Consider the following 46,182-nt stretch of genomic DNA (forward strand, 5'->3'; position numbering starts at 1 on the left):
CCGCCGCTGTCCGGCATATTTGAGGTGCCGGACAGCGGCTCCCGTATCGCACGGGAACCGGGGGTATTCTTAAGACAACGTCTCCACATCATTCACGAGGGTGGCGGTACACATCCGGCCGACCACGCTGTCGCGGGCGGCCTGCCAGTCGAAGGTCGCCTGGACGCCCTGCGGCCCGGAAATCTCGATCCGCGGTCGCGGCAGATAGACGGCGTGCACGGTGAAGGTGAAGCTCTCGCCGGAGGGGAGGATGTAGGCGAATTCCATCTCGCAGGCCTCGCCGTTGATGGCCTGCGTCACCAGCGTCTGGTCGGCGAAGCGCACCTCGATCCGGCCGGTCAGCGCGGCGATGGACGGGTCCGCTCCGTCGATGCGCCCGTCCGAGCGGATCGTCTCGATCCGGTCGAGGTTGTTGGCATAGGTGATCTCGGCCGAGACCACGTTGCCGAGGGCGGTGCCATTGCGGGTGATCGCCCCGTTGAAGTGGCCGAAGCGCTTCAGCTCCAGCGCGGCCGGTGTTCCCGCGCTCGTCGTGGTCCCGACCGTCTCGCCCTGCGCGACCAGCCGCGCCGTCGCGGTCAGCAACCCCGAGCGCTGCATCTGCCAGGTGATCTGGTCGAGCACGCAGCCCGAGTACATCGCATAGCGGGGCACCTCGGGCATGCCGGTCTCGATCGACATGCTGGGCAGCGTCCAGGACCCCGACTGGAACTCGTGGGTGTACGGGGCCTCGACGCCCGTGGTCGTCGGCGCGCCGAAGGCCGCTTTCAGCCAGAAGCCGAAGGCCTCGGCGTCGAGCGGCACGACGACATCGCCGTCGGCTGTCACCGCGTCCTTGATCGGCGCCAGCGGATCGCGGCCGTACCCGAGAAGCTCCGAGTTCAGCAGCGGCTGCTCCGCGCCGAGCGAGGTGCTGGCGAAGGGCATGCGGGTGAAGCCGCTCGCGGGCGGCGTTCCATAGGTCGTTTCGAACGCAAGCGCCATCAGCGCCCGCGCCCCCTGGGCTCGTGCCATGGTGTTCTCCTCGGATTGTCGGGATCAGGCCAGCGGATCGGCCGTGGAATAGTGCAGCACCACCGGGATCACGGCGGCCTTCAGGCTGGCCGCGCCCTCGACCGGCAGATCGACCGGGCGCGGCGCTTCCGCCTCGACCCAGTCGCAGAGCCCGCCCAGCGTGCGGTCGGCGGCGAGTGCCGTGCCTACGCTGGCGGTCAGCGTGTCGAAGGCGGCGTCACGGTCGGCGCCCTGTACGACCGCCTCGATCTCGGCGCGGTGCTGGTAGTGGTAGCGCAGGGGCGACAGCGTCACCTCAGGTTCGCCCGGCTCGCCATCGCGCAGGATCAGCAGCCCCTCGCTCGGGATACGTTCGGGCAGCACCTCACCGCGCAGGGCCGTGGCGGGCAGCGCCGAGAGCCGCGCGTGCAGCGCGGTGAGGATGGTTTCGCGTGGGGTGGGCATGATTTCCTGCCAGGCCGCGAGTACAGAGACGGTTTCGACCAGTTCCGGCTTGCCGCATCGCCAAATGGATCATGTCCGAAACGGTGGCGACCGGTCAGACGACCGCCTGAACGATTGGTCTCTCAGGCCTCAGACGGCATCGAGAAGCGAACGCAAGGTCAACTCGACCCTTTGCCGGTTTGGTTCCTCCAGCGGGAGGACCGGACGCGGCGGAGTGAGACGCCCATAACCGAGAACCTCAGCGATGGCGAACATCACCCGGAAGCTCCCGAACTCACGGAAGAGCGCCCAAAGGGGGCCAAAGGCGCAGTCGATGCGATCGGCCTCGGCCGCATCTCCGGACTGCGCAGCGCGGGTGAGCGCCACGGCGGGCTCCGGCAGGAGACCGGCCACGACGCTGTACCAGCAGGCGCCACCGGCGAGCAGCGCGTCCTTTGCGCCCCAGTCGCCGCTGTAGCCGATGGCGAAACCCTCCGGAGTCCTCTCCTGCAAGCGACGCAGCTCGGTGGCATAGTCTCCGTCCGCCGGTAGCGGCATCTTCACGGCGGCCACGTTCGGGATCCTGGCGACGCGCGCGATAAGGTCCGGGCTGAAGGTGAATTTCGTGGTGCCCGGGTTGTTGTAGATGCACAGCGGCAGCTCGCCGGCCGCGGCGACGGCCTCGAAATGCCGGAAGACCTCGTCGTCGGTCAGCGGTTGGTAGGACATGGGCGCGAGAAGCAGGCCGTCTGCGCCGGCTTTTCGGGCGTCTCGCGCGAGGTCCTCGGCGACATCGGTCGTAAGGGCGCCGACACCGATGATGAGCGGCGTCCGGCCCGCCACGCACTCCACGGCGGCCCGCAGCGTGCGCTTGCGCGCCTCCGGCGTCAGGTAGGCGTATCCGCCGGTGCTGCCGAGGAGCCCGATGGAATCCGCACCTGCTGCCACGATGCGCTCGAGGAAGCGTTGCAGAAGCTTGGGCTCCAGCTGCCCTTCTTCGTCGGTGGGCGTGAGAGGAAAGGCTGAGAGGCCTGTAAACAAGTTCATCCGAGCATCTCCCTCAAACGCGTGAAGATAGCAGGCGCAGGCCGGCCAACCCGAAGAAGACGGCCAGGACGCCTTCGATTCCGCGCCGGGCGCGGCGGTAGAGGCTGATCATCGGCGCCGTCGAGAACACGATCGCGTAGCCGCCGAAGATCGTCACACTCAGGACCGCGCAGCCTGCCAGAATGGTGGCCACGTCATGCCAGGACGCCTCGGCGCCCAGGCCGAGCGTCACGAGGGCGATCCAGGCCAGCACGGCCTTCGGGTTGGCCAGATGCATGATCAATCCATGGCGATAGAGGGCGGCAGGGGACGGAGGAGTATTAGCTCGTGCGGGGCCGGTTGAGGGCGCGGTGTCGGGCGTCATCGCGTTTCGGGCGGCACGCACCGCGAGGTAGAGCAGATATATGCCGCCGAAGACCTTCAGGACGATCAGGGCCTCGGCATAGCGCGCGAGCAACGCGGAAACACCAGTGGCCGCAGACAGCCCCCAGAACAGCGATCCGGAGATGACGCCCGCGGCCAGCGCCAGCCCAGCCTGCCGACCATGGTTCATCGCCACACCCATGATCCGAAGGGTGCTCGGACCGGGGCTTCCGGCCGCAATCACGTAGGCGATGAAGACGACGAGCAGATGGTTGATGTTCTCCATCGAGGATACTCTCAGGTTCCGGCCAGCAACTTGAAGGCGATAAGCCACATCACCAGCGCGATGAGCGTTTCGAGAATGCGCCAGGCCGCCGGTCGCTCGAACACCGGGCGCAGTTTGATGGCACCGTAGCCGAGGGCGAAGAAGAAGACGAACGATCCGAGGATCGCGCCGATCGCGAAGGACCCTTGGCTGTCCGTGAACTGGGTGGAGATGGTGCCCAGCAGGATGACCGTGTCGAGATACACATGCGGGTTCAGCCAGGTGATGGCGAGGCAGGCGACCAGCGTGCGGAAAAGATCGGTCGTCGCCAGCGAGACATCAGCCGCCAGCGCCTCGTTAGAGCGCAGCGCCGAGCGAAGGCTCTTCAGGCCATACCAGACCAGGAAGGCGGCGCCGCCGTAGCGCATCACAGGCTCGAGCCAGGGCAACCACTCCGAGACGCTACGGAAGCTGGTCACGCCCACGGTGATGAGGATCGCGTCCGAGATCGCGCAGGCCAGACAGACGGGGAGGACATGTTCGCCGCGCAAACCTTGCCGCAGCACGAAGGCGTTCTGCGCTCCGATGGCCACGATGAGGCTGAGGCTCATCATCATTCCGGTGAAGAAAACGGCGAGGTCCATTGGCGGGCGTCCCATTCGAAGGGTTTCGCCTTGAGCTACGATGATATGACGGATTAGACAAATTAAGGCTGCTGAGCCTGATGAAGGAAAACTGAATCATGATCGACTACGCGGCCCTCCGCGCCGTTGCCGCGGTCGTCAGGACCGGGAGTTTCGAACGGGCTGCGGCATCACTCCATGTGACGCCGTCTGCCATCTCGCAGCGCGTCAAGCATCTCGAAGAGCGCCTCGGCGCGGTGCTCATCGAACGAGGCACGCCCTGCACGGCCACGGACAAGGGCCTCGCGCTTTGCCGGCACATGGACTGCGTTGGCATGCTCGAGAAGGACCTCATGGAGCAGTTGCCCGAGTTCTCCGGCTCCGAAGGAGCCGCTCAGTGGGTAACCGTTAACGTGGCCACGAACGCCGACAGTCTCGGGACCTGGTTTCTCGAGGCCATCGCCTCCTTCACGAAGACCACCGACTACCTCGTGAACGTCGCGATCGACGACGAGGACCATACAGCGGACTGGCTGCGACGCGGCCGGGTACTTGCCGCCGTTACCTCGCTGGAAAGACCCGTGCAGGGATGTCGGGTCACGTCCCTCGGATCGCTCAGCTACCTGGCTACGGCTAGTCCCGACTTCATGGCGCGATACTTCCCGCAAGGTCTCACGGAGGAGGCTTTCCAGCGTGCGCCTGCTCTCACCTTCAACCAGAAGGACCGGCTTCAGAATGTCTGGGCTCGAGAGGTCTTCGGGCACGATCTCGCCTTCCCCACCCACTGGCTCCCCTCGACGCAGAGCTTCCTTGAAGGAAGCCTCGCCGGCATGGGATGGGCGCTCAACCCGTTCCAGCTCGCGAGGCACCATCTGGACCGCGGTGAGCTTGTCGAGCTTGTGCCCGGCAAGGTCCTGGAGCGACGCCTGTTCTGGCAGATCAACCGATTGGCTGCCGACCAACTTCACGAGCTGTCCCGATCAATACTCGCCGTGGCGCGGCGCGATCTCGAGTCGCGCGAAAGAGACCCGCAAGGCGCTGCGGAATAGCCCGGACAGCAGACATCACAATCTATCCTCAATCCAATTTGCCACGATCAGCCCGGGCACACCGTCCACTGCGCGCTCCGCATCCCGCGCCAGGTCCAGCCGCTTCGGCAGCTTGACCTGCGGCACCAGCAGGAAGATCGGCGCGGTGACCTTGCCGCGCCCGGTCTTCGAGCGGGACACCACCGCTTGGCCCTTCGTGTTGAGCCGCCCCTCCGCCACCAGCAGGCTCGGGCCCGTGCGGCGATAGACGAAGCGCAGGCGCAGCCCGCGGCGCCGCTCCCATTCGTCGGGCGTAATCCGACCGCCGCGCAGGGACTTGCCTGCGGCGGGCAGCGGGATCGCCAGCCAGAAGCCGTTCTTCGACCGGATCAGCGGGCCGGTGTCATGCGCGCCCACGATGACCGGGGCCTTCGACCAGACCAGCGCCGCGGCGTCGAGGCTCTCGCCCGACCTGGGGAAGTTCTGGCTCCGGATCGAATTGGCGAGCCGTGTGCCGAGCCCTGCGCCGGTGATCTGCAATCGCCAAGCCGACTTCAACCCGGTCCCGGCCTCGCGCATTGCAGAGGTGACGGCGCGTTCGCCCGCCGCAACCTCCGCCTCCATCATCGCGACGATGTCGGGATCAATGTCGAGCTTCAGCCTCATGCGGGCCTCAGATCGACGGTCCAGACCAGCCGCTCGCGGTCACGGACCGGCTCGCCCTGAATGAGGAAGGCGTCCCCGTCGATTTCGATCCGGTCGCCGGGACGCGGGTTCGCCACCTCGGCCACGCGCAGATCGATCCGGGTGGTCTCGGACCAGAGCCGCGCATCGCCGAAGTCCGATATGGCATCCGCGCGCCGGGCGACGGCACGCACCAGAACGGGCGCGCCGCCGTCGGCGATGTAGACCGCGTCCCGGCCGACGTTCGGATCGGCGAAGAGTGCACTGAGCGCGGCGGCGAAGGCGCTCATCAGAACGTCGCGTTCAGCCGCACCCGGCCGATGGTGTCGCCCGCACCGCTCGCCACTGCCTCGACGGCCACGCCGACGAGAGTGTTGTCGGTCGCGACCGTGGTGCAGCGCTTGTTGGTGTCGTCCCAGTAGACCTTGGCGCCGACGGTCCAGGCTTGCGAGCCGACTTTGGTGATGTCGAAGACCCCGACGAGCGCGGTCTCGACGGTTTCGCCGAGGGCGGCCGCTCCGGCGGCGATGCCGAAGATCGAGCCGACGAGCAGGCCATCGCCGGAGGCGACAGCATAGGGCGCGGTCAGGGTGATTGTGTTGCCGGGCTGGACGAAGTTTTTCATGGGGTGATCCTCTTGGAATGACGAAGGGCGGCCCGATTGGACCGCCCGCATGTCAGGGTTCAGGATGGGGGCGTTACGCGCCCGGGTTCTTGTAGAGGCCACGCCAGTCGATGGCCTTGGCGCCGAAGTCGAGGCGGCACTTGATCTCGACCCCGTCGACGTCGAAGCCGTTGCGCGTCTCGATGTAGGCGCCCTGCTGACCCTCGAGATAGGCGTACTCGATGGTGTCGATCTGGTTCGGGCTGGCCGCCAGATACCAGGCGGTCTCGCTGTTCGCATCCAGCCGCGGCTCGCTGATCGGCGCGAGGGTGCGGATCGATTGCGGCACCACGCTGGCCGTCGCGGCGGGCACAAGGTTCTGGGCGACCAGCTGCTCGGCCTTCAGTTCCAGCGAGGCGGGCACGATCAGGAAAGCGGGCCGAACGTTCAGCACCGTCTTCTTGTCAAGGCCGGTCTGCTTGGCCATCGCCGCTCGGGCTGCGCCCACCGCATCCACCGCCAGCGCCGTGCCGGTGCCAGCCAGGTTCTTGTGCGTGGTGTGGAACAGCGCGTTGCCATCGGCCATCGCCGGGTTGGCGGTGATGATGCCCCAGACCACGTCGGACTCCAGCTGAGCGATGGAGTTGCCGTACATCGCCGGGATCCGGGTGAAGGCGTCGAGATCGTCGTTGATCAGCGTCTGGCGGGTGATCGCTACCACCCGGCCATAGGTCTTGACCTTGTAGCTCTCCTTGCTCTCGCCAAGCGTCCCGCGCTTGAACTCGCCGCTCTCGCCGACTTCCAGCAGCTGCGGCGCCTCCCCCAGCTGGACCCGGTGCATGGCCTTGAAGTCGGTCGCGAGCACCTGGCGGCAGAACAGCATGAAGGTGCGGGGATAGGCCTCGTAGGCCTGCCGCAGGGTCTTGTTGGTGACGGCCGACAGGATCTCGGGGAAGTCCGAGGTCGAGTGCAGCGCGCGCGTCGCCACCTCGTCGCGCGACAGGCCCCGCGTGTTCACGCCAGCATTGCCGAGGCTTTCGCGGGCCAGTTCCAGCAGCGTCATGCCGCGATACTGCCGGGCGGCGTCCTCGAGCTGGAACAGCGTCGGGCTGTAGCGGTGCAGCAGCGCATTCGCCACCGCGTCACGGCGGGTGATGCGCTCGTCCCTACCGCCGAGCGGGACGGAGACATGGGGGAAGGTCCGTGTCTCGTCCGACTTCGCCGCGACCTGATCGAGGATCAGGCGGCGGGACTCGTCCACGCTCACGCCGCGCTTGACCAGATCCTCGGCGAAGCCGCGCTCGAGGTTCAGCCGCCCGGCCAGATCGTAAATGGTGGAGACGCGGTCGCGCTCGGCCTCGCGGGCGCGGGTGGCGACCGCTTCCGTGTCGGGCGCGGAAGTTGCCTGCGTCGTCGGCTGGCTGCGGGTCTCGCTGGCCGCGACTATCGGGTCGGGCGCAGCCGATTTCGGCTCGGTCATGGTGGTGTCCTCGGTTTCGACCGGCTCGGTCGGCTGGGTGGTGGCGGGTGCGGCGTCGCTCGCCGGGGTCTGGGTCTTGTCCGTCATCGGGGATGCTCCTTGCTCTCTGGGGGCGTCCCGGCGGTGGAGGACGCAGTCGTGAAGGGGGTGCTGGGCGCGGAAGCCTGCGGCGGGGTCGGCGCCGACCGCGACGGCGGAGACCTCGAACGGCGTCCAGTCCACCGCGCGCCAGAGTTCGCGCGCGGCCTCTGGCTTGGAGACCTCGAAGCGGTGGACCTGGTAACCGATGGAGACCGCCCGGATGTGGCCCGCCTGGATGTCGCGCCAGATCGGCTCGACATCGGCACGCTCGCTGATCCGCACCAGCGCGATCCCGCGCCCGTTCTCGATCCGCGCCGATCCCGGCACGACCGAGCCGATCACCGCGTCGAGCGTGTCGAGCTCGTGCACCTTCAGAAACGGCGCGCCCGCGTTCAGCCGCTCGAGCCGGACATGGGCCGGATCGAGGCTCAGTTCCTCGTCATAGGGCTCGCCGAAGAAGGTCGCGCGACGAACGCGCGCCCCGGCCGACCAGACCACCTCGACGGTGCGGCTGTCGGCATCGGCCGTGTTCGGCGCAAGCTCCGCCGACCGGCGCATGGCCGGCAATTCGATCATCGTGTCCATGAGGTCAGTCCTGTTGGTCGGCCTGCGCCGGGTCGGTTTCATCCGCTTCGGCAGTCGGGTCGCCGGTGTCCGTTTCGTCGTCGGCCGGATCGGTCGCCGGATCGCTGGTCTGCGCGCTGCCGGTCTTGGTCACCCGCCGCGGGTCGCTGTCGAGCACCAGCCCCAGCGCGTCGAGCTTGGCGTTGGTCGCGGCGATCTCGGCCAGCACCGCGTCAGGGTTGCGGCCCTGCCGCGCAATCACCTCGGCGAGAGTCATTGTGCCCGAGCGGATCGACAGCAGGTTCGCCATCGCGTCCTTCTGCGGATCGACCGCTTCGAACTTCGGCGGCGACCATTCCACCGGCACAATCGGCGACGGGATCTGCCCCGCCGTCCATGCGGCCTCGGTGAACCAGCGCCAGACCGGCGCACAGAACATCGGAATGAACAGCTGCCACTGCACCGCGTCGATCTGGCGGCGAAACTCGACGAGGCCCGCCCGGATCGAGGAATAGTTCACTTGGGAGAGGTCCCCGGTCAGCAATTCATAGGGCACGCGGAACCCGGCCGAGATCGTGTGCAGGCTGGCCCGCTTGTATTCGCCGTAGCCGCCGGTGGCCGACGGCTGGTTGAAGCGGATGTCCTTGCCGCCACGGGCATAGGCGATCAGCCCCGGCTCGAACTGCTCGACCCGGTTGCCATCGGCGTCGACCACCGACGGCGCGATGCCCTGTTGCGCCTCGTCGTCGCCGAAGACGATGGCGGTGACGCAGGCCTCGGTCTTCTTGCGGACCAGCTCGGCCACCTCGTAATCGTCGAGATCGCGCAAGCTGCGGATCACCGGCGCGCCCCAGGGCACGCCGCGCGCCTGCGTGCGCTGCTTCTCGTAGACATGGGCGATCTCGGTCGCCGGGACGGGGCGGCTCTGCAACCCGTTCTGCAAGGCGCCATAGGCGTCGCCCGGATGCTCGGCATGGAGCCAGTAGGCCCGCCGCTTGCCGACCGGGTCGAACTCGATCCCTTGGACCAACCGCCCCGCGCCGAGGGCGCCGGATTTCGTGGCGTCGAGGAAGTCGGCCTCCAGCACCTGCAGCTGCAGCGGCACCGGCAGTCCGTCGCTCGCGCGCCGCAGCCGGCGACGCACCAGGACCTCGCCTGCCTCGACCATCTCGCGGCAGATCAGCGTCTGCAGCCCGTAGAAGTCGAGCTGGCCGTCGGCGTCGCACTCCGCCGTCCAGCGCTCGAAGAGCGCGTCGACCTTCCGGTCGAGCGTGTCGTCGCCGCTGGCAGCGCGCGGCATGATCCCCGCGCCGATGATGTTATTGACCAGCACCGCAACCGCCTTGGCCGCATGCGGGTTGTTGCGGACGAGATCGCGCATCCGGTCGCGCAACAGGGCTCCGGCCACGCCGATCTCGGTGTCGGCAGAGGATCCGGGAGCGCGCCACCCCTCGGTCCGCCGCCCGCGTTCGGCGCCATCATATCCGCGCGTCAGCGTCTCAAACGCCTGACGCGCCATCACGCGGCGCGCGGCCATGCGCGGCGCCACCGTGGCGATGGCGTGGTCGAACCAGGTCGCCGACATCAGCGATCCCCGCGCGAGAAGCCTGCCAGCCCGGCGACCGGCAGCGGCCGGGTCGTGCCCACGATGGCGCGCTCGATGGTCCGGATCCGGGCCAGCAGGTCCTCGGCCGAGCCGTAGTCGACGGACTTGCCATCGTAGCTGACCCGGGTCGTCCCGCTGGCATAGGCCCGGCGCAGCGCCGAGAGCTCGGTTTCCGTCCAGTCGGTCATGTTCAGAACCATCCTCCGCGCCTTCCGAGCCAGTCGGAGCGGCGCTTGCCCTGCGGGGCCTGTCCCGGCCTGTTGATCTGCCCGGCGGGATCGGTGTCGGTGGGGGCGGCCCCGAGCTGATCCTCGAGGTCGCGCCATTTCTCGTCCGGCCAGCGATCCGCGCCCGCGATCCAGGCGGCGGCGCGGGCGTAGACCCGGCAGTCCAGCGCCTCGTTGCGCTCGCGCAGCTTCTGCCATTCCAGCCGGGCAAAGCCGCGCTTGGTGCGCACCGTCACCAGCTGCTCGGCCACGAACTGCTTCAGCCATTCGTTTTCGACCCAGTGCGGCAGGTGCACCGAGCCGGGCGGGAATGCCGCCCCGTCGGCCATATCCTCCTCGGTCGGCCGCGCCAGCCGCAGGAAGCGGTAGGTCTCGGCCTTGAAGGTCGAGACCGCCACGGTCCAGAGCCGGGCCCCGCGCCGCAGGCGTTTGCCGCCCTCGGTCGCGTCGACGAAGGTCGGCCCCGAGACCGGGCTCGAGCGGTTGAACCCCTCGACGCCCTTCACGGGCGAGACCTGCCCAAACCCCTGCGCCCGCGACCAGGAATAGACCGCCGGGGCCTCGTAGCCGGTGTCGATAGCGAGCCGCGCGATGCGCAGATGCGCGCCGCGTTCATGCGGCCATGACCTGTCCAGCAGCGCGGTCAGTTCCGACCACGCGTCGTGCCGGTCCGGACCCCCTTCGATCACGACATGATCGACCAGCCAGCTTTCCAGCCCACGGCCCCAGGCCCAGACATCGACTTCGATCCGGTCCTTCTGCACATCCGCCCCGGCGGTCAGGAACAGCCCGCCCGCAGGCACCGTGCCGGATGTCCAGCGCTCGCGACGGTCGTAGAGCCTTTGCCAGTCCGGAGCCTCGCCGGTCTCGACCCATGTCTCGCCGAGGATCGTGTTGCGAAACGCCTTGATCGCCTCGTCCGACCCCTGCGCCGCGTCCCATGCCCGCACGATCCGCTCCCAGCTCAGCCAGCCGATCGGCGAATAGAGCGCCGAGAGGTGATACCCGACCGTGGTCGGATCGGCGGCCGTGGCGGTCGCCCGCCATTCGCCCCCCTCCAACATCGCTGTCTTGTGGTGCTCCGCGATTGCCGCGTCGCAGCCCTCGCAGTGATATTCCGCCGTCTCGGGACGGCCCTTCTGCCAGCGCAGCCGTTCGAACTTGAGCCATTGCGCATGGCCACAGTGCGGGCACGGCACGAAGAACCGGCGCTGGTCGGACGCCTCGAACTCCCGCTCGATCCGGCTCAGCCCCCGGATCGTCGGGGTCGAGACCAGGAACACCTTGCGCCGGTGGGCGAAGGTCAGCGACCGCGCTTCCGCTAGGGTGACCGGATCGCCTTCCTCGTCGGCCGAAGCCGGATAGGCATCGACCTCGTCGAGGAAGATGTAGCGCGCCGGGGTCGAGCGCAGCCCGACCGCCGAGTTCGCGCCGGTCATGATCAGGATGCCGCCCGCGAACTCCTTGGACAGCATCGTGTTGCCGGCGTCGCGGGAGCGCGCCGGTTTGATCCGCTCCCGCAGCTCCGGGCTTTCGTCGATCAGCGGGTCGATCCGCTGGCGCGAGTTCCGCTTGGCCAGTTCCACCGTCGGCTGGACCGCCAGCATCGGGCCCGGCGCCTGGTGGATGGCGAACCCGATCCAGTTGTTGCCCGCCTCGGTCGCACCGACCTGCGCGGCCTTCATGAACACGATCCGCTGCATGGGATCGCCGGGTGAGAGCCGGTCCATGATCTCGCGCATGTAGGGTGTGCGCACCGTGCGGTATCGCCCGGGCTCGGCCGAGGCGCGGCCCGACAGCATCCGGTGCCGGTCCGCCCATTCCGAAACGGTCAGGTCCGGGTCGGGCCGCAGCCCGTTGCCCCAGGCGCGCAGGATCTCGCCCGCGCCGTCGAAGTCCGTCAGGCCATCGCCGCTCTCACCGGAAGTCGGGCCGGACCTCGGCGAGTTCGTCGAGGTGAGCGCGTACATGTCTCTCCAGCACCTTCTGCATCGCGGCTGGCTCCACGGTGATCTGCTGGCCTGTCGCGTCGCTGCACGAGGCAGAAAGCTCGGCCGCCATCAGCGCCGCCGCGCGCGCGGGCCAGTTCACCCACGCGTCCCGTTCCTCCCGCGCCAGGCGGAACACCAGCGCCAGCGCGCGGGCCCGCTCGATCAACTCCCCCTTCAGCTTCTGGAGCCGGATGCGCCGCTCCTGCGCCTTCAGCACCTCGTTCGCCGTCTTGGCCTGCAGGAATGTCGTGCCGCCGCCGACGGCCGGAACAGCCAGACCCTGCTCGCGGAGCGTGTCGCCCACGGCCGCCACCGCCGCCTCGGGGACAGGCTTCAGCTTCGGCGCGGGCGGCTTCCTCGTCTTCGACGGGTCCGTCGTTTCCGCCCGCCGCGCGTCGCTGGCGGCCGCGTTGATGCTGCCGTCGGGATAGAGGACCAGCCGCTCGGCGGTCTTCGCCTTCTGGATCGCACCGCGCGACAGGCCGACATGCGCGGCGTACTGGCGCTCGCTCATGCCCTGCATCTACGGCTCCGACTATCATTACAGATCATGTGCTTATCGAGTTGATAAGCGTCGCGACCGGAGCGAACGTCACTCCAACGAAGCGATGCAACTCACCAAGGAGCCACCACGATGACCACCCGCCTGAACCCGATCACCACCCCGCGCCACGAACTCCGCGCCGAGAAGGCGCGCCGGAACAAGGAAGCCGCGCTCGCAGCCTTCATCGGCAAAAAAGCCGAAATCGACGAGATGCTCGCCCGCCTGCAGGCGCTCAGCGACGACCATTTCAACTGCGCCCCCGACGAGGCGGGCTGGGCCATGGTCGGCACCCTCGAACACTACGCCAGCCTCCTGAAGCGCATTACCGACAGCGCCTTCGGCGAGGGCGAGCACGCTCGCTGATCTCCGGCCCAGCCGGAACTCCCGCCGCGCGCCCTTCGCGGCTCGGGGTCGTAGAAGGCGCTGCATGACGCGGGCCCGAATACGGAGACGACCCCATGACCAAGCTTTCCGATACCCAAGCCATCATCCTCAGCGGCGCCGCACAGCGCGAGGACCGCATCGCCCTGCCGCTGCCCGAAAGCCTGCGCGGCGCCGCCGCCGCCAAGGTGGTCGGCGCGATGCTCGCAAAAGGGTTCCTGCAGGAGGTCGACGCGGACATGCGCAACGGCGAGCCCGTCTGGCGCGAGACCGGCGACGGCCACGGCGTCACGCTGGTCGCCACCGACGCAGGCCTCGCCGCCATCGGGATCGAGCCCGAAGACGCGAACCCCGCGCCTGCGGGCGCGACGGACGCGCTGACCGAGCAGCCCGCGCCGGACGCTCCCACCGGACCCGAAGCCGCGCCCAAGACGCGCACGCCGCGCGAGGGCACCAAGCAATCCACGCTGATCGCCATGCTGCGCGCGCCCGGGGGAGCCACCCTCGACGAGATCGTGGCCGCCACGGGATGGTTGTCACACACCGCGAGGGGCGCGATGTCCGGCGCGCTGAAAAAGAAGCTTGGCCTGACCATCACCTCCGAGAAGGTCGACGGAAGGGGGCGCGTCTACGCCATACGTGACTGACGCTTGGTACCGAAACGGACAGAAACCGCCGCCACCCGTTGGGCGGCGGTTTCTCATTCTGCGCTCCGCATCCGGATCGCCTCGAACAGCCTGCGCAGCAGATAGCCCCGCGCAAGCGACACGCCGACGAAGGCGAGGCCGATGGTCAGATGCTCCGCGAGACCCGTCTCGATCCCGAACCACGGGAACACGACGATCTGCGTGGCGATGGCCAAACCGTATCCGACGACAACGTTTGCCGCAGCCTCGACCATCGACATGGTCCGGCTCTGCTTCATCGCAGGCTCTCCAGAAACGCCGTCACGAATTCCGCCGCGAGCGGCGGCACGATCGCATTGCCGTAGCCCCGCAGCAGGCCCATGCGGCCGGGTATCCCATCAGCCAGCGGGAATGTTCCGGGCTCAACGGGCCGCCAGCGGCCATCGCGGCAGAGGAGCCAGTCAGGATCTCGCCAGACACCGTCCGTCGCATTGGCCCCGGCAGGGTCGGCGCCATCGACCAGTCCACTAGCTTCACCGTCCTGCGGCTCGCATCGGTGTTGCCTGCCGCGTTGTATCGCTTCGTGGCGGGCGAGCCCGCCATCGCCGTCGGCCAACCCGCCAGCCAGACCTGTCGGCCGAGCAGCGCATTGATCGGCACCGCCCGGCATTCCGATCCGTCCTTGTGATCCCTCGCCGAGGCCGTCGCCCAACCCGCCCGGCTCTGGCTCCAGGGCGACAGCGCCGAAGAAGAGCCGCTGGCGGATATGCGGGGCGCCGATGCCCGCAGCCGGCAGATCGGCCGCTGCGACGGCGTAAGATGCCGCTTCCAGGTCAGTCGCCAGAGCGTCGAACCACGCCCAGCCAGCCGCACCTTCAGTCGTTGTTCGAGCCGCGCCGCTAACCGGTCCGAGCACTGCCGCGCTCGCGACTTGCTCGCCGAAGACGAGCTCGGGGCGGCAGGCTGCGACGAGGCGCAGGAAGGCCGGGGCGAGGTGGCGGTCATCGTCCTGTCCCTTGCGCTGCCCGGCCTGGCTGAACGGCTGGCAGGGCGGCGAGCCGGTCCAGACGGACAGCTCCCCGGCCACGCCTGCGAGGCGCAGCGCGTAGGGCCAGCCGCCGATCCCGGCGAAGAAATGGCATTGCGCGAAGCCGCGCAGCTCGGCGGGTTCCACATCCAGGATGGACCGCTCGTCCACCTCGCCGGCAGGCAGAAGCCCGGCCACGATCAGTTCCCGCAGCCAGGCGCAGGCCGCCGGATCGGCATCGTTGTAGTAGACGGCCATCAGGCTGCGGCGTCGGCCTTGTCGCCCAGCCGCTCGGTTCTCACCTCGGCGAAGGTCCGTCCATCGCTATCGAGGATCGCGTCGCGACCGGTCTCGGCCTGCCAGCGTTCCACGGCGACATCGACATAGGCCGGGCTGATTTCCATCGCGAAGACGCGGCGGCCGTTGGCCTCGCCCGCCATGATCTGTGAACCGGAGCCGGAGAACGGCTCGTAGCAGAGCCCGCCGCGCGCCACATGCTGGCGCATCGGGATGCCGAAGGCGTCGAGCGGTTTCGGCGTAGGGTGGTCGGGCCGGTCGTCCTTGGCGAAGCTGGGCAGCGCCCATGTCGAGGGCAGCGTTTCCTCGGCCACCTTCGGCGGGCGGTTCGGGCGGCGCCAGCCCATGAAACAGGGCTCGTGCTTCCAGAGGTAGTGGGACCGGGTCAGCACGCCCCGGTCCTTCACCCAGATGATCTGTTGGTGGACGAAGGCGCCCGCCTTTTCCCAGCAAGCCTCCAGCATCGCCTGGCGGCGCGAGGCGTGCCAGCAGTACCAGGCGGCATCATCGGCGATGGCTTCCGCCACGGCGGCCGCGATGAACCCGTCGTAAAGCTCGGCCCCCTGCGAACTGTCGTCCCAGGTCGTGCCGTAGGACGCCGACCAGTCCTTGTTCCGGGTCGGGTGGTTCGAGCCGTCGTAGTCGACGAGATACGGCGGGTCCGTCGCAAACAGGATCGCCCGCTCGCCGTTCATCAGGCGGCGCACGTCGGCCGCGCTGGTGCTGTCGCCGCAGAGGAGGCGATGGTCGCCGAGGATCCACAGATCGCCGGTGCGCGACGCAGGATTGCGAGGGGGTTCGGGGATGGTTACCGGCGGGACGGAGCCCCCGGCGCCACCCTCGTCCCCGTTGTCTTCCGCGACGTAGGCCAGCAGCTTGTCGAGCTCGCCGTCGGAGAAGCCGACCAGCGACAGGTCGAAATCCTCGGCCAGCAGATCGTTCAGCTCCGCCGACAGCAGCGCCTCGTCCCAGGTGCCGAGTTCCGTCAGCTTGTTGTCCGCGATGCGGTAGGCCCGCCGCTGCGCCTCGGTCAGGTGCCCCAGCACGATCACCGGCGCTTCAGTCAGCCCGAGCTGCGTGGCGGCCAGCACGCGCCCGTGGCCCGCGATCAGCTCCCCGTCCTCGGCGACGAGGCACGGCACGGTCCAGCCGAACTCGGCCATGCTGGCGGCGATCTTCGCGACCTGGTCGGTGCCATGCGCCTTCGCGTTTTTCGCGTAGGGCTGCAGGCGCGACAGTTGCCACATCTCGATCCGCTCGGGGGCGAAGCTCAGCGTCATGGGCGTGCGGTTTCCGATGTTCAGGTGGATGCTGGCCGGACTCCGGACACTGGATGCCGCGCTGGACTCCAGAAGGAGTCCGGCGGCGTCCGGGGTATCCGGCCCGGGGGCCAGCGTTCATTGGGGTTGGTGCGGGATGCAGGTAGATCCGGATTCTGGGTGGCTTCCCAAAAATCCGGCCCTGACGCTGGCGAAGTCCCGCGCTTCGCCCGCCAGCATACGAATGTCGCGCAGAAGGAACCGCGAACTCGGTCGAGGGGTGCGCAGGCGTCTGACGGCGGCCTGCAAGGAAAGGATCAGCGCCTTTCCTTTTTTAACGGACCCCGTCAACGAAAGGATGGTTTCGTTCGGGACCGCGCCGCGCGCGCCTCTCCCGAGCATATGCAGTTTCTAGCCCGGGAGAGGCGTTTTTGTCTGCGCGAAAACCCTCTACACGAGACTTTCCTACACGCTGCGCGCCAGTTTGATGATCTCGAGGATCGGCAGTTTCCGGTTGAAGGGCTGCCTGTTGAGGTTCAGCGCGATCAGCGACAGCCCGTAGCGCCAGTGCTGATGCGCAGCGGCGTGGCAGAGACCGACGTGCCAGCAGATGTTCTTCCACCGCTCGTCATGGGCCTTCATCCAGACGATCTTGCCGTCGATGGGCTCGAGGCAGTTCGTCCAGGTCAGCGTCTCTTCCATCCGCGCGATGTCCCGCGGCGAAGGCGAGACGCGCATGGGCTTCGGCTCCTGGCCCACCTTGTCCGCGAACCCGTGGACGATCTCCGGCCATGTGCTGAAGTATCCGTTGCGCCGGGGCTCCGGCAGACGGCGCAGGATCATCCCGGCCTCGGAAAGCCGCGCCTCCACTTCGGCTGGTGTCCAATGGGTCATTTCCTCACCTCTCGTTCCATTGGGCGCGCGCCGTAAAGACGCTCGCCGAGTTGCCGCACCAGCTCCCGCTCAGGCCAAGTAAGTCTCTGGTCGTCAAGGGAAACTGCGAACACGCCTTGCTCCTTCTAGCCGTCGCGCTTGACCGTCTCGGGGTCGCGGCGCTCGCCGCCATAGCCGCGGGGAAACCGCCTCATTGCAGGCCCCCCTTGGTCTCGAGCGCCCAGAGCAGAATGGCGATGGCGTCGGCCTCGTTGTCGTCGGCAGGGCTGAACCCGCGGGCGCGGGCCGCGGCAATCATCGCCTCTTTCGGCGCGTTCCCCTTGCCGGTGGCATGGCGCTTGATCGTGCCGACCGGGACGCCCTCGTAGGGGATGCCGCGCAGTTCGGCCCATGCGGTCAGCGTGGCCATCAGCCCGCCGTAGATGTGGCTCGCATCGGTGCCAGCATGGCGGCGGACCTCCTCGAACCATATCGCGGCCAGAGGTCCGGACAGCCGGTCGATCTCGGTCAGCCAGTTGGTGAAGCGGAGATACCGCATGCCGCCGCCATCGAACCGGCCGGCTCGAAAGGACACCGTGCCGGAGGTGATCAGCCCGTCCATGCCATGCAGCGCCCAGCCCGTGGCGGTGCCGAGGTCGAGGGCCAGTGTCGCGCGGTTGGCCCGGGCGACGGGCGGAAGATCGGGGATTGCCTCGCGGCGGGAGGTGGCGAGAGTCAGGTCAGCCATGGGTGGTCTCCTCTTCTGGTTGGCTGCTCGGGTGGAAGACGACGGCGGCCAGGTGCTTGGCGGTACGGGGCCGCCGTCGTCGGATCGGGTGGTTTGGGCGAGGACGAGCCACGCGCGCGAAACCCCCGGGGGTGGGCGTGGGAGAACCCGCCTGCGGCGTTCTCCCCCACCCCCGTAGGGGGTGGTTTCACCCCCGAAACTGGAAATGCGCATCAACCCACTGACGGGAAATGGGTTTTCCAGTTTGGATGGGTCGCTTTCAGCATGTCCGGCCGAAACTGGTTGCAGCGTAGCCGTTGCGGTCCGAGCGCAATTCTGCAGGGGCAGTTTCGGAAGCGGGCCGAAACTGGCCACAGCGGACGTTTGAGCATGTCCGCGAACGGATGGCGGAGCAGTTTCGGCAGGGGCCCGCATCTGGTTCAAACTGGCTGCTGCGCAATTCTGCGCGAAACGATCTGCGGGGACGATCATGGCCGGTCCCCCTCCGGATAGACCCAGACATGCGGGTTCTCGACCTCGAGGAGCGCGCCGGTCTGGGGCGATTTGTAGTGGGTGGGCAGGACCGCGATGCTGGCGGGCGTGACCTCGCCGGTCGCCGGATCGACAGTCTCGCCGCCCGTGGGCATGACCATCCCTTCGACGCAGAGGTACCCGAAGCGCGAACGCGAAGGCCCGAGCCCATAGGGGGCGCCGTCACGGATGAACTTGATGGCGCCCTTGGTCGCCTGCACCGCGATCCGGTCGCGGATCGTGTCCTTGCCGCCGAGACCGCCCTTGTTCTCGAACGCCTCGGCGAACTGGTTGATGGTGTAGAGCCGCCCCTCGGCCGCCTCGTCGAGCAGGATCGAGAGGATCACGTCCCGCTTGCGATCGCGCTCGGCGTCATGCCTGGCGCCGACCTCGGGGCGCACGAGCCGCTCGTTCATCGCGTTGATCTCGACCCACTTGCCCTTGACCTTGTCCACCAGCTTTGCCGGCAGCGCGGGACCGTTCCGGAGCTCGATCTCGAGGCGGCGCTGGGTCGAGTCCTCCTCCGGCCGGTGCAGGATCAGACCGGTGGTATAGAAGCCCCGGAGCGCACTGGCGCCGGACAGCGCAAGGAACGGGTCCTCCTTCACCTGGTGCTTCGAGAGCTTCTTGGTGTGGTGGACGAGGATCACGCCGCAGTCGGGATTGACGTGGTCCCGCAGTACCTCCACCCGGTCCTTCAGGAAGAACATCATCGCGGCGTTGTCGTTCTCGCCGCCGCCATCCGGCCCTCCGTCGAAGAGGTTCCGGATGGGGTCGATGCAGAGGATGTCGAGCGGTTTGTCGGGGAATGCCGCCTTGATGGCCTCGGCCACGCGGGCGCTGCCTTCGGCATCGAGCAGCATGCGCAGCTTCGGCGTGACGATCAGGTTGTCGCGCGCGGCGGCGATCAGCTCGGGCGGCAGGCCGATCTGCTGCAGGCGTTCGCGCAGGTAGTGGTACTGGATCTCGGCCTGCAGGTAGAAGATCCGCAGCGGCCGTGGCGGGGTGAATCCGAGGAAGGGCACGCCCGCCGCCATGTGCACCAGCAGTGCGATCAGCAGATCGCTCTTGCCGACCTTGGGCGCGCCGCCCAGCACCAGGAGCCCGCCCGGCGTCAGCACGCGGGGACCGATGATGTCGTCCGGCATCGGGCTCGTGTCGTCGAGCAGCGCGCCGAGGGTGAAGGTCGGGAGGTCGATCTGCGCGGGCGTCGCGCCGACGAGGCGGGTCAGCGGCGGGCCGTGCCGCTTGATGTGCAACTCCCACAGGCGGTTGGTCTCGCGCTTCAGCCGGTCGAGCGGCCAGGACGGGCGGAGCATCGCGGCGTTGTAACCGCAGATCGCCGTCCAGCCCTCGTCCATCGACATCCGGCCCTCGTGGACCAGCCGCAGGAAGTATCCGATGGCAGCCGAGGCCCCCTCGAAACGGGACCAGTCGTCCGTGCCGCCCTCGTGCACCGGGGTCACAAGCACATCGTCAATGGCAGGCTTCTCGCGGGGTTCGGCCGATGCCATGCCGACGCCGGGCATCGGCAGCATGGCGGCGACGCGCTCGGCCATCTCGGCGAGATCGACCTCGAGTTCTGTCGCCTCACGGATCTGGACGAGCCGGGTGAGCCCGCCCTTGTGATAAACGGTGCCGGGAACCCGGATCGGTTGGTGGGCCGAGCGGAAATGCGTGTCGCCGCCGACCTTCAGCGCGATATCACCACGGAGCTGGCAGAGCCGTGCGAGGTCGGCGCCCTCCGCTGGCTCGGTCAGTTTCCACCAGACATGCAGCTTGGTCGCGCCCTCCGGCGTGCGCCCGCCGCTCTCGACGATCAGCGTCGGGCAGCCGAGATGATGAACGAGGTGATCGAGCTTTGCCGGAATGTTGCCCGAGTCGAGATCGACCACGAGGCTCTGCATCTGCAGGACATCGGCGGCGCGGGCCTGGCCCGTCTCCGCCACCGTGCCGGGAATGACGTAGACCGCCGCGCCCTCGCGCGCGGCCCAGCCCGCGAAGGTGGCGAGCTTCTCGGACGCCGTGGCGTCCGCGTCGATCCAGATGTTGTGGGGGCGGCCGTCCTTTCCCTGACCCTTGTCCACGAAGCCCCGGACCGGGATCAGCCCCTCGGAGTAGCCGAAAACCACGTCCATGAAGCGGGCGATCTGGCCTGCGTCCGGTTCGACCGCGAAGGGATCGGCCAGGGGCGCAGCGTCGTTGAAATCCCGCCAGGGATTGAAGTGGATGATGTTGTCGTCGCTCATGCCGGCAGGCTCCAGCAGCGCTCCGCCCACGGGCAGAACCGGCATTCGAAGAAATCCCGATTGGCGACGACGCGTGGGAGCAGCTCGCCCGCGTCGGTCGCCCGCAGGATCCGCACGCCGCGGTCGGACATGCGCTGCGCGAGATCGGCATCGAAGGGCACGAGCTCGTGGTGCAGCTCGGCCGTGTCCTTGTTGATCGCGGTGAAGAGCGCCGGGTTGGTCGAGATGCCCGGCACCGTCGCTTCCATGTAGGCCTGGTAGAGCGCGATCTGCGCAGCGTAGACCGGCTTCGCAACGGTCACTCCCTTGGCCACCGTCTCGCGCCAGTTCTTCGCGTTCATCGTCTTGCATTCCCAGAGCGCCGGGGTGCGTAGCCCCAGCGCCGCAGGGGCCTCGGCGACGATCCCGTCGACATGGCCGCGGATGCGCCCGCCCGCGACAGCGAAGCCGAACTGGCCGTCGTCACGTTTCTGGGTGACCAGATCGAGTCCCGCCGCCTGCAGCCATCGGATGGCGAGATCCTCGAGCTCATGCCCGATCGCGAAGATCCGCAGCGAGCGGCCGGAGAAGTCTTGGCCCTCGTCCTTCGGAGCGCCCGCGAATTCGAACTGCAGCGCGCGTTCGCAGGCATGGCCGAGCCGGGACGCCCCGAGATAGTCGCGCGGCGGCGTGGCAGCGCGTTCAGCCTCGAGCGCAGCGTCCACGGCCGCATTGATCCGGTCGGCGATGCCGGGGCGCTTGTTGTAGTCCAGCATCAGAACGGGATCTCCGACTGGCTGGCGATCTCGGCCATCTCGGCGCGGAACGCCTCGACGGTGGTGACGATCAACCGGTGCATGTCGTTCTGGGTCAGCTGGCCCAGCGGCCGGTCCCAGCCGATCCGCTCCATCTCGGGGGCGAGCGCGCGCATGACGGCGGGCAGCGCCTGGGTTTCCTCTTCGGTGAAATCGACCATGCTCAGTCCTCTCTTCGCTTTGCGGGTGAAGGCCGCCTGGCAGCCCATGGAGCAGAACCAGCGGCGGGTTCGGTGGGGCCGCGGCCGGTGAGCATCGAACCAGCCGAAGCCGCGGGTGTGTGCGGTGCAGACCGCGCAGAGCACCGGGCGCGGATGCCAGAGGCGATCACGGCCCGGTCGATCCGGAGCCGCTGCGGGCGGGGTTGGGATTTGCGCGACATGGTTCACGCTGCCCTCCGCTCGGGCGCGGCCGACATGACGAGCCGGCGAATGTCGCGGCGGTTGAATTGGAAAGTGATCAGCGCCGAGGCGCGGTAGCGGGTCAGCCCGTAGTCCTGGCGCTGCGCGGGCGCGAGGTATTGCAGCTGTTTCTCGGTCGGCGCCTGTGTCAGCCAGCGCTTCGACTTGAAGGCGCTCTCGTCGCTTTCATGGGTGTTCAGCCAGTCATCGGCCTGCGCGAGGCAGACGGTGCGATCCCCCACGCCGAGAAGGCAGGTCGACAACCCCTTGGCTCCGCCCACGGCATGCCAGCGGTTCTCGAGGAAGAACACGGCGCCCCAGGCGTTGAAGCCGCTGGCCATCAGCGCGGCGTCGTCGCCGAAGAGGTCTTCCCACACGAAACTCGACCGTTTCAGCAGGTCGATCTCGGACATCACGACGCTCTCGAGCGGCGACGTCACGGACCCGCCGGGGAATTCGTAGCCGCAGATCGGGCACTGGCGCGACGCGAGCGGGATTTCGGCCTCGCATTCCGGGCAGGTCTTCGTGGGGGCTTCGCCCGGCGCCGGATCGCGGCCGTCGAGATCGACGTCCTGCTCCAGCGTGCCGTGGGTCAGGCTCGAGATCCCGAAGTCGAGAACGATGCAGTCGGTCTTCACCACGCTGGGATGCTCGGCCGGATCAACCGTGCGCAGGCCGCGCCCGACCATCTGGATCATGGTGGACTTGTAGGAGCTGGGCCGCAGCAGCACGACGCAGGAGGTGGGCGGGTGATCCCAGCCCTCGGTCAGAACCGCGACGTTGACGATGACCTGCACCTCGCCTGACGCATAGGCTTCGAGCACCATCTTCCGCTCAGTGGAGCCCATGTCGCCAAGGACGACGGCGGCCGGGTTTCCGGCCTCGTTGAAGGCGGTCGCGACATCGACCGCGTGCGCGACGGTCGAGCAGAACACGACGGTCTGGCGGTTCCCGGCCTTCTCCTCCCAGTGCCGGACCACTTCCTCGGTGATGGGCGCGCGGTTCATGATCGCCGCAACCGCGCCCATGTCGTAATCGTCCGCGGTCTTGCGGACGGCGCGCAGCTGGTCCTGCACGCCGACATCGATCACGAAGGTCCGGGGCGGCACGAGATGACCGGAGGCGATGAGTTCGCCCAGCCGGACCTGGTCGGCCACGTTGTCGAAGACCTCGCGCAGCCCCTTCCTGTCGCCCCGGTTCGGCGTCGCCGTGACGCCGAAGACGCGAGCATCGGGATTAGCATCGCGCACCCGGTCGATGATGCGGCGGTAGCTCTCGGCCACCGCGTGATGCGCCTCGTCGATCACCAGCAGGTCCAGCTTCGGCATCGCGGCGAGATTGGACGCCCGCGACAGTGTCGGCGCCATGGCGAAGGTGACCTGTCCGTGCCAGGACTTGGTCGTGGCATCGACGACCGATGTCTCCGTGTCGGGGTTGACCCGGGCGAACTTCGCCCGGTTCTGGCTGGTCAGCTCGTCGCGGTGGGCGAGCACGCAAGCCTTGGCGCCGTCCCCGGTCATCCTGCCGGTGACGGCCGAGAGCATGATGGTCTTGCCCGCGCCGGTGGGCGCCACGCCCAGCGTGTTGTCGCGGGTCAAGAGCGCAGCGAGGCTGCGCTCCACGAAGAGTTTCTGGCGGGGACGAAGGAGCATCGCGCGCTCACTGTGCCCAGGCGGGACGACCGGGGACCGGCGATGCCGCGGGCTGCTGGACCGGCGGCGCCGGAGCGGGCTGCGCGGGCGGCTGATACCCGTGCTGCGCTGCCAGCCCCATCACCTGCGCATAGTCACGATGATCGGGCGTGACCGCGGCGCGGATCTCGTTCTTTTCCTCGCCCATGGCGTCGCTGCCGACGTCGATGCGGGCGATGAACTCGATTCCATCGAGATCGGCAAAACCGCCGATCCGCCGCGCCGCCTGCGCCTGCGGGGACTGGTCCTTGTCCGAGATCCCGCGCGCCGAGTTCAGCATCCCGCGGATCAGGCTGCGGCCCATGTTGGCCCAGTCCGGTCCCTTGGGGCTGTAGAGCCCGATGAGCGTGAAGATCTTGCGCCGGGCGTACTGGCCCTCGGTGACCGTGAACTCGCCGTTGAGGTAGACAGCCCCGGTCGAGCCGCGGGTGGCATAGCCCCCGGTCCAGCCCTGCGACGGGTCGTCGAAACCGCCGGGGCGGATCGTCAGCCGCACCTTGGCGAGCGTCCCCTTGGGGATGAGGTTCGTGTTGGACTGGGCGTCGTTGAAGTCGTTCCAGAGACCGGACATGGCTCGGGTCCTTTCAGTTGGTGGGATAGGAATGGGTGTCGGTCGCCGTCGGACCGGGCGGCGGGGGCAGCTGCGGCGGCGAATAGGTCAGCCGCCGTTCCGCAGGGATCAGCGGGCCGCGGATCTTCTCCATCAGCCGGCCGAGATGGGGCTCTTCGACCAGGTCGAGGCGGCCGGACCGGTCCTTCGCCGGGTAGCCCCACGGGTTCAGCGTTTGGCAGACGAAAGCGCGCTGGGGCCGGTTCTGCTTGTCCGGCAGGCTGGCCATGGTGATGACCTGATCGACGATGCCGGGCAGCTCGAGCCCGGTCTTCGAGCCGTCGATCTGCGGGACGAAGACCTTGCGATTGAAGTCGTCGAGCTTCTCGTCGAGGATCCCTACGAACCAGACGTTCTTGCCGCGCGTGTGCTGCAGGTGAGTCAGCCAGCCGATCATCTCGCGCCCGTGCAGCCCGTAGGCGCCGCGCACGTCCGGCTTGCCGGTCTTTTCCGAATACGCCTCCGGCTGCCCGCGGCACCACTGGAAGCAGAGCCGCCCAGCCACGGTGATCGAGTCGATGAAGACTGTGTCGTATTTCGCGAGGACGCGCGGATCTCCGAACCGCCCGCACACCTCGTCGAAATGCGCCTGGCTGTAGGGCTGCTCGGACCGGAGCGCCGGGTTCGGGCCGCCGATGAAGACCGCGAAGTCCCGACACTCCTTCCAGGTGCGCGGTCGGACCACGTCGATGTGGAGCCCCTCGATGGCGAGGTCGCCCGCCTCGAGGTCGAAGAACAGCGTGGTCGAGGCTTCGAGCGTCCAGAGCAGGCTGGTCTTGCCGATCCCGGACGGGCCGAAGATCACGCCCTTGATGCCCCGCGTCTCGGCCAGCCGCTGATCGGCGGTGATGATGGGGAGGCTCACGCGCGGTCCTCCTGCGGCAGGATCGCGATCTTCAGCGCACCGGTCTTCACGGTGCGGGCGGGCTCGAAGCCCTGGCGGATCGCCTCGGGCCAGGCGGCATAGGCGCGCTCGGGCACCTTGAAGCTGATCTCGACGTATTCGGACGGATCCTCGCCCGCGGCGCGGATGCGCTCGACCATGGCGGCGAGCTGGGTCTGGTCCCATTCGACGCGCTTGGGCAGATCGGCGACCACGGTGAAATCGCCGTCGGCGAGGCGGACGGTGCCGGTGTCCTTGCCGCAGGCGCGGCGGGCCTCGGCGGCACGGGTGGCGTAGCGGACCTCGAGCGCGGTGGAAAAGCGCGCGCTAACGGCCTTCATCTGCTTGGCGGCGGCGTCGATCTCGCGCTGCAGGACGGTCAGAAGCTCGACCGGAAGCTGGGCGATCTCGCCCGCCGGCAGGTTGATCAGCTCGTCGATGCTGGGGGTGTTCTCAGGGAACGGCATGGAGGTCTCCGTGATGAGGATGGGGTCAGGCGGCCTCGAGGAGGCGCGTCGAAAGGGCGGCACCGGCGGGTCCAGGCTTCGGACGGGCGACGGCGATGTAGGCGAAGTGGTCGGGGCCGAGCCGGGCCTGCACGAGGTGGACGAGCCGCTGCTCGGCGGCACGCAGCGCGGCGGCGGCGACATTGCGCAACGTGCGCTGGCGCTCGGGTGTGAGGTTCGAGACGGCGCCGGTGGCGTCCACGGCGAGGAAGCCGCGGTGATAGACCAGCGCCTCGCCCGGGGCGGCCTGCGCGATCCAGGCGGAGAGCCCGACCTCATCGAGCGCGGGGCCGGCGGCGCCGAAGATCGATACGACCCCGCCGGCGCGGATGGCGGACCGGCGCTCCATCATGCCGCCCCCCGCGCGCTGTCGGCGGTGTGCGTGAGCTGGTCCTTCTCGAAGGCCAGAATGTCCTCGAGCCGGTAGACCACCCGGCCGCCGAGTTTCATGTAGGCGGGGCCTTCCCCGGCCCATCGCCAGCGCTCGAGCGTGCGGTGCGAGATCGTCCAGCGCCGCGCGAGCTCCTTCTGTGTGAGGCAGGTCTTCTGCTGCATCGTGTTCTCCCGGTGTCGGTTGTCGGGAGCACGATGCGAAATCCCGCGAGGGGATGTCGTCAGGATTGGAGTGGGATGCGGAGGGGGATTGTCAGGAGCCTTTCAATCCAAGGGAGAACGGCTCTGTGGGGGATCGCCATCCCCCTCTCATCCCCCGGCGCATCCCACCGCAGGGATCGGGAGGGCGCGCGGATGGGAGGGATGGCGCGAGATCAGAGCCCGAGCAGGCGATAGGCGCCGCGGCCGTCCGACTCGATCAGCAGCCGCCAGTTCTTCTTCGACTTGAAGACATCGGACATCTTGAGGCTGCGCGAGCCCGCCGCGGCGAGGATCGCCTTGCCGCTCTGCCAGGGCTCGCCGCGCCTGGCCGCCTCGTGCAGCGCACGCACGACCTGCGCCTGGATCGCTCCCAGCCGGAAGTGCTGACCATTGCAGCGGACGTCCTGGTAGTCGGCCGAGGCATTGAAGGCGCCGGGCCGCGGACCGGCAGCCGCGCCGGCGAATCCTGTTTCCGCCTCAAACCGGTCGCGCTCCTCACGCCGCAGGAAAAGATCGCGCTGCCGCACGGTGATGTGCTCTCGCTCCCCTGTCAGGCAAGCGTAGTCCGCCTTGTGCGAGCGGAAGCAGCTGAGCTTCACCTCGCCATGTCGGAACAGCTGAAAGACGTCATGGGCGTGGAGATCCAGGAGCCCGTTGAACGTGCCGCGCTCGAAGGGCACGGAGAAGCGCTCCCCTTCCGGCGTCTCCTCGTAGTCGCCGAGTTCGACAGCCAGGTTGAACACCCTAATCGACAGCCGCAGCTGGTCGTTCTCGGCCAGGTAGACGAGGTCCGCCTCGGACATGGACCAGCGCTCGAGGATCTCCGGCAGGGTGAAATACGACTTCTCGATCTCCATCCGGACCCCCGATTCCCATGTGCGATTGTTTAGGTTTTGTTCTAATCGCTTGACGGGTCCGCATCAATCCTGTTTTATCCTATTTCATCCACATGCCCTTGGGGAAAACATGACCGAGCAGCACACACTGGCCGACCGCCTGCGGGCCCGCGCCCATCAGCTCGGCCTGACGCCCGCCCATGTCGCGGAGATGGCCGGCGTGAACCGCTCCTTCGTCTACGACATCCTGCGCGGCCGCTCCGCGCGCCCCGGCATCGACCGGCTGGCCGAGGTCGCCCGGGTGCTGAAGGTGGAGCGCGAGTGGCTGATCCACGGCATCGGCGAGGTGGAGGGCACGCCCCCCTTCGTCGAGAACCCCGACGATGCCTTCGTGGCCATCGCCCATGCCACCCCGCGCCCCGCGATGGGCGGCGGCGCGGTCGTGACCGAGGACGGCGATACGCCCGGCCGCGTCTACCACTTCCGTCGCTCCTGGATCCGGAACAGCCTCAAGGCCAGCCCGTCGCAGCTGCGCATCATGCATGTGGAGGGTGACAGCATGGCGCCGACGCTGCTGAGCGGCGACGCCGTTCTGGTCGACATGACCCGCCGCGCGCCCAACCCGCCCGGCATCTTTGTGCTGGACGACGGGATGGGGCTGGTCGCCAAGCGGCTCGAGCATATTCCCAACAGCGACCCGCCCGCGGTGCGCGTCATCTCCGACAACAAGCACTACCCCGAATACGAGCGCACGGCCGACGAGATCCACATCGTCGGCCGCATCCGTTGGTTCGCGCGGGAGATCTGAGGTAATCGTGTTCCTGGAGACGGGAAAGACTGAATGGGCCTCTGCGATAGACGAAGCCACCGCGGCGATCAAAATCTAGCTCTTGAAAGATTTCATACTTCTCCAGAATTCTTGAGAGCTTCAATATAATCGTCGTGTGAGACAGTGCATTCTGCCAATCCGCGAAACATCTTTGTGGTAAGCTTGCATTGCCTGGCCATCGCGGAAACGAGGTCGTTCCCAAGAACCTTATATTTACTTCCATGGCTCACGTGGGTTCTAATGTGAGTCTTTCTTCCGTCGTGGTGGAAGTGGTAGAAGATGTGATCTCGGTCACGGGTTTCAACGAAGCCCTTCTTGGGCAAGTTATCCTGAACCTTATCGCGCTCCAAAGTCATCACGACATCTCCTGAAAGAATTTCTGAAGCGCTTCTTTTAAGGCGCGCGCCTTTGGTGATAGATTTTCATCAACCTCTTTTGCGATGCTATTCCAGAGAAACTCTAATTCGGCCTGAAGCGCGTCCACTAGATCGGACCGTGTATAAGCCGCTTGCTCAATTCCAAGCTCATCAAGTCGCGCGAAATAGGTCTGCTTGTCCTCACTCAGTTGAACTTGGACGCGTAGATTGTTCAGTTCCTTTGCTTTCAAATACTCCGGAAGCAAATCAATAACGTCGATATCGTCAGTGTTGACGGGATGAACTTCCTGAACGTCAGTTATTCTTTGCGGATTGCCATCTTCATCCAGCTCGATCGTGCCAACAACTTGAATAAGGTCGCGAGCATTGTCTAGCAGTGCTTGTTCGATGTCCTCATCATAGATGCAACTTATGAGACGACCAGAGCTTGGGATAAGCAGCGACAGCTTATGCTCCTTGAAGTCCACTTTGTTGAAATACCCAGTGACAATCGTATGGGTATCAGGCGAAAGGCGAGACTCCTTGAAACGGGAGATCGCTTCAGAGGCGGCGACGCTATCAGCGATGACCCTCCCGGACTTATCCTCCACGGCGAGTCTGTAGTGACCACCTTGCCCCTCAAACATCTTCCCAAGAGACGCAAGGATTGGGGAGCGAAACGCCGAGTCCACTACTACCTTCTTGAAGCCTTGCTCGTCACCTGCGCCGATCGAGCTTAAAAGGTTCTTAGTTATCTCCGCAACTTCTCGGACATCCTCCGGACTGAAAAGACTTTGATCTTTTTCGGCAATGAATGTCGGTTGGTAGAAGCTCCCTTCCGCTGCTACCTCGCAGTGGAGTTGAAAGCGGTCCTCGATATCTCTGGTCACGCGTGCGCGCTTCCGGACTTCTCGCCCTTCTTTCATCATTGCGACGAGATGAATGGTCCGCTGCAATCCCTCAAGCGCTTGAACTAGGTTCGATGCCGGCAGCACATGCTGCATCTTCTCGCCATGGCGAGGCTGAAAATGCAGGCCAAAATATCTTTCTTGTTCATATTCCATCGGTGCGGCCTCCCGCGGAACCGATACCTCAAGACGATAGGTTGCTCTATCGAAAAAGAAGGATCTGTGCTTCTCGCGCTTTGGGTGTTGCATGGATTCCGGGCGGCGGCAACGGCAGCGGCCTCCTCCAGCCACATGCGTGTCCCGCTCGCGTCGGGCCAGTCAGACAGGAGCGAGCTCATGTGTTGGTCGATAGGGTTTCCCTGTCGGGCTCGAACGCGATCCGTTTCGAATGAGTTCGCGCACCTGCGACAAATCCTTGTTTTAACTTGAAATCCCCTTCCGCAACTGGGGATCACGGAGCAAACCGCCTCAGGAGGTTCGCTCCCCATGCAAGACGACATCGCCTTCGCGCCGCCCGCCGAGACGCTCACGACCGATGAGCGGCTGGCGGAGCTGGCCGCCATTCTCGCCAGCGCCATTGCGCGCACCAACCCACGGGAAACGAATGAGAATTCTCCGCTCGACGGAGACAGTTCGCTGGACATTCTTGCCCTCAGACGCCGTCGTCGGAGACAGGTGCAAAACCGAGTTGGAGACGACGCATGAGGAAAAACACAAGGAAATCAGGCGCAAAGGTCGCGCTTGCGCGCCAGGCGGAAGGGATCGACGTCCTGGCCGAACTGGCCGCGCTGAAGGTAATGACGGTGCCCGAGCTGCAGGGCAAGTGGCGGGTGATGTTCGGCGAGCCCGCGCCGAACGCCAGCCGGGGGAACCTGGAGCTGCGGATCGGCTACCGCATCCAGGAACTCGCCCATGGCGGGATCAAGCCCGCGACGCGGCGCACGCTGGACGCGTTGGCGGCCGAGGTCGCCTCCGGCGCGCCGGGTCCGCTGATCGCGGATCCCCGCCGCCCGATCCCCGGCACCAAGCTGGTGCGGGAATGGCAAGGTGAGGAACAGGTCGTCACCGTGCTGACGGAAGGTTTCGAATGGCAGGGGCGGCGCTTCAAGTCGCTCTCGGCCGCGGTGCGGGCGATCACCGGCAGTCACTGGAACGGGTGGAAGTTCTTTGGCCTCGCCCATGGCGCGGAGGCCCGCCCATGAGCCGCGCCAAGCCCGACACCATCCGCCGCCTGCGCTGCGCCATCTACACCCGCAAGTCGAGCGAGGAAGGGCTCGATATGGAGTTCAACAGCCTCGACGCGCAGCGGGAGGCCTGCGAGGCCTACATCGCCAGCCAGAAGGCCGAAGGCTGGGTGGCGCTGCGCGACCGCTACGACGATGGCGGCTTCTCGGGCGGGACGCTGGACCGCCCGGCGCTGACGCAGCTGATCGCCGACATCGAGGCCGGGCTGATCGACGTGGTCGTGGTCTACAAGATCGACCGCCTCAGCCGCGCGCTGATGGACTTCTCGAAGCTGGTGGAGATCTTTGACCGCCACGGCGTCACCTTCGTCTCGGTCACGCAGTCGTTCAACACGACAACGTCGATGGGGCGGCTGACGCTGAACATCCTGCTCAGCTTCGCCCAGTTCGAACGCGAGGTGATCGGCGAGCGGATCCGCGACAAGTTCGCCGCCTCCCGCCGCAAGGGGATGTGGATGGGCGGCCCGGTGCCGCTCGGCTATGTCGTGAAGGACCGCAAGCTTGTGATCGAGCCCGCCGAGGCCGAGCACGTCCGCACGATCTTCCGCCTTTACGCGCGCTCCAGTTCCACGGCGCAGGTGCTGAAGGAACTGCACGCGCGCGGGATCCGCACCAAGCGCGGGGCGGTGTTCGACCGGGGCTATCTGCTGAAGTTCCTGCACAACAAGGTCTATCTCGGCATCGCCGTTCACAAGGGCGAGGAATACCCCGGGGAGCACAAGGCGATCATCGACCAGAAGCTTTGGGACGAGGTGCACGAGGTCATCGCCAACAACCGCGTCGCCCGCGGGGCGGTGGCGCGGGCGGCGCAACCAGCCCTCCTGCGCGGGCTGATCTTCACCGAGACTGGCGCCGCCATGACGCCCCACCACACCAAGCGGAAGGGCAAACGCTACTGCTACTACACCTCGATGGACGTGATCCGGAAACGCCCCGCGGCCGAGCTGCGCGGGCCCCAGCGGCTGCCGGGCGCGATGGTCGAGGAGGCCGTCATCGGCGAAATCCGCCGGATGCTGCGCACGCCCGAGGTAGCGGCGCGCACCGCGCGGGCGGTCCGGAAGGAAAGGCCCGATCTCGAGGAGGCCAAGGTCGTTGCCGCGCTGGCGCAGTTCGACGACCTATGGAAGGCGCTGATCCCGGCCGAGCAGGCGCGTATCGTCCAGCTGCTGGTCGCCCGCATTACGGTCAGCGAGGCGGGCCTCGCCATCGACCTGCGCCACGACGGCCTCGGCGCCATCGCTGCGCTGATGGCCCCGCCGAAGAAGGAGGTTGCCTGATGCCCGCGCCCGAGACCCTGCGCGTCCATATCCCGCTCGAGATCCGCCGCCGCGGCGGCCGCCCCCGGATCCTGCCGCCGAAGCATGTCGAGGCCGCCATGGGTCGCGGGCAGGATCCTCACCTGCTGCGCGCCATTGGCCGGGCATGGGGCTGGCGGCAACGGCTGGAACGCGGCGACGTCGCCACGCTCAGCGATCTCGCCGCCGACGAGGGCCTCTCCGACCGCTATGTCAGCCGCCTCCTACGGCTTGCGTGGCTTGCGCCGGAAGTCCTCGAGCGACTTGCCATCCACCGCGAGCCCTCGACGATCAGCATCTATGACCTGTGCTTCGTGGCGTCTCTTCCGTGGGACGAGCAGCCGGGGCGGGTGTTCGACTGAGCCTCAGTGAAAGCTCGCCCGATACGACGTCGCCGTCAGCGAGACATGGGCATCGAGCGGCGGTCGCAGTTCGAAGGCCTTCGGCTCGCGTGAGAAGTTCCACAGCCTGAACAGGCACCATTCCGCACGCCGCTCCTCGGCCACGGCCAGTTCGTTGCGCGTGATGTGAAATGGCGTCCGGTCCCAGCCGTTCGTCGTCTTGACCTCGATCAGCCGCGACCGGCCGTCCCGTTCGAAGCTGGCAATGTCGTAGCCGGCACCGTCCCCGTCCTCCTCCGACACCCAGCGAACCTTGCGCGCCAAGTCATCGCGCCCCGCTGACCGCAGCACCGACCGCTCGTAGGCCAGCACGCGTTCCTCTCCCGCTCGGCCAAGGACACGGTTACGCTCGTCGCGGCCGGCAACGTCTGACTTCCTGGCGATCCGCAACATCAGGTCCAGCTCCTGCGGTGGCGGCTGGTTCGACAGCGTCGGCGGCGGCCCGATCCAGATCTGCGCCGCATCGTGAAGGCCGGTGGGTGGCCGGTTGCCCGGGGCCCGCAGGACCCACTCCGGATGCGAGTTCATCCATCGCAGAACGGCATCCTCAAGCGAGCTCTGGAAGTTGAATGCGGGTGCGAGGCCAGTCAGCCACGTCTCGCCCAACGCCTTCAGCACGGCGCTGATGTTCTGGTGCTTGTACTCGATTGCCTTCACGGAGCGATCGATCCGGTCTGCAAGCTGTCGATATGATGCCGCCTTGTTCAGGGGTTTTCCCGCGAGATCGTCGACCAGCATCGCGAAGTAATCCGCGACGATCAGATCGTTCTCTTCATCCGTCCAGGGCCCGTTCGACATTGCGCCAGGCTACGGACGGGAAGTCCTTCTGTCATCAACGTTTTCCGGAATTTTCCCGGGCAAACCACCGCCATCGCTACGCGCCATTCGGCCAGTGCACCCAGCGACTGCGCCTCTTGCGTGTTGGTGCTCTGTTCCCCACGAAGGCGATGGAAACAGGCGGCGAAGTTTTGGCGGGGTTGAAACTCAGGCTATTGGAAAGCCTAGCAAAATTTCGACCGAACCGAATATGACAAGGTTCGCCCGAACAGAGACGAAGGGCCGTTCAGAGCACGGAACGGGCCCGGCGCGCAGTCTCAACGGTTCGCATGGGGGAGGCAAAGCCCTTTGAAAACACGACTATTTCCGCGCCGTGAGTGGCGCATGTTCGTGTTCGCAACAGGGATGGTGGCGGAGACGATGGGATTCGAACCCACGAGACGGTTTCCCGCCTACTCCCTTAGCAGGGGAGCGCCTTCGACCACTCGGCCACATCTCCGAGGGGATGTCTATGCGGCAACAAACCGGGAAACAAGGTTTTTCTTGCGCGACCGCTCGTTGCCGACGAGGCTCTGGTTCTTTCTGGGTTTCTTATGTCGACCGTTGCGGTTCATTCATCGGCCGGAGAGATTTCGCGTTGAATGGCGCCCCGCTTCCGCGTCGGCCATGGCGCCTGAAAGAAGCATCATGTCTCTCGCCCCGACGGCCTTCCCCGCCCGGTCGCTCTGATGGGCGGTCGGCGCCACCGCGTAGATTTCAACGAAGGGCTCACGTTTCAGTCGGATGAGCGTCAGGGGTGACGCCATTTGCATCATGCCCGGGTCCCGCCCTGAAGATGCTGGAACTGAACACAGCAAGGACAGGCCGCGCCGAATGGCTACGCGAACAGCTGGCCGATCTGCCGCCTTCTACGATCCTCAGGTAGGGAGACGCCCGATGTCCGCCATCTCAACCGAACTTCCCCCGCGCTGTCTGCGCACCAAGGAAGCCGCCCAGTTCCTGAGCCTGTCGGCTGGACCGGATCGTGATGGTTGGTGCGCAATTCACCTACTGGCGCGATTACGATCGCCGCCAGCGGCGCGCGATGTATCTGAAATGGCATCTCTTCATGCCAGCGGTGACGCAGCGCTTCGGCTATTTTCCCGGGGCACGGCTTGGATGGCTCGAGGAGGTGCCACGCGGCGTGGTGCGTGACTGGCCGCGATATTGATTGCTCGATCGACACTCAGCCCGTGTGCGTCGCTCGGCTGGCGGATCACGAGGAGGACGCGGCATGACGCTGCCCGAGGACCATACCGCCAACAAACTCGCCCATGCGCTGCGCGCGGTGGGGCTCAATGACATGGCAGCCCGCGCGGCCGAGGGGTACTATCACGACTTCCTTTCGCCGCTCGACTTCCCCGAGCTGGAGCTGATGCGGGACCTGGAAAAGGCCCGCATGGCCGGCAATGCCGGCGCTGCTCTACTGATCGCCCGCCACATCGAGGGCGATTTCGACGCCAGCCTCGAGGAGAGCGAGGCCTGGGCCGCATCGCCCGAAGGGCGCGAGACGCTGGCTTCGGTGCTCGGAAGGCCAGTGTCGCTGGGAGGTCGGGCGTGATCACCCTGGAGATCCGTGGCACGGGATTGTCCTGCGCCGTGTACAGAGGAGACGAGCGCGTCAGCCGATTCTTCCCGAAGCGCGAGGCTGCGATCTGCGCCGAGCGCGCAATCGTCCAGCGTCTGCAGCAGCGGCAAAGATCCTGTCTCTGTTGCGGTGTGGAATTTACCAGCCATGGGGCCGGAAACCGGCTCTGCAACACCTGTCGTCAGGAAGGATGATCGACGCGGAAAAGCACCCAGAAACCGCCCCTGCCAGCAGCGTCCGCGGCGGACGCTCGCGGACTGGCGGACGCTTCACTTTTCGAACATGCGAAAAGTCGTTTCTTTTCTTTGTCTTAAGTGGTGAGCCGTACAGGATTCGAACCTGTGACCCACTGATTAAAAGTCAGTTGCTCTACCAACTGAGCTAACGGCCCACTTGAGGCCTGCTAACTAGAAAAACCCGCGAGGGCGGTCAAGGGCAAAATCCATCATTTTTCGCAGGACGCTGGAAAGGCCCCCGGGCCGGGTGTATAGGACCGCCCCATGGCACGGAGGAATGACCCCGAACGCCTGCCCTTCATGAAGATGCACGGGCTGGGCAACGACTTCGTCGTGATCGACCGGCGGCAGGGCGGAAGGCCCTTGTCCGCCAGCCTTGTCGCGGCCATCGCCGACCGGCACCGGGGCGTCGGATTCGACCAGCTGGCGGTGATCGAACCCGCCGCGGACGCCGATGCGCGGCTGGTCTTCTACAATGCCGACGGCTCGCCCTCGGCCACCTGCGGCAATGCAACCCGCTGCATCGCCCGGCATCTGATCGACGAGACCGGACGGCGCGAGCTGACGCTTGTCACCGAACGCGGGCGGCTTTCGGCGCGCGACGCGGGCGGCGGGCGGACCTCGGTCAACATGGGGCCGCCGATCCTCGACTGGCAGGGCGTGCCGCTGGCCCGCGAGGTCGATCTCGACCGGCTGCCGATTGCGGGCGAGCCGGTGGCGACCGGGATGGGCAACCCGCATTGCACCTTCTTCGTCCCCGATGCCGAGGCGGTCGACCTGGCCACCTTCGGCCCCGAGCACGAACATCATCCGCTCTTTCCCGAGCGCACCAATGTGCAGGTCGCGCATCTGGCCGGACCTGACCGCATCCGGATGCGGGTCTGGGAACGCGGCACGGGCATCACGCTGGCCTCGGGCTCGTCCTCATGTGCGGTGGCGGTCGCGGCGGCGCGGCGGGGGCTGACCGGGCGCTCGGTGACCATTCTGCTCGATGGCGGCGACCTGCAGATCGACTGGCGCGAGGACGGGGTCTGGATGACCGGTCCGACGGCGCATGTCTTCGACGGGGTCTTCACCGCCCCTTTCCTGGCGGAGGTCGGCTGATGGACGGCGCGGCGCCCCGGTTCACCACGCTTGGCTGTCGGCTGAACGCCTACGAGACCGAGGCGATGAAGGCGCTGGCCGCCGAGGCAGGGCTGGAAAACGCGCTGATCGTGAACACCTGCGCCGTCACCTCCGAGGCGGTGCGCAAGGCCCGGCAAGAGATCCGGCGGCTGCGGCGCGAACACCCCGAGGCCCGGATCGTCGTCACCGGCTGCGCGGCGCAGACCGAGCCCGGGCGCTTTGCCGAGATGGACGAGGTCGATCTGGTGATCGGCAATGCCGAAAAGATGCGGCCCGAGACCTGGGCCGGGATCGCGAAGGGTCCCGATTTCATCGGCGAGACCGAAAAGGTCATGGTCGACGACATCATGTCGGTGACCGAGACGGCGGGCCACCTGATCGACGGCTTCGGCACCCGCAGTCGCGCCTTCGTGCAGGTCCAGAACGGCTGCGATCATCGCTGTACCTTCTGCATCATCCCCTTCGGGCGGGGCAATTCGCGGTCTGTTCCCGCGGGGGTGCTGGTCGACCAGATCCGGCGGCTGGTCGGCGCGGGCTATAACGAGGTGGTGCTGACCGGCGTCGACCTGACCAGCTGGGGCGCCGATCTGCCCGGCACGCCGCGGCTGGGCGATCTGGTGGCGCGCATCCTGAAACTGGTGCCCGAGCTGCCGCGCCTTCGGATCTCGTCGATCGATTCCATCGAGGCCGATGATGCCCTGATGCGCGCCATTGCCGGGGAAGAGCGGCTGATGCCGCATCTTCACCTGTCGCTGCAGGCGGGCGACGACCTGATCCTCAAGCGGATGAAGCGGCGGCATTCGCGTGCCGACGCGATCCGGTTCTGCGAAGAGGCGCGGCGCCTGCGCCCCGACATGACCTTCGGCGCCGACATCATCGCGGGCTTTCCGACCGAAACCGATGCGATGTTCGAGAATTCGCTCCGGCTGGTCGAGGACTGCGACCTGACCTGGCTGCACGTCTTTCCCTATTCGCCCCGTCCCGGCACGCCCGCGGCGCGGATGCCTCAGGTCGAGGGCGCGGCGATCCGCGACCGGGCGGCGCGGCTCAGGGCCGCGGGCGACGCGCAGGTCGCGCGGCATCTGGCGGCCCAGATCGGGCTCTCTCACCGGATTCTGATGGAAAGCCCCCGCATGGGCCGGACCGAGCAGTTCACCGAGGTCGATTTCGCGTCGGACCGGCCCGAGAGCCGGATCGTGACCGCGACCATCGCCGGATGCTCTGAGACCCGGCTTCAGGTGGACTAGGGGCTTTTCCGCCCTCGCAAGACCGCGCGCGACGCTGCCCGGGACCGCCGACCGATATGTGAATGGACAGGTGCCCCTCGGCAGCCTATATTTTGGGCAGTCTTCCAGGAGTTTCGCCGATGCCCCTGCCTCTCGCCCCCATCGCGACCGTCGCCCTGCGCTACGGCCTGCGCTATGGCGCGGTCGCTCTGGCCGCCTATGCGCTGTCGAAAAGCCGGGACGGGCTGCGCCGCGACCAGCGCACCGAAGACGCCATGGACGAGCTGGGCGAGGGGCTGACCTTCCGCCGTGATCAAGAACAGGTGAACGGGGCCGCCCGGATGCGCCGTACTTTCCGCATGGGCACCGCCGGCCCGGGGGTCGAGATCGACGCCTCGGCGTTCGGTCGGCTGCGGGTCCGCCGGGTGTGACGCCGGGGCGGGACGGGGGCCTGAACAACAGCCCAAATAGCGCAATATAGTGTCTTGGCATGCGGTTGAACGTCTCAGAATCGGTCTAATAACCCGATTCCCTCTGGCTGGAATTGTCCCTGAGGGGTATACGGCGGTCGACCGGAATCCGTCTGAGCCTCCGCCGTCGCTGCGCGGCTATGTCCGCTGGACGCAATTTTCCTGCCGGGGCTAGGTAAGTCTGGTAAACGGCCGAGGAATCCCTTGGCCCGTTTTTTCGAATCGACCGGGGGCGACCCGGTCCTGGAAAGGAGAAATTCTCGTGTCGCACGCAGAAGATCACGACGGCACCCGCCGAGACTTCCTTTACTATGCCACGGCGGGCGCCGGTGCTGTGACCGCAGGTGCGGCCATCTGGCCGCTGATCAACCAGATGAACCCCTCCGCCGACGTGCAGGCGCTGAGTTCGATCCGGGTCGACGTGTCGTCGGTGTCCGAAGGCCAGCAGATTACTGTCAAGTTTCTCGGCAAGCCGGTGTTCATCCGCCTGCGCACTCCCGAAGATATCGAACTGGCGCGCTCGATTCCGCTGGGCGACCTGCGCGACAACAACTCGCGCAACCCCAACAAGCCGGGCGAGGCGACGGACCAGAACCGGACGATGGACGAAGAGGGCAAATGGCTGGTCATGATCGGCGTCTGCACCCATCTCGGCTGCGTTCCGATCGGCAACCAGTCCGGTGATTTCGGCGGGTGGTTCTGCCCCTGCCACGGCTCGCACTACGATTCCGCGGGCCGCATTCGCAAGGGCCCCGCGCCCGAGAACATGTACATCCCGGTTGCGTCCTTCGTGGACGAGACGACCATCCAACTCGGTTAAGGGAGCCCCCGAATGTCCGGTATTCCTCACGATCATTACGAACCGGGGTCGGCCCCCGAGAAATGGCTGGAACGGCGCCTGCCGGTCATCAGCCTGATCTACGACACCCTGATGATTCCCACGCCGAAGAACCTCAACTGGATGTGGATCTGGGGCGTGGTTCTGTTCTTCACGCTGGTGCTGCAGATCGTCACCGGCATCGTCCTGGCGATGCACTATGTGCCGAACACCGAGATGGCCTTCGCCTCGCTCGAGCACATCATGCGTAACGTGAACGGCGGCCACTTCCTGCGGTACCTGCACTCGAACGGCGCCTCGCTGTTCTTCGTTGCGGTCTACCTGCACATCTTCCGCGGCCTCTATTACGGGTCCTACAAGTCGCCCCGCGAGGTGACCTGGATCATCGGCATCCTGATCTACCTGGCGATGATGGCGACCGCGTTCATGGGCTACGTTCTGCCCTGGGGCCAGATGTCCTTCTGGGGCGCTACCGTGATCACCGGCCTCTTTGGCGCGATCCCGTGGATCGGTCACGACATCCAGCAATGGCTGCTGGGCGGACCGGCCGTCGGCAACGCGACGCTGAACCGGTTCTTCTCGCTGCACTACCTGATCCCCTTCGTGATCCTCGGGCTGTCGATCGTCCACGTCTGGGCGTTCCACACCACCGGCAACAACAACCCCACGGGTGTTGAGGTTCGCCGCGGGTCCAAGGAAGAAGCCGACAAGGACACGCTGCCCTTCTGGCCCTATTTCGTGATGAAGGATCTCTTCGCGCTGGGCGTCGTTCTGGTCGTGTTCTTCGCGATCGTGGGCTTCATGCCCAACTATCTGGGCCACCCCGACAACTACCTCGAGGCGAACCCGCTGCAGACGCCGACGCATATCGTGCCGGAATGGTACTTCCTGCCCTTCTACGCGATCCTTCGGGCCTTCACCGCCGACGTCTGGGTGGTGATGATCGTCGACTGGCTGACCTTCGGCGTCGTCAACGCCAAGTTCTTCGGTGTGATCGCGATGTTCGGCTCGATCATCGTGATGGCGCTGGTGCCCTGGCTCGACACCTCGAACGTGCGCTCGGGCCGCTACCGGCCGCAGTTCAAGCTGGCCTACGCGCTCTTCGTGGTCGACTTCGTGCTGCTGACCTGGGCGGGCGGGATGCCGGCCGAGGCGGTCTATGCCAACATCTCGCTCCTCGGGGCCGCCTACTGGTTCGCCTACTTCCTGGTGATCCTGCCGGTGCTGGGCGTGATCGAGAAGCCGCTGCCGCAGCCGGAAACCATCGAGGAAGACTTCAACGCCCACTACGGCGACGGCGCCGCGGCCGGCAAGGCCACGCCGGCCGAGTGACAGAAGGGATCGGATAAGATGTTCAAGAAACTGACGATCACCGCCCTGACCGCCCTGACGCTGGGGGCGGGTGGCGCCTGGGCCGCCGAGGGCGGCCATGTGAAGGACTACAAGTTTTCCTTCGAGGGACCTTTCGGCAAATACGATCAGGCTCAGCTGCAGCGCGGCCTGCAGATCTACACCCAGATCTGCTCGGTCTGCCACGGTCTGAAATACGTGCCCTTCCGGTCGCTCTCCGAGCCGGGCGGGCCGACGCTGAGCGACGATGCGATGCGCGCCTATGCGGCGAGCTACAGCATCTTCGATCCCGAGCTCGAGGATTACCGCGACGGCAAGCCGACGGATCACTTCCCCGAGGCGACCTATCCGGGCGCCCCGGACCTGAGCCTGATGGCGAAGGCCCGGGCGGGCTTCCACGGTCCGCTTGGCACCGGCCTGTCGCAGTTCTTCAACGGCATGGGCGGACCCGAATACATCACCTCCTACCTGCTCGCCTTCAGCGACGAGACCAAGGAAGAGGCGGGGACGCTTTATTACGAGAACTCGGTCTTCTCGACCGGCTGGAGCGCGATGCCGCCCCAGCTGTTCGGTGATGATGTGGAATATGCCGACGGGACCGAGGCGACCATGGAACAGGAGGCCAAGGACGTTGCGGCCTTCCTGATGTGGACGGCCGAACCGAAACTGATGGCGCGCAAGGAGGCGGGCGTGATCTCGGTCCTGTTCCTCGGCGTGCTGACCGTGCTGCTCTATCTGACGAACAAGCGTCTCTGGGCCCCCTACAAGCCCAAGAAGAACGTCTGATCGCCGGACCTCCGGTTGACGGAAACGCGCCCTTCGGGGCGCGTTTTTCGTTTGTACTCCGGTTTGCGCAACGGTTTGCGCATTGGGCCGCCGACCGTGCCCCGGACCGGGCGTGTCATGGGTATTTTCGCCAAGAAGAAGCGAAAGGCGCGATCAGCCCAGATAGGCGCGCAGCGCGGGCGGCGGGTCGGCCAGAAGCTTGGCCGTCGCCCGGGGCGCATGGGCGCGACCTTCCGCGACCAGGATCGTCTGATCGGCGATGGCGCGGGCATCGGCCGGGTCGTGGGTGACGAACAGGACGGTGGCGCCGGTCTCGCGCGCCAGTTCGGCCACGAGATCGAGCATCCCGGCCTTGAGCGCGGGGCCGAGCGCCGCGAAGGGCTCGTCCAGCAGCATCAGCGGCCGGTTGCGCAACAGCATCCGGGCCAGCGCCACCCGGCCGCGCTGGCCGCCCGACAGCGCCGCCGGTTTCCGGGGGCCGAGTCCGGCCAGCCCGACCCGGGCGAGCGCGGTTTCGACCGCGCGGGTCTGGTCCCGGTCGAGCCGAAGGCCGGGGCGAAGGCCGAGCCCGACATTCTGGGCGGCGGTCAGGTGAGGAAAGAGGTTGTTGTCCTGAAAGAGCACCGAGAGCGGCCTGTCGCCTGGCGCGAGCGGGCCAAGATCGGTGTCCATCCAGAGCACCCGGCCCCGGTCGGGTGCAAGAAAGCCCGCGATGGTGTCGAGGATGGTCGACTTGCCCGCGCCTGAGGGGCCCAGCAGCGCCACGATCTGCCCCGGCGCGACCGTCAGGTCCGCGGTGAGAGAGAACCCGCCTTGAAGGATCGCAAGGCGTTCAAGGCTCAGCATGGGCGCGTCCTCCGCGGTCGAAGATCCAGAAAAGCCCAAGGCTGAGGGCCAGCAGCAACAGGGCGGCGGCGGCCGCGCTGTCCATCCGGTAGGCCGCCATCAGCCCGTAAAGCTGCAGCGGCAGGGTGGCATGGCCCGGGTCGGAAAACAGCGCGATCACGCCCAGATCGCCCATCGAGAGCGCGGCCGACAGCCCCAGCGTGAACCCGATGGGTCGCCTGAGGCGCGGCAGCAGCATCAGCTTGAGCCGCGCGCGCCCGGCCATGCCGAGGCTGTCGGCAAGGCGGCCATGGTTGCGCTCGGCCTCGGCCACGGCGGGCACCAGGGCGCGCAGCGCGAAAGGCAGGCTCATCGCGGCATTGACGGTCGCGGTGACCGGCAGGGCAAGAATTCGCGGATCGGCCAGCGGGTAAAGCAGGATGAAAAGCCCGGTGCCCATCACCAGCGGCGAAGCGGCGATGGTGAGCGTGCCCGCGGCCTGCACCGCCCGGCCGCGAAGGCCCTTGAGCCGGTCGATGGCGATGGCCATCGGCAGGGCCAGCGCCAGTGTCAGCGCGGCCGAGCCAAGCGCCACGGCAAGCGAGCGCAGCGCGGCGGAATAGACCGAGGCGGGCAGGCTGGCCCATCCCGGCAGGCCGCGGAAGGCCACCATGACAAGCGGCAGGATCAGGAACAGCGTTGCCAGCGTCAGGCTGGCCCCGTCCTGCAGCCGGAGCCAGCGCCCGTTTGTGCCAAACTGCGGGATCGGGCGGCCGAGCCCCGGGCCGAAGGCGCCCGGCACGGCGATGGCGAAGGCCGCCAGCGCGGCCGCGACCGAGACCCCGACCTGGATCAGCGCCAGCCAGGCGGCGCGGCCGAGGTCGAAATCGAAGCGGAAGGCCTGATAGATCGCCAGCTCGACCGTCGTCGCGCGCGGCCCGCCGCCCAGCGTCAGGGCGACTGCGAAGCTGGTCAGACAGATCAGGAACACGACAAGGAAGGTGCCGGGCAACACCTCGCGCAGCATCGGGCGTTCGATATGGGCGAAGTGCGCGGCCGGGCCGAAGCCGAGCGCGGCCGCAAGCCGGAAGCGTTCGGCCGGAATGGCCAGCCAGCCCTGAAGCACCAGCCGTGTGGCGAGCGGCAGGTTGAAGAAGACATGGGCCAGCACTACGCCGCCCGGCCCGTAGATGTCGATGGGGCCAAGCCCAAGAGGCGCAAGGGCGGCCGACAGAAGGCCGTTGCGGCCGAACACGGCCAGAAGGCCCATCGCCGCGACGATCACGGGCAGGATGAAAGGTGCGCCGAGAAGGGTGATCAGAAGCCCCCTGCCGGGAAAGCGGCGCCGGGCCAGCGCCCGGGCCACGGGCACCGCCAGCAGGGTGCTGAGCGCGGCCGAGGCCAGCGCCTGCAAAAGCGTGAAGCGCACCGCCGCCAGATCGGCAGCGCCCAGCCGGGCGGCCCCTTCCGCCCGCCAGGCGACGGCCGCGATGGTGCCAAGCGCGAGCGCCAGCGTCACTGCGGCGGCGCCCAGCCCCAGCCCGGTCGCGATGCCTAGCGGCTGAGCGCGTCGCGCCATTCGGCCAGCGCCTCGTCCCGCACCTCGGCTGCCTCGTCCGCCGGGAAGATCAGCGCGGTTTCGGGCCGGATCAGCGTCTGGTAGCCCGCGGGCAGCCCGGCTTCGGGAGTGACCGCCGGATACATCCAGTTGGTCGTGGGGATCGCCGCCTGGAAGGGTTCTGTCAGCATGAAGTCGAGGAATTGCCGTGCCAGTTCCGGCTGGTCGGACGAGGCCACGATGCCCGCCACCTCGATCTGCAGGTAATGGCCCTCGTCGAAACGGGCGGCGGCCTTGGTATAGTCCTCTTCGGCGATCAGGTGATAGGCGGGCGAGGTGGTGTAGGACAGCACCATGTCGGCCTCGCCGTCGATGAACATGCCGTAGGATTCGGTCCAGCCCTTGGTCACGGTCAGGATATGCGGCGCAAGCCCCTCCCAGATCTCGGGCGCGCGGTCGCCATAGGCGGCCTTGACCCACAGCAGCAGCCCCAGACCGGGGGTCGAGCTGCGCGGGTCCTGGATCACGATCTTCAGATCCTCGGGCGCGGCGATCAGGTCCTCGAAACTGGCGGGCGGCTCGGGCAGGCGGGTCTTGTCGTAGACGAAGGCGAAATAGCCCCAGTCATAGGGCAGGAACAGCGGGTCCTCCCAGCCGACCGGCAGGTCTAGCACGGCGTCGTCGCGGCCATGCGGCGCGAACAGCCCGGTCTCGGCCGCGGCGGCGGTGAGGTTGGTATCGAGCCCCAGCACGACATCCGCGTCGGTCCGGTCGCCTTCCAGCCGCAGCCGCGCCAGCAGCGCCGCGCCATCGCCCGCAGGCACGAAGGTCAGATCGCAGCCGCATTGGGCTTCGAAGGCGGCTTCGACGATCGGACCGGGACCCCATTCGGTCACGAAGCTTTCATAGGTGTAGACGGTCAGCTCGGGCCGCTCGTCCGCCGCTGCGGGCAGGGCGGACGCGGCCAGCGCAGCGGCAAATACTGTGAAACGCATGGTCCTCCTCCAAAGATGGGGGCGGACGGGCAAGGGTGGAAATCTGTCCATGGGCCTTCCCTCCGCCGGTTCTAACCGGTTCAGGTTCAACGGGTTCGCGGGTCGCGCATCTCAGCCCCATGGGGCACCCCGAGGTGAGGGTCACGCTAGCGCCCCGCCGCGCGGTCCGCAAGCCAAACTCAGGTCCTGTCCCGCGCGCCCTGGGCAAACCCCTTGAGAGGCGGGCGCCCGGCGGCTATGCCCATAAGCCAAAGGAGATCGTCCCCATGAGCCAAGAATGAGCCTGAACACCTTCGGCCATCTGTTCCGCGTCACCACCTGGGGCGAAAGCCACGGGCCCGCGCTTGGCGCCACGGTCGATGGCTGCCCGCCCGGCATCGCGGTCGACGAGGCGATGCTGCAGCACTGGCTCGACCGCCGGAAGCCCGGGCAAAGCCGGTTCACCACCCAGCGGCAGGAACCCGATGCGGTCGAGATCCTGTCAGGCGTCTTCGAGGGGCAGACCACGGGCACGCCGGTGCAGCTGATGATCCGCAACACCGACCAGCGGTCGAAGGATTACGGCGACATCGCGCAGAAGTTCCGGCCCGGCCATGCCGATATCACCTACTGGCAGAAATACGGCATCCGCGATTATCGCGGCGGCGGCCGGTCCTCGGCGCGCGAGACCGCGGCGCGGGTGGCGGCGGGCGGCGTGGCGCGGGCCGCGCTGGCTTCGCTTGCGCCGGGCCTGAAGATCACCGGCTACATGGTGCAGATCGGTCCCCATGCCATCGACCGCGCGCGTTTCGATGCCGATCAGATCGAGCGCAACCCGTTCTGGGCGCCGGATGCGCAGGCGGCGTCGGACTGGGAAAGCTACCTTGACGGGCTCCGCAAGGCCGGCAATTCGGTCGGCGCGGTGGTCGAGATCGCGGCCTCGGGTGTGCCCGCGGGCCTAGGCGCGCCGATCTATGGCAAGCTCGACACCGATCTGGCGGCCGCGATGATGAGCATCAATGCCGTGAAGGCGGTCGAGATCGGCGAGGGCATGGCGGCCGCGGCCCTGACCGGGGTCGAGAATGCCGACGAGATGACCATGGGGCCCGACGGACCGGTCTATGCCTCGAACCATGCCGGTGGCATCCTCGGCGGGATCTCGACCGGGCAGGATGTGGTGGTGCGCTTCGCCGTCAAGCCGACCTCGTCGATCCTGACGCCCCGGCGCACGGTGACGGTTGCGGGCGAAGAGACCGAGATCGTCACCCGGGGACGCCACGACCCCTGCGTCGGCATCCGCGCGGTGCCGGTCGGCGAGGCGATGGCGGCCTGCGTTCTCTTGGACCATCTGCTGCTGCATCGCGGTCAGGTGGGCGGCAATCGGGGCCGGATCGGCTAGCGCGTCGGAGGCGGTTCGCCGCAGGTCGGGCAGGCCGACCGTGTTGCGAGAACCGCGTTCGCCCCTCGCCGATGGCGGCTGCGACATGCTCTGAAAGCGATTTGTCGGTGATCGCAGGACAGCCTGGCGGTTTCGAAGGCCGTCCGGTGCGAGCTCTGCAGCCGGAGGGCCGATGGGGGAGAGGCGTCGCGCAAGCATGTCGCCACGTCCGTCTTTCGTATCTTTGTCATTTGCGGGTCCCAGGTCCGGCCTGCGGCCGCCACCGACGGTCAGGTTCGGCACGGGGCACGCTCCGCTGCAAAGGGGGGGTGGGGCTATCGGAGATGGGGCGGCATTCTCTCGCTGGAAACGCCGCCGGAAATCCGCAAGGCGCCCCACGATTGATCCGTCGCGGAGCAATTTCCGGACTTAATTTTTAAATTCATATGATTAGGTTTCAGGTGGTGGGCCGAGAGGGAATTGAACCCCCGCTGTCGATGGGTGTAAACCATCCGCTCTACCCCTGAGCTATCGGCCCTCCGGGCGGAAGATGCCCTGGCGCATCATGTGCATGGTCCGTCATGGCGTCGGTCCACCACAGGGTGCGCCGCGCGGTCTAGCCGGTGATGCGCGATGGCGCAAGCCCGGGCGTGGTCCACGGCTGGGGCGGTTTCCCGGGCGGTGCCCGCGTTCGGGGGGCTTGGCGGCCGATCCTGACTGGTACGGGCGGTGGGGGGCAGCCCCATAATTTCATAAATAAAACAGGATTTTAAGCCATCCTCAACGCGCTTTATAGGGTCTTGCCGGACCTTGTCGTGGTTCGCACCCCCATGAAGACGCGACACGATCCTCCTATCGCAACCCAACACGCAGTGTTTCAACCGGGGCCTGGGCCCGGGCCTGAGCATGACGACTCGGACGGCGGCACCGCGCGCGGCGATCTGCGCGCGCTATTCGACGGATCTTCAGTCGGCGGCCTCGATCCCGGATCAGGTGCGGCTGTGCCGACGGCTTGGCGAGGAGCGCGACTGGAGAGTAGCCGAAGTTTTCGCGGACAAGGCGATGAGCGGGGTTGACCTGCCCCCCTTGGGTCCCTCGTTCATAACGAGAGTCTGCGGGTTTGAGATTGGTAGTCTGGGCAGTCTTTCTG

51 protein-coding genes, 3 tRNA genes, 1 pseudogene and 1 riboswitch are annotated in these 46,182 nt (G+C 67.1%); of the genes and pseudogenes, 18 read left to right on the forward strand and 37 right to left on the reverse strand.

Annotated elements, in window-relative coordinates; translation table 11 throughout:
• Window positions 1-69: 69 nt before the first annotated feature.
• The 5 genes from DSD19_RS13785 to DSD19_RS13805 all read right to left on the reverse strand — a co-directional run bounded on the left by DSD19_RS13785 (window position 70) and on the right by DSD19_RS13805 (window position 3,756).
• Window positions 70-1,014: a phage tail tube protein gene (locus DSD19_RS13785; protein WP_113670003.1), complete on the reverse strand. Its 945-nt coding sequence runs from the start codon at window positions 1,012-1,014 to the stop codon at window positions 70-72.
• Between the two features lie 24 nt (window positions 1,015-1,038).
• On the reverse strand, window positions 1,039-1,458 hold the full coding sequence (locus tag DSD19_RS13790; RefSeq protein WP_113670004.1) for an acyl-CoA transferase: 420 nt from the start codon (window positions 1,456-1,458) through the stop codon (window positions 1,039-1,041).
• Between the two features lie 129 nt (window positions 1,459-1,587).
• Window positions 1,588-2,484, reverse strand: a complete 897-nt coding sequence (locus tag DSD19_RS13795; RefSeq protein ID WP_113670005.1) for a dihydrodipicolinate synthase family protein — start codon at window positions 2,482-2,484, stop codon at window positions 1,588-1,590.
• A 13-nt stretch (window positions 2,485-2,497) separates the two neighbouring features.
• Entirely contained in the window at window positions 2,498-3,133 is a 636-nt protein-coding gene (locus DSD19_RS13800; protein ID WP_113670006.1) for a LysE family translocator, read from the reverse strand.
• Window positions 3,134-3,144: 11 nt separating this feature from the next.
• Window positions 3,145-3,756 (reverse strand): LysE/ArgO family amino acid transporter, encoded by a 612-nt coding sequence (locus tag DSD19_RS13805; protein WP_113670007.1) that lies wholly within the window; start codon window positions 3,754-3,756, stop codon window positions 3,145-3,147.
• A 98-nt stretch (window positions 3,757-3,854) separates the two neighbouring features.
• Between DSD19_RS13805 and DSD19_RS13810 the strand changes: the two genes are divergently transcribed.
• Window positions 3,855-4,784 (forward strand): LysR family transcriptional regulator ArgP, encoded by a 930-nt coding sequence (locus tag DSD19_RS13810; protein WP_113670008.1) that lies wholly within the window; start codon window positions 3,855-3,857, stop codon window positions 4,782-4,784.
• A gap of 15 nt (window positions 4,785-4,799) precedes the next feature.
• On the opposite strand, the gene DSD19_RS13815 is transcribed toward DSD19_RS13810, so the two are convergent.
• The 8 genes from DSD19_RS13815 to DSD19_RS13850 form a co-directional block, all read right to left on the reverse strand.
• The gene (locus DSD19_RS13815) at window positions 4,800-5,429 is read right to left on the reverse strand and encodes a DUF6441 family protein (protein WP_113670009.1); all 630 of its coding nucleotides are present in this window, start codon (window positions 5,427-5,429) and stop codon (window positions 4,800-4,802) included.
• Window positions 5,426-5,737, reverse strand: a complete 312-nt coding sequence (locus DSD19_RS13820; protein WP_113670010.1) for a hypothetical protein — start codon at window positions 5,735-5,737, stop codon at window positions 5,426-5,428. The genes DSD19_RS13815 and DSD19_RS13820 overlap by 4 nt, the downstream gene beginning before the upstream one ends.
• A complete protein-coding gene (locus DSD19_RS13825; RefSeq protein WP_113670011.1) occupies window positions 5,737-6,072 on the reverse strand; it encodes a DUF2190 family protein in 336 nt (111 codons plus the stop codon). Before DSD19_RS13825 ends, DSD19_RS13820 begins: the two co-directional genes overlap by 1 nt.
• Before the next feature lie 73 nt (window positions 6,073-6,145).
• Window positions 6,146-8,197, reverse strand: coding sequence for a prohead protease/major capsid protein fusion protein (locus DSD19_RS13830; protein ID WP_113670012.1), 2,052 nt, complete (start codon window positions 8,195-8,197; stop codon window positions 6,146-6,148).
• Window positions 8,198-8,201: 4 nt separating this feature from the next.
• On the reverse strand, window positions 8,202-9,761 hold the full coding sequence (locus DSD19_RS13835) for a phage portal protein (protein WP_113670013.1): 1,560 nt from the start codon (window positions 9,759-9,761) through the stop codon (window positions 8,202-8,204).
• Window positions 9,761-9,970, reverse strand: a complete 210-nt coding sequence (locus DSD19_RS13840) for a phage head-tail joining protein (RefSeq protein ID WP_092763720.1) — start codon at window positions 9,968-9,970, stop codon at window positions 9,761-9,763. Before DSD19_RS13840 ends, DSD19_RS13835 begins: the two co-directional genes overlap by 1 nt.
• Before the next feature lie 2 nt (window positions 9,971-9,972).
• On the reverse strand, window positions 9,973-11,979 hold the full coding sequence (locus tag DSD19_RS13845; RefSeq protein ID WP_207802468.1) for a phage terminase large subunit family protein: 2,007 nt from the start codon (window positions 11,977-11,979) through the stop codon (window positions 9,973-9,975).
• Window positions 11,927-12,523, reverse strand: coding sequence for a hypothetical protein (locus tag DSD19_RS13850; protein ID WP_109667485.1), 597 nt, complete (start codon window positions 12,521-12,523; stop codon window positions 11,927-11,929). The genes DSD19_RS13845 and DSD19_RS13850 overlap by 53 nt, the downstream gene beginning before the upstream one ends.
• A gap of 111 nt (window positions 12,524-12,634) precedes the next feature.
• Here DSD19_RS13850 and DSD19_RS13855 point away from each other — a divergent pair, with 111 nt between their 5' ends.
• Both DSD19_RS13855 and DSD19_RS13860 read left to right on the forward strand, forming a co-directional pair.
• Window positions 12,635-12,907, forward strand: a complete 273-nt coding sequence (locus DSD19_RS13855; protein WP_036751164.1) for a hypothetical protein — start codon at window positions 12,635-12,637, stop codon at window positions 12,905-12,907.
• 95 nt (window positions 12,908-13,002) lie between these two features.
• Complete coding sequence (locus DSD19_RS13860; RefSeq protein ID WP_113670014.1) at window positions 13,003-13,572, forward strand: DUF3489 domain-containing protein; 570 nt, start codon at window positions 13,003-13,005, stop codon at window positions 13,570-13,572.
• A gap of 53 nt (window positions 13,573-13,625) precedes the next feature.
• Here the strand turns inward: DSD19_RS13860 and DSD19_RS13865 are convergent, their stop codons facing one another.
• The 16 genes and pseudogenes from DSD19_RS13865 to DSD19_RS13940 form a co-directional block, all read right to left on the reverse strand.
• The gene (locus tag DSD19_RS13865; protein WP_371412609.1) at window positions 13,626-13,832 is read right to left on the reverse strand and encodes a hypothetical protein; all 207 of its coding nucleotides are present in this window, start codon (window positions 13,830-13,832) and stop codon (window positions 13,626-13,628) included.
• Between the two features lie 14 nt (window positions 13,833-13,846).
• A complete protein-coding gene (locus DSD19_RS13870; RefSeq protein ID WP_113670016.1) occupies window positions 13,847-14,836 on the reverse strand; it encodes a DNA cytosine methyltransferase in 990 nt (329 codons plus the stop codon).
• The gene (locus DSD19_RS13875) at window positions 14,836-16,155 is read right to left on the reverse strand and encodes a site-specific DNA-methyltransferase (RefSeq protein WP_113670017.1); all 1,320 of its coding nucleotides are present in this window, start codon (window positions 16,153-16,155) and stop codon (window positions 14,836-14,838) included. Before DSD19_RS13875 ends, DSD19_RS13870 begins: the two co-directional genes overlap by 1 nt.
• A gap of 444 nt (window positions 16,156-16,599) precedes the next feature.
• The gene (locus DSD19_RS13880; RefSeq protein WP_113670018.1) at window positions 16,600-17,028 is read right to left on the reverse strand and encodes a DUF6362 family protein; all 429 of its coding nucleotides are present in this window, start codon (window positions 17,026-17,028) and stop codon (window positions 16,600-16,602) included.
• Window positions 17,025-17,222 (reverse strand): annotated as a pseudogene (locus tag DSD19_RS22385) (hypothetical protein). The gene DSD19_RS13880 and the pseudogene DSD19_RS22385 overlap by 4 nt, the downstream one beginning before the upstream one ends.
• Window positions 17,219-17,755, reverse strand: coding sequence for a crossover junction endodeoxyribonuclease RuvC (locus DSD19_RS13890; protein ID WP_113670019.1), 537 nt, complete (start codon window positions 17,753-17,755; stop codon window positions 17,219-17,221). The pseudogene DSD19_RS22385 and the gene DSD19_RS13890 overlap by 4 nt, the downstream one beginning before the upstream one ends.
• A 467-nt stretch (window positions 17,756-18,222) precedes the next feature.
• Complete coding sequence (locus DSD19_RS13895) at window positions 18,223-20,514, reverse strand: AAA family ATPase (RefSeq protein WP_113670042.1); 2,292 nt, start codon at window positions 20,512-20,514, stop codon at window positions 18,223-18,225.
• Entirely contained in the window at window positions 20,511-21,269 is a 759-nt protein-coding gene (locus DSD19_RS13900; protein WP_113670020.1) for a PD-(D/E)XK nuclease family protein, read from the reverse strand. The genes DSD19_RS13895 and DSD19_RS13900 overlap by 4 nt, the downstream gene beginning before the upstream one ends.
• On the reverse strand, window positions 21,269-21,469 hold the full coding sequence (locus DSD19_RS13905; RefSeq protein ID WP_043869444.1) for a DUF6511 domain-containing protein: 201 nt from the start codon (window positions 21,467-21,469) through the stop codon (window positions 21,269-21,271). Before DSD19_RS13905 ends, DSD19_RS13900 begins: the two co-directional genes overlap by 1 nt.
• A gap of 224 nt (window positions 21,470-21,693) precedes the next feature.
• Window positions 21,694-23,361 carry a DEAD/DEAH box helicase gene (locus DSD19_RS13910; RefSeq protein WP_113670021.1) on the reverse strand — a complete coding sequence of 556 codons (1,668 nt, stop codon included), beginning with the start codon at window positions 23,359-23,361 and terminating at the stop codon, window positions 21,694-21,696.
• Window positions 23,362-23,368: 7 nt separating this feature from the next.
• Window positions 23,369-23,971: a hypothetical protein gene (locus DSD19_RS13915; RefSeq protein ID WP_113670022.1), complete on the reverse strand. Its 603-nt coding sequence runs from the start codon at window positions 23,969-23,971 to the stop codon at window positions 23,369-23,371.
• A gap of 13 nt (window positions 23,972-23,984) precedes the next feature.
• Window positions 23,985-24,875: an ATP-binding protein gene (locus DSD19_RS13920; protein ID WP_113670023.1), complete on the reverse strand. Its 891-nt coding sequence runs from the start codon at window positions 24,873-24,875 to the stop codon at window positions 23,985-23,987.
• Entirely contained in the window at window positions 24,872-25,360 is a 489-nt protein-coding gene (locus DSD19_RS13925; protein WP_113670024.1) for a hypothetical protein, read from the reverse strand. The genes DSD19_RS13920 and DSD19_RS13925 overlap by 4 nt, the downstream gene beginning before the upstream one ends.
• A gap of 25 nt (window positions 25,361-25,385) precedes the next feature.
• Complete coding sequence (locus DSD19_RS13930; protein WP_243627984.1) at window positions 25,386-25,751, reverse strand: hypothetical protein; 366 nt, start codon at window positions 25,749-25,751, stop codon at window positions 25,386-25,388.
• The gene (locus DSD19_RS13935) at window positions 25,748-25,954 is read right to left on the reverse strand and encodes an AlpA family transcriptional regulator (RefSeq protein WP_007425318.1); all 207 of its coding nucleotides are present in this window, start codon (window positions 25,952-25,954) and stop codon (window positions 25,748-25,750) included. The genes DSD19_RS13930 and DSD19_RS13935 overlap by 4 nt, the downstream gene beginning before the upstream one ends.
• Before the next feature lie 212 nt (window positions 25,955-26,166).
• A complete protein-coding gene (locus DSD19_RS13940) occupies window positions 26,167-26,850 on the reverse strand; it encodes a hypothetical protein (RefSeq protein ID WP_165828136.1) in 684 nt (227 codons plus the stop codon).
• Window positions 26,851-26,959: 109 nt separating this feature from the next.
• Here DSD19_RS13940 and DSD19_RS13945 point away from each other — a divergent pair, with 109 nt between their 5' ends.
• Window positions 26,960-27,637 carry a LexA family transcriptional regulator gene (locus tag DSD19_RS13945; RefSeq protein WP_113670026.1) on the forward strand — a complete coding sequence of 226 codons (678 nt, stop codon included), beginning with the start codon at window positions 26,960-26,962 and terminating at the stop codon, window positions 27,635-27,637.
• Window positions 27,638-28,013: 376 nt separating this feature from the next.
• On the opposite strand, the gene DSD19_RS13950 is transcribed toward DSD19_RS13945, so the two are convergent.
• A complete protein-coding gene (locus tag DSD19_RS13950; protein WP_133260439.1) occupies window positions 28,014-29,078 on the reverse strand; it encodes a hypothetical protein in 1,065 nt (354 codons plus the stop codon).
• Between the two features lie 330 nt (window positions 29,079-29,408).
• On the opposite strand from DSD19_RS13950, the gene DSD19_RS13955 reads away from it, so the two are divergent.
• From DSD19_RS13955 to DSD19_RS13970, 4 genes are read left to right on the forward strand one after another with little or no spacing between them, the layout of a single operon-like run.
• Window positions 29,409-29,627, forward strand: a complete 219-nt coding sequence (locus DSD19_RS13955; protein ID WP_113670028.1) for a hypothetical protein — start codon at window positions 29,409-29,411, stop codon at window positions 29,625-29,627.
• Window positions 29,624-30,124 carry a DUF2924 domain-containing protein gene (locus tag DSD19_RS13960; protein ID WP_113670029.1) on the forward strand — a complete coding sequence of 167 codons (501 nt, stop codon included), beginning with the start codon at window positions 29,624-29,626 and terminating at the stop codon, window positions 30,122-30,124. Before DSD19_RS13955 ends, DSD19_RS13960 begins: the two co-directional genes overlap by 4 nt.
• On the forward strand, window positions 30,121-31,443 hold the full coding sequence (locus DSD19_RS13965) for a recombinase family protein (RefSeq protein WP_113670030.1): 1,323 nt from the start codon (window positions 30,121-30,123) through the stop codon (window positions 31,441-31,443). The genes DSD19_RS13960 and DSD19_RS13965 overlap by 4 nt, the downstream gene beginning before the upstream one ends.
• Window positions 31,443-31,823, forward strand: coding sequence for a hypothetical protein (locus tag DSD19_RS13970; protein ID WP_113670031.1), 381 nt, complete (start codon window positions 31,443-31,445; stop codon window positions 31,821-31,823). The genes DSD19_RS13965 and DSD19_RS13970 overlap by 1 nt, the downstream gene beginning before the upstream one ends.
• Before the next feature lie 3 nt (window positions 31,824-31,826).
• Here DSD19_RS13970 and DSD19_RS13975 read toward each other — a convergent pair whose 3' ends face one another.
• Both DSD19_RS13975 and DSD19_RS13980 read right to left on the reverse strand, forming a co-directional pair.
• On the reverse strand, window positions 31,827-32,660 hold the full coding sequence (locus DSD19_RS13975; protein ID WP_113670032.1) for a DUF3883 domain-containing protein: 834 nt from the start codon (window positions 32,658-32,660) through the stop codon (window positions 31,827-31,829).
• 388 nt (window positions 32,661-33,048) lie between these two features.
• Window positions 33,049-33,138: transfer RNA gene (locus DSD19_RS13980), tRNA-Ser, on the reverse strand.
• A 528-nt stretch (window positions 33,139-33,666) separates the two neighbouring features.
• Between DSD19_RS13980 and DSD19_RS13995 the strand changes: the two genes are divergently transcribed.
• The gene (locus tag DSD19_RS13995; RefSeq protein WP_243627985.1) at window positions 33,667-33,849 is read left to right on the forward strand and encodes a hypothetical protein; all 183 of its coding nucleotides are present in this window, start codon (window positions 33,667-33,669) and stop codon (window positions 33,847-33,849) included.
• Between the two features lie 63 nt (window positions 33,850-33,912).
• Entirely contained in the window at window positions 33,913-34,239 is a 327-nt protein-coding gene (locus tag DSD19_RS14000) for a hypothetical protein (protein ID WP_113670034.1), read from the forward strand.
• 342 nt (window positions 34,240-34,581) lie between these two features.
• On the opposite strand, the gene DSD19_RS14005 is transcribed toward DSD19_RS14000, so the two are convergent.
• Window positions 34,582-34,657 (reverse strand) — tRNA-Lys (locus DSD19_RS14005).
• Window positions 34,658-34,766: 109 nt separating this feature from the next.
• On the opposite strand from DSD19_RS14005, the gene dapF reads away from it, so the two are divergent.
• The 6 genes from dapF (at window position 34,767) to DSD19_RS14035 (ending at window position 40,297) form a co-directional block, all read left to right on the forward strand.
• Window positions 34,767-35,606: a diaminopimelate epimerase gene (gene dapF / locus DSD19_RS14010; RefSeq protein WP_113670035.1), complete on the forward strand. Its 840-nt coding sequence runs from the start codon at window positions 34,767-34,769 to the stop codon at window positions 35,604-35,606.
• Window positions 35,606-36,874 (forward strand): tRNA (N(6)-L-threonylcarbamoyladenosine(37)-C(2))-methylthiotransferase MtaB, encoded by a 1,269-nt coding sequence (mtaB, locus tag DSD19_RS14015; RefSeq protein ID WP_113670036.1) that lies wholly within the window; start codon window positions 35,606-35,608, stop codon window positions 36,872-36,874. Before dapF ends, mtaB begins: the two co-directional genes overlap by 1 nt.
• Window positions 36,875-36,993: 119 nt before the next feature.
• Window positions 36,994-37,284, forward strand: a complete 291-nt coding sequence (locus DSD19_RS14020; protein ID WP_113670037.1) for a hypothetical protein — start codon at window positions 36,994-36,996, stop codon at window positions 37,282-37,284.
• Window positions 37,285-37,585: 301 nt separating this feature from the next.
• On the forward strand, window positions 37,586-38,143 hold the full coding sequence (petA, locus tag DSD19_RS14025) for a ubiquinol-cytochrome c reductase iron-sulfur subunit (RefSeq protein WP_075783961.1): 558 nt from the start codon (window positions 37,586-37,588) through the stop codon (window positions 38,141-38,143).
• Window positions 38,144-38,155: 12 nt separating this feature from the next.
• On the forward strand, window positions 38,156-39,493 hold the full coding sequence (locus DSD19_RS14030; protein WP_075783960.1) for a cytochrome b N-terminal domain-containing protein: 1,338 nt from the start codon (window positions 38,156-38,158) through the stop codon (window positions 39,491-39,493).
• Window positions 39,494-39,511: 18 nt separating this feature from the next.
• A complete protein-coding gene (locus tag DSD19_RS14035; RefSeq protein ID WP_075783959.1) occupies window positions 39,512-40,297 on the forward strand; it encodes a cytochrome c1 in 786 nt (261 codons plus the stop codon).
• A gap of 153 nt (window positions 40,298-40,450) precedes the next feature.
• On the opposite strand, the gene DSD19_RS14040 is transcribed toward DSD19_RS14035, so the two are convergent.
• From DSD19_RS14040 to thiB, 3 genes are read right to left on the reverse strand one after another with little or no spacing between them, the layout of a single operon-like run.
• Window positions 40,451-41,143: an ATP-binding cassette domain-containing protein gene (locus DSD19_RS14040; protein ID WP_113670038.1), complete on the reverse strand. Its 693-nt coding sequence runs from the start codon at window positions 41,141-41,143 to the stop codon at window positions 40,451-40,453.
• Complete coding sequence (locus tag DSD19_RS14045) at window positions 41,130-42,701, reverse strand: thiamine/thiamine pyrophosphate ABC transporter permease ThiP (RefSeq protein WP_075783958.1); 1,572 nt, start codon at window positions 42,699-42,701, stop codon at window positions 41,130-41,132. Before DSD19_RS14045 ends, DSD19_RS14040 begins: the two co-directional genes overlap by 14 nt.
• On the reverse strand, window positions 42,677-43,675 hold the full coding sequence (gene thiB, locus DSD19_RS14050; protein WP_113670039.1) for a thiamine ABC transporter substrate binding subunit: 999 nt from the start codon (window positions 43,673-43,675) through the stop codon (window positions 42,677-42,679). The genes DSD19_RS14045 and thiB overlap by 25 nt, the downstream gene beginning before the upstream one ends.
• A gap of 40 nt (window positions 43,676-43,715) precedes the next feature.
• A riboswitch (TPP riboswitch) is annotated at window positions 43,716-43,817 on the reverse strand.
• A 135-nt stretch (window positions 43,818-43,952) separates the two neighbouring features.
• On the opposite strand from thiB, the gene aroC reads away from it, so the two are divergent.
• On the forward strand, window positions 43,953-45,053 hold the full coding sequence (gene aroC / locus DSD19_RS14055) for a chorismate synthase (protein WP_113670040.1): 1,101 nt from the start codon (window positions 43,953-43,955) through the stop codon (window positions 45,051-45,053).
• Between the two features lie 441 nt (window positions 45,054-45,494).
• Here aroC and DSD19_RS14060 read toward each other — a convergent pair.
• Window positions 45,495-45,570, reverse strand: a tRNA-Val gene (locus DSD19_RS14060).
• A 368-nt stretch (window positions 45,571-45,938) separates the two neighbouring features.
• Here DSD19_RS14060 and DSD19_RS14065 point away from each other — a divergent pair.
• On the forward strand, window positions 45,939-46,182 hold a 244-nt coding region (locus DSD19_RS14065; RefSeq protein ID WP_133260440.1), incomplete at its 3' end, for a recombinase family protein.

Source organism: Rhodovulum sp. BSW8, from assembly GCF_003314725.1.
Classification (GTDB): domain Bacteria; phylum Pseudomonadota; class Alphaproteobacteria; order Rhodobacterales; family Rhodobacteraceae; genus Rhodovulum; species Rhodovulum visakhapatnamense.

What these genes read in the sequence shown, in the direction of transcription:
- DSD19_RS13785 (WP_113670003.1), bottom strand. Translation starts at nt 1,014, where the DNA reads ATGGCACGAGCCCAGGGGGCGCGGGCGCTGATGGCGCTTGCGTTCGAA.
- DSD19_RS13790 (WP_113670004.1), bottom strand. Translation starts at nt 1,458, where the DNA reads ATGCCCACCCCACGCGAAACCATCCTCACCGCGCTGCACGCGCGGCTC.
- DSD19_RS13795 (WP_113670005.1), bottom strand. Translation starts at nt 2,484, where the DNA reads ATGAACTTGTTTACAGGCCTCTCAGCCTTTCCTCTCACGCCCACCGAC.
- DSD19_RS13800 (WP_113670006.1), bottom strand. Translation starts at nt 3,133, where the DNA reads ATGGAGAACATCAACCATCTGCTCGTCGTCTTCATCGCCTACGTGATT.
- DSD19_RS13805 (WP_113670007.1), bottom strand. Translation starts at nt 3,756, where the DNA reads ATGGACCTCGCCGTTTTCTTCACCGGAATGATGATGAGCCTCAGCCTC.
- DSD19_RS13810 (WP_113670008.1), top strand. Translation starts at nt 3,855, where the DNA reads ATGATCGACTACGCGGCCCTCCGCGCCGTTGCCGCGGTCGTCAGGACC.
- DSD19_RS13815 (WP_113670009.1), bottom strand. Translation starts at nt 5,429, where the DNA reads ATGAGGCTGAAGCTCGACATTGATCCCGACATCGTCGCGATGATGGAG.
- DSD19_RS13820 (WP_113670010.1), bottom strand. Translation starts at nt 5,737, where the DNA reads ATGAGCGCCTTCGCCGCCGCGCTCAGTGCACTCTTCGCCGATCCGAAC.
- DSD19_RS13825 (WP_113670011.1), bottom strand. Translation starts at nt 6,072, where the DNA reads ATGAAAAACTTCGTCCAGCCCGGCAACACAATCACCCTGACCGCGCCC.
- DSD19_RS13830 (WP_113670012.1), bottom strand. Translation starts at nt 8,197, where the DNA reads ATGGACACGATGATCGAATTGCCGGCCATGCGCCGGTCGGCGGAGCTT.
- DSD19_RS13835 (WP_113670013.1), bottom strand. Translation starts at nt 9,761, where the DNA reads ATGTCGGCGACCTGGTTCGACCACGCCATCGCCACGGTGGCGCCGCGC.
- DSD19_RS13840 (WP_092763720.1), bottom strand. Translation starts at nt 9,970, where the DNA reads ATGACCGACTGGACGGAAACCGAGCTCTCGGCGCTGCGCCGGGCCTAT.
- DSD19_RS13845 (WP_207802468.1), bottom strand. Translation starts at nt 11,979, where the DNA reads ATGTACGCGCTCACCTCGACGAACTCGCCGAGGTCCGGCCCGACTTCC.
- DSD19_RS13850 (WP_109667485.1), bottom strand. Translation starts at nt 12,523, where the DNA reads ATGCAGGGCATGAGCGAGCGCCAGTACGCCGCGCATGTCGGCCTGTCG.
- DSD19_RS13855 (WP_036751164.1), top strand. Translation starts at nt 12,635, where the DNA reads ATGACCACCCGCCTGAACCCGATCACCACCCCGCGCCACGAACTCCGC.
- DSD19_RS13860 (WP_113670014.1), top strand. Translation starts at nt 13,003, where the DNA reads ATGACCAAGCTTTCCGATACCCAAGCCATCATCCTCAGCGGCGCCGCA.
- DSD19_RS13865 (WP_371412609.1), bottom strand. Translation starts at nt 13,832, where the DNA reads ATGTCGATGGTCGAGGCTGCGGCAAACGTTGTCGTCGGATACGGTTTG.
- DSD19_RS13870 (WP_113670016.1), bottom strand. Translation starts at nt 14,836, where the DNA reads ATGGCCGTCTACTACAACGATGCCGATCCGGCGGCCTGCGCCTGGCTG.
- DSD19_RS13875 (WP_113670017.1), bottom strand. Translation starts at nt 16,155, where the DNA reads ATGACGCTGAGCTTCGCCCCCGAGCGGATCGAGATGTGGCAACTGTCG.
- DSD19_RS13880 (WP_113670018.1), bottom strand. Translation starts at nt 17,028, where the DNA reads ATGACCCATTGGACACCAGCCGAAGTGGAGGCGCGGCTTTCCGAGGCC.
- DSD19_RS13890 (WP_113670019.1), bottom strand. Translation starts at nt 17,755, where the DNA reads ATGGCTGACCTGACTCTCGCCACCTCCCGCCGCGAGGCAATCCCCGAT.
- DSD19_RS13895 (WP_113670042.1), bottom strand. Translation starts at nt 20,514, where the DNA reads ATGAGCGACGACAACATCATCCACTTCAATCCCTGGCGGGATTTCAAC.
- DSD19_RS13900 (WP_113670020.1), bottom strand. Translation starts at nt 21,269, where the DNA reads ATGCTGGACTACAACAAGCGCCCCGGCATCGCCGACCGGATCAATGCG.
- DSD19_RS13905 (WP_043869444.1), bottom strand. Translation starts at nt 21,469, where the DNA reads ATGGTCGATTTCACCGAAGAGGAAACCCAGGCGCTGCCCGCCGTCATG.
- DSD19_RS13910 (WP_113670021.1), bottom strand. Translation starts at nt 23,361, where the DNA reads ATGCTCCTTCGTCCCCGCCAGAAACTCTTCGTGGAGCGCAGCCTCGCT.
- DSD19_RS13915 (WP_113670022.1), bottom strand. Translation starts at nt 23,971, where the DNA reads ATGTCCGGTCTCTGGAACGACTTCAACGACGCCCAGTCCAACACGAAC.
- DSD19_RS13925 (WP_113670024.1), bottom strand. Translation starts at nt 25,360, where the DNA reads ATGCCGTTCCCTGAGAACACCCCCAGCATCGACGAGCTGATCAACCTG.
- DSD19_RS13930 (WP_243627984.1), bottom strand. Translation starts at nt 25,751, where the DNA reads ATGATGGAGCGCCGGTCCGCCATCCGCGCCGGCGGGGTCGTATCGATC.
- DSD19_RS13935 (WP_007425318.1), bottom strand. Translation starts at nt 25,954, where the DNA reads ATGCAGCAGAAGACCTGCCTCACACAGAAGGAGCTCGCGCGGCGCTGG.
- DSD19_RS13940 (WP_165828136.1), bottom strand. Translation starts at nt 26,850, where the DNA reads ATGGAGATCGAGAAGTCGTATTTCACCCTGCCGGAGATCCTCGAGCGC.
- DSD19_RS13945 (WP_113670026.1), top strand. Translation starts at nt 26,960, where the DNA reads ATGACCGAGCAGCACACACTGGCCGACCGCCTGCGGGCCCGCGCCCAT.
- DSD19_RS13950 (WP_133260439.1), bottom strand. Translation starts at nt 29,078, where the DNA reads ATGGAATATGAACAAGAAAGATATTTTGGCCTGCATTTTCAGCCTCGC.
- DSD19_RS13955 (WP_113670028.1), top strand. Translation starts at nt 29,409, where the DNA reads ATGCAAGACGACATCGCCTTCGCGCCGCCCGCCGAGACGCTCACGACC.
- DSD19_RS13960 (WP_113670029.1), top strand. Translation starts at nt 29,624, where the DNA reads ATGAGGAAAAACACAAGGAAATCAGGCGCAAAGGTCGCGCTTGCGCGC.
- DSD19_RS13965 (WP_113670030.1), top strand. Translation starts at nt 30,121, where the DNA reads ATGAGCCGCGCCAAGCCCGACACCATCCGCCGCCTGCGCTGCGCCATC.
- DSD19_RS13970 (WP_113670031.1), top strand. Translation starts at nt 31,443, where the DNA reads ATGCCCGCGCCCGAGACCCTGCGCGTCCATATCCCGCTCGAGATCCGC.
- DSD19_RS13975 (WP_113670032.1), bottom strand. Translation starts at nt 32,660, where the DNA reads ATGTCGAACGGGCCCTGGACGGATGAAGAGAACGATCTGATCGTCGCG.
- DSD19_RS13995 (WP_243627985.1), top strand. Translation starts at nt 33,667, where the DNA reads ATGGTTGGTGCGCAATTCACCTACTGGCGCGATTACGATCGCCGCCAG.
- DSD19_RS14000 (WP_113670034.1), top strand. Translation starts at nt 33,913, where the DNA reads ATGACGCTGCCCGAGGACCATACCGCCAACAAACTCGCCCATGCGCTG.
- dapF (WP_113670035.1), top strand. Translation starts at nt 34,767, where the DNA reads ATGGCACGGAGGAATGACCCCGAACGCCTGCCCTTCATGAAGATGCAC.
- mtaB (WP_113670036.1), top strand. Translation starts at nt 35,606, where the DNA reads ATGGACGGCGCGGCGCCCCGGTTCACCACGCTTGGCTGTCGGCTGAAC.
- DSD19_RS14020 (WP_113670037.1), top strand. Translation starts at nt 36,994, where the DNA reads ATGCCCCTGCCTCTCGCCCCCATCGCGACCGTCGCCCTGCGCTACGGC.
- DSD19_RS14030 (WP_075783960.1), top strand. Translation starts at nt 38,156, where the DNA reads ATGTCCGGTATTCCTCACGATCATTACGAACCGGGGTCGGCCCCCGAG.
- DSD19_RS14035 (WP_075783959.1), top strand. Translation starts at nt 39,512, where the DNA reads ATGTTCAAGAAACTGACGATCACCGCCCTGACCGCCCTGACGCTGGGG.
- DSD19_RS14040 (WP_113670038.1), bottom strand. Translation starts at nt 41,143, where the DNA reads ATGCTGAGCCTTGAACGCCTTGCGATCCTTCAAGGCGGGTTCTCTCTC.
- DSD19_RS14045 (WP_075783958.1), bottom strand. Translation starts at nt 42,701, where the DNA reads ATGGCGCGACGCGCTCAGCCGCTAGGCATCGCGACCGGGCTGGGGCTG.
- thiB (WP_113670039.1), bottom strand. Translation starts at nt 43,675, where the DNA reads ATGCGTTTCACAGTATTTGCCGCTGCGCTGGCCGCGTCCGCCCTGCCC.
- aroC (WP_113670040.1), top strand. Translation starts at nt 43,953, where the DNA reads ATGAGCCTGAACACCTTCGGCCATCTGTTCCGCGTCACCACCTGGGGC.